This is a genomic window from Halomarinibacterium sedimenti (assembly GCF_019312585.1).
GTDB lineage: Bacteria > Bacteroidota > Bacteroidia > Flavobacteriales > Flavobacteriaceae > Halomarinibacterium > Halomarinibacterium sedimenti.
This window is the reverse complement of record NZ_JAHWDP010000002.1, coordinates 57,672-115,342: the sequence shown is the minus strand read 5'-3', so window position 1 is coordinate 115,342 and position 57,671 is coordinate 57,672. Positions and strand designations below refer to the sequence as shown.

General features: G+C 35.8%; 49 protein-coding genes (2 of these 49 cut by a window edge). 30 read left to right on the top strand and 19 right to left on the bottom strand.

The features are described 5' to 3' along the window. Together KXJ69_RS05180 and KXJ69_RS05175 are read right to left on the bottom strand one after the other, a co-directional pair. Positions 1-1,011, bottom strand: partial view of an alpha-1,4-glucan--maltose-1-phosphate maltosyltransferase gene (locus tag KXJ69_RS05180; RefSeq protein WP_219051911.1) — the 5' portion only. 930 nt of this gene lie to the left of the window's left edge; the window shows 1,011 of its 1,941 coding nt (coding positions 1-1,011); the start codon lies at positions 1,009-1,011; the stop codon falls past the left edge of the window. Positions 1,012-1,170: 159 nt separating this feature from the next. Beyond that, positions 1,171-1,878 (bottom strand): leucine-rich repeat domain-containing protein, encoded by a 708-nt coding sequence (locus KXJ69_RS05175; protein ID WP_219051910.1) that lies wholly within the window; start codon positions 1,876-1,878, stop codon positions 1,171-1,173. 172 nt (positions 1,879-2,050) lie between these two features. Between KXJ69_RS05175 and KXJ69_RS05170 the strand changes: the two genes are divergently transcribed. The 3 genes from KXJ69_RS05170 to menD are packed head-to-tail and all read left to right on the top strand — an operon-like array spanning position 2,051 to position 5,245. Further along, positions 2,051-2,470, top strand: a complete 420-nt coding sequence (locus KXJ69_RS05170) for a PaaI family thioesterase (RefSeq protein WP_219051909.1) — start codon at positions 2,051-2,053, stop codon at positions 2,468-2,470. Positions 2,471-2,474: 4 nt separating this feature from the next. Next, positions 2,475-3,545: an isochorismate synthase gene (locus tag KXJ69_RS05165; RefSeq protein ID WP_219051908.1), complete on the top strand. Its 1,071-nt coding sequence runs from the start codon at positions 2,475-2,477 to the stop codon at positions 3,543-3,545. Between the two features lie 32 nt (positions 3,546-3,577). Further along, positions 3,578-5,245, top strand: coding sequence for a 2-succinyl-5-enolpyruvyl-6-hydroxy-3-cyclohexene-1-carboxylic-acid synthase (gene menD / locus KXJ69_RS05160; RefSeq protein ID WP_219051907.1), 1,668 nt, complete (start codon positions 3,578-3,580; stop codon positions 5,243-5,245). Here menD and KXJ69_RS05155 read toward each other — a convergent pair. After that, a complete protein-coding gene (locus tag KXJ69_RS05155; protein ID WP_219051906.1) occupies positions 5,235-5,654 on the bottom strand; it encodes a hypothetical protein in 420 nt (139 codons plus the stop codon). The genes menD and KXJ69_RS05155 overlap by 11 nt on opposite strands. 87 nt (positions 5,655-5,741) lie before the next feature. On the opposite strand from KXJ69_RS05155, the gene KXJ69_RS05150 reads away from it, so the two are divergent. After that, positions 5,742-6,572, top strand: coding sequence for a CvfB family protein (locus KXJ69_RS05150; protein ID WP_219051905.1), 831 nt, complete (start codon positions 5,742-5,744; stop codon positions 6,570-6,572). Here the strand turns inward: KXJ69_RS05150 and KXJ69_RS05145 are convergent. Further along, a complete protein-coding gene (locus tag KXJ69_RS05145) occupies positions 6,569-7,024 on the bottom strand; it encodes a hypothetical protein (protein WP_219051904.1) in 456 nt (151 codons plus the stop codon). The two genes, KXJ69_RS05150 and KXJ69_RS05145, sit on opposite strands and share 4 nt — an antisense overlap. A 45-nt stretch (positions 7,025-7,069) precedes the next feature. Continuing rightward, positions 7,070-8,191, bottom strand: coding sequence for a C1 family peptidase (locus tag KXJ69_RS05140; RefSeq protein ID WP_219051903.1), 1,122 nt, complete (start codon positions 8,189-8,191; stop codon positions 7,070-7,072). Positions 8,192-8,272: 81 nt separating this feature from the next. On the opposite strand from KXJ69_RS05140, the gene KXJ69_RS05135 reads away from it, so the two are divergent. The 8 genes from KXJ69_RS05135 (at position 8,273) to KXJ69_RS05100 (ending at position 17,517) form a co-directional block, all read left to right on the top strand. After that, entirely contained in the window at positions 8,273-9,112 is an 840-nt protein-coding gene (locus KXJ69_RS05135; RefSeq protein ID WP_219051902.1) for a 1,4-dihydroxy-2-naphthoyl-CoA synthase, read from the top strand. 113 nt (positions 9,113-9,225) lie between these two features. Continuing rightward, positions 9,226-9,606 carry a DoxX family membrane protein gene (locus KXJ69_RS05130; RefSeq protein WP_219051901.1) on the top strand — a complete coding sequence of 127 codons (381 nt, stop codon included), beginning with the start codon at positions 9,226-9,228 and terminating at the stop codon, positions 9,604-9,606. A 23-nt stretch (positions 9,607-9,629) separates the two neighbouring features. Next, a complete protein-coding gene (locus tag KXJ69_RS05125; RefSeq protein WP_219051900.1) occupies positions 9,630-11,297 on the top strand; it encodes a formate--tetrahydrofolate ligase in 1,668 nt (555 codons plus the stop codon). A 109-nt stretch (positions 11,298-11,406) separates the two neighbouring features. After that, a complete protein-coding gene (locus KXJ69_RS05120) occupies positions 11,407-13,125 on the top strand; it encodes a GMC family oxidoreductase (protein ID WP_219051899.1) in 1,719 nt (572 codons plus the stop codon). Between the two features lie 3 nt (positions 13,126-13,128). After that, complete coding sequence (locus KXJ69_RS05115) at positions 13,129-13,830, top strand: gluconate 2-dehydrogenase subunit 3 family protein (RefSeq protein ID WP_219051898.1); 702 nt, start codon at positions 13,129-13,131, stop codon at positions 13,828-13,830. Positions 13,831-13,839: 9 nt separating this feature from the next. Next, the gene (locus KXJ69_RS05110; protein ID WP_219051897.1) at positions 13,840-15,330 is read left to right on the top strand and encodes a cadherin repeat domain-containing protein; all 1,491 of its coding nucleotides are present in this window, start codon (positions 13,840-13,842) and stop codon (positions 15,328-15,330) included. Between the two features lie 376 nt (positions 15,331-15,706). Continuing rightward, positions 15,707-16,678 (top strand): 3-oxoacyl-ACP synthase III family protein, encoded by a 972-nt coding sequence (locus tag KXJ69_RS05105; protein WP_219051896.1) that lies wholly within the window; start codon positions 15,707-15,709, stop codon positions 16,676-16,678. A 17-nt stretch (positions 16,679-16,695) separates the two neighbouring features. Next, positions 16,696-17,517, top strand: a complete 822-nt coding sequence (locus KXJ69_RS05100; RefSeq protein ID WP_219051895.1) for an SDR family oxidoreductase — start codon at positions 16,696-16,698, stop codon at positions 17,515-17,517. 28 nt (positions 17,518-17,545) lie between these two features. Here KXJ69_RS05100 and asnB read toward each other — a convergent pair whose 3' ends face one another. From asnB to KXJ69_RS05045, 11 genes are all read right to left on the bottom strand, one after another. Continuing rightward, a complete protein-coding gene (asnB, locus tag KXJ69_RS05095) occupies positions 17,546-19,234 on the bottom strand; it encodes an asparagine synthase B (RefSeq protein WP_219051894.1) in 1,689 nt (562 codons plus the stop codon). A gap of 192 nt (positions 19,235-19,426) precedes the next feature. Next, the gene (locus tag KXJ69_RS05090) at positions 19,427-19,876 is read right to left on the bottom strand and encodes an SRPBCC family protein (RefSeq protein WP_219051893.1); all 450 of its coding nucleotides are present in this window, start codon (positions 19,874-19,876) and stop codon (positions 19,427-19,429) included. Between the two features lie 19 nt (positions 19,877-19,895). Further along, positions 19,896-22,310: an alpha-ketoacid dehydrogenase subunit alpha/beta gene (locus KXJ69_RS05085; RefSeq protein WP_219051892.1), complete on the bottom strand. Its 2,415-nt coding sequence runs from the start codon at positions 22,308-22,310 to the stop codon at positions 19,896-19,898. 89 nt (positions 22,311-22,399) lie between these two features. Then, the gene (locus tag KXJ69_RS05080; RefSeq protein ID WP_219051891.1) at positions 22,400-22,627 is read right to left on the bottom strand and encodes a hypothetical protein; all 228 of its coding nucleotides are present in this window, start codon (positions 22,625-22,627) and stop codon (positions 22,400-22,402) included. A 1-nt stretch (position 22,628) separates the two neighbouring features. Beyond that, positions 22,629-25,421 (bottom strand): gluzincin family metallopeptidase, encoded by a 2,793-nt coding sequence (locus KXJ69_RS05075; RefSeq protein ID WP_219051890.1) that lies wholly within the window; start codon positions 25,419-25,421, stop codon positions 22,629-22,631. Between the two features lie 25 nt (positions 25,422-25,446). Further along, positions 25,447-26,610, bottom strand: coding sequence for a T9SS type A sorting domain-containing protein (locus KXJ69_RS05070; protein ID WP_219051889.1), 1,164 nt, complete (start codon positions 26,608-26,610; stop codon positions 25,447-25,449). 89 nt (positions 26,611-26,699) lie between these two features. Beyond that, positions 26,700-27,386 (bottom strand): LOG family protein, encoded by a 687-nt coding sequence (locus KXJ69_RS05065; protein ID WP_219051888.1) that lies wholly within the window; start codon positions 27,384-27,386, stop codon positions 26,700-26,702. A 16-nt stretch (positions 27,387-27,402) separates the two neighbouring features. Then, positions 27,403-30,234, bottom strand: coding sequence for an excinuclease ABC subunit UvrA (uvrA, locus tag KXJ69_RS05060; protein WP_219051887.1), 2,832 nt, complete (start codon positions 30,232-30,234; stop codon positions 27,403-27,405). Between the two features lie 77 nt (positions 30,235-30,311). Continuing rightward, on the bottom strand, positions 30,312-31,325 hold the full coding sequence (locus KXJ69_RS05055; protein WP_219051886.1) for a hypothetical protein: 1,014 nt from the start codon (positions 31,323-31,325) through the stop codon (positions 30,312-30,314). Positions 31,326-31,529: 204 nt separating this feature from the next. After that, complete coding sequence (gene ggt / locus KXJ69_RS05050) at positions 31,530-33,230, bottom strand: gamma-glutamyltransferase (RefSeq protein ID WP_219051885.1); 1,701 nt, start codon at positions 33,228-33,230, stop codon at positions 31,530-31,532. Continuing rightward, on the bottom strand, positions 33,227-33,811 hold the full coding sequence (locus KXJ69_RS05045; RefSeq protein ID WP_219051884.1) for an acyl carrier protein phosphodiesterase: 585 nt from the start codon (positions 33,809-33,811) through the stop codon (positions 33,227-33,229). Before KXJ69_RS05045 ends, ggt begins: the two co-directional genes overlap by 4 nt. 68 nt (positions 33,812-33,879) lie before the next feature. Between KXJ69_RS05045 and glmM the strand changes: the two genes are divergently transcribed. Together glmM and KXJ69_RS05035 are read left to right on the top strand one after the other, a co-directional pair. Then, complete coding sequence (gene glmM, locus KXJ69_RS05040) at positions 33,880-35,268, top strand: phosphoglucosamine mutase (RefSeq protein ID WP_219051883.1); 1,389 nt, start codon at positions 33,880-33,882, stop codon at positions 35,266-35,268. 33 nt (positions 35,269-35,301) lie between these two features. Continuing rightward, positions 35,302-36,792, top strand: coding sequence for an aminotransferase class V-fold PLP-dependent enzyme (locus KXJ69_RS05035; RefSeq protein WP_219052310.1), 1,491 nt, complete (start codon positions 35,302-35,304; stop codon positions 36,790-36,792). Here the strand turns inward: KXJ69_RS05035 and KXJ69_RS05030 are convergent. Further along, complete coding sequence (locus KXJ69_RS05030; RefSeq protein WP_219051882.1) at positions 36,789-37,658, bottom strand: lysophospholipid acyltransferase family protein; 870 nt, start codon at positions 37,656-37,658, stop codon at positions 36,789-36,791. The genes KXJ69_RS05035 and KXJ69_RS05030 overlap by 4 nt on opposite strands. A gap of 67 nt (positions 37,659-37,725) precedes the next feature. On the opposite strand from KXJ69_RS05030, the gene KXJ69_RS05025 reads away from it, so the two are divergent. Both KXJ69_RS05025 and KXJ69_RS05020 read left to right on the top strand, forming a co-directional pair. Continuing rightward, positions 37,726-38,376, top strand: coding sequence for a rhomboid family intramembrane serine protease (locus tag KXJ69_RS05025; RefSeq protein WP_219051881.1), 651 nt, complete (start codon positions 37,726-37,728; stop codon positions 38,374-38,376). 12 nt (positions 38,377-38,388) lie between these two features. Continuing rightward, positions 38,389-39,066, top strand: a complete 678-nt coding sequence (locus KXJ69_RS05020; RefSeq protein WP_219051880.1) for an SIMPL domain-containing protein — start codon at positions 38,389-38,391, stop codon at positions 39,064-39,066. On the opposite strand, the gene KXJ69_RS05015 is transcribed toward KXJ69_RS05020, so the two are convergent. Beyond that, complete coding sequence (locus tag KXJ69_RS05015) at positions 39,063-40,175, bottom strand: TlpA disulfide reductase family protein (protein ID WP_219051879.1); 1,113 nt, start codon at positions 40,173-40,175, stop codon at positions 39,063-39,065. The two genes, KXJ69_RS05020 and KXJ69_RS05015, sit on opposite strands and share 4 nt — an antisense overlap. Positions 40,176-40,324: 149 nt before the next feature. Here KXJ69_RS05015 and KXJ69_RS05010 point away from each other — a divergent pair, with 149 nt between their 5' ends. After that, complete coding sequence (locus tag KXJ69_RS05010) at positions 40,325-42,688, top strand: GAF domain-containing protein (RefSeq protein WP_219051878.1); 2,364 nt, start codon at positions 40,325-40,327, stop codon at positions 42,686-42,688. A 2-nt stretch (positions 42,689-42,690) separates the two neighbouring features. Here KXJ69_RS05010 and KXJ69_RS05005 read toward each other — a convergent pair whose 3' ends face one another. Further along, positions 42,691-43,911: a Pycsar system effector family protein gene (locus tag KXJ69_RS05005; protein WP_219051877.1), complete on the bottom strand. Its 1,221-nt coding sequence runs from the start codon at positions 43,909-43,911 to the stop codon at positions 42,691-42,693. A 55-nt stretch (positions 43,912-43,966) separates the two neighbouring features. Here KXJ69_RS05005 and KXJ69_RS05000 point away from each other — a divergent pair, with 55 nt between their 5' ends. From KXJ69_RS05000 to KXJ69_RS04940, 13 genes are all read left to right on the top strand, one after another. Continuing rightward, entirely contained in the window at positions 43,967-47,671 is a 3,705-nt protein-coding gene (locus tag KXJ69_RS05000; RefSeq protein WP_219051876.1) for a metallophosphoesterase, read from the top strand. Between the two features lie 67 nt (positions 47,672-47,738). Next, positions 47,739-48,527 carry a 3'(2'),5'-bisphosphate nucleotidase CysQ gene (gene cysQ, locus KXJ69_RS04995; RefSeq protein ID WP_219051875.1) on the top strand — a complete coding sequence of 263 codons (789 nt, stop codon included), beginning with the start codon at positions 47,739-47,741 and terminating at the stop codon, positions 48,525-48,527. Next, a complete protein-coding gene (locus tag KXJ69_RS04990; protein ID WP_219051874.1) occupies positions 48,524-48,976 on the top strand; it encodes a DUF2061 domain-containing protein in 453 nt (150 codons plus the stop codon). Before cysQ ends, KXJ69_RS04990 begins: the two co-directional genes overlap by 4 nt. Next, entirely contained in the window at positions 48,969-49,568 is a 600-nt protein-coding gene (cysC, locus tag KXJ69_RS04985; RefSeq protein WP_219051873.1) for an adenylyl-sulfate kinase, read from the top strand. The genes KXJ69_RS04990 and cysC overlap by 8 nt, the downstream gene beginning before the upstream one ends. After that, a complete protein-coding gene (gene cysD / locus KXJ69_RS04980) occupies positions 49,561-50,466 on the top strand; it encodes a sulfate adenylyltransferase subunit CysD (protein ID WP_219051872.1) in 906 nt (301 codons plus the stop codon). The genes cysC and cysD overlap by 8 nt, the downstream gene beginning before the upstream one ends. Before the next feature lie 11 nt (positions 50,467-50,477). Next, entirely contained in the window at positions 50,478-51,734 is a 1,257-nt protein-coding gene (gene cysN, locus KXJ69_RS04975) for a sulfate adenylyltransferase subunit CysN (protein WP_219051871.1), read from the top strand. 13 nt (positions 51,735-51,747) lie between these two features. Further along, positions 51,748-52,320, top strand: coding sequence for a CatB-related O-acetyltransferase (locus KXJ69_RS13780; protein WP_219051870.1), 573 nt, complete (start codon positions 51,748-51,750; stop codon positions 52,318-52,320). 30 nt (positions 52,321-52,350) lie between these two features. Further along, the gene (locus tag KXJ69_RS04965; RefSeq protein WP_219051869.1) at positions 52,351-53,652 is read left to right on the top strand and encodes an oligosaccharide flippase family protein; all 1,302 of its coding nucleotides are present in this window, start codon (positions 52,351-52,353) and stop codon (positions 53,650-53,652) included. Beyond that, positions 53,649-54,533: a sulfotransferase domain-containing protein gene (locus tag KXJ69_RS04960; protein WP_219051868.1), complete on the top strand. Its 885-nt coding sequence runs from the start codon at positions 53,649-53,651 to the stop codon at positions 54,531-54,533. Before KXJ69_RS04965 ends, KXJ69_RS04960 begins: the two co-directional genes overlap by 4 nt. Further along, the gene (locus KXJ69_RS04955; RefSeq protein ID WP_219051867.1) at positions 54,530-55,450 is read left to right on the top strand and encodes a glycosyltransferase family 2 protein; all 921 of its coding nucleotides are present in this window, start codon (positions 54,530-54,532) and stop codon (positions 55,448-55,450) included. The genes KXJ69_RS04960 and KXJ69_RS04955 overlap by 4 nt, the downstream gene beginning before the upstream one ends. Beyond that, complete coding sequence (locus KXJ69_RS04950; RefSeq protein ID WP_219051866.1) at positions 55,450-56,334, top strand: sulfotransferase family protein; 885 nt, start codon at positions 55,450-55,452, stop codon at positions 56,332-56,334. Before KXJ69_RS04955 ends, KXJ69_RS04950 begins: the two co-directional genes overlap by 1 nt. Next, positions 56,331-57,530, top strand: a complete 1,200-nt coding sequence (locus KXJ69_RS04945) for a hypothetical protein (protein WP_219051865.1) — start codon at positions 56,331-56,333, stop codon at positions 57,528-57,530. The genes KXJ69_RS04950 and KXJ69_RS04945 overlap by 4 nt, the downstream gene beginning before the upstream one ends. After that, a protein-coding gene (locus KXJ69_RS04940) for a glycosyltransferase (protein WP_219051864.1) crosses the window boundary here: on the top strand, positions 57,527-57,671 show its 5' end (the start). It continues 941 nt past the right edge of the window; 145 of the gene's 1,086 nt are visible here — the first part of the coding sequence; its start codon is at positions 57,527-57,529; its stop codon lies beyond the right edge, outside the window. The genes KXJ69_RS04945 and KXJ69_RS04940 overlap by 4 nt, the downstream gene beginning before the upstream one ends.

Here is a 57,671-nt window from a genome sequence, read left to right as displayed (position 1 = left end):
TTTTGGTGGATTTTCGGCATATTGTACCGTTCCATCAGGTCGCCATTTAAACCATTCAGGATGTTCTTTTACCCAAGGATGGTCTGGTGCTGCCTGTAGGGCATAATCTATAGCGATTTCAATGCCAAGGCTTTTTGCTTTTTGCACAAGGGATTTAAAATCTTCAACGGTTCCTAAATCGGGATGTACAGATTTATGTCCGCCTTTTTTAGAACCAATACCCCAACATGATCCCACATCACCTTCCAGAGCGGTGGTGGTATTGTTTTTCCCTTTTCTATTTACTTCACCAATGGGGTGAATGGGAGGGAAGTAGAGGGTGTCGAAGCCCATTTTTGCGACTCTAGGGAGTAATGCTTCACAATCTTTAAAAGTACCGTGTTGTCCTTCGATAGGTGATGAGGAACGTGGAAAAAATTCGTACCACGTACTAAAAAGTGCTTTTCCACGATCGCAATAGGCTTTTAAAATGGCGCTTTCGTTGACCAAATGTTTTTCTGGATATTTTGAGAAAATGTCATGTAATTCTTTGGAAGTAGCTTCCTTTATGGCTTCGTTATAATGAGAAGTTTCTGTAAATAGTTTTTTTAAGTTTTGTAGGTATTTTTTTTCAGAAGCATTACAAACCTTGATGGATTTATCAAGATAGTCAACCCCTTCTAATAACTCGGAAATTACTTTTTGGCCGTCGTCAATTTTTCGTTTAATTCCGTGTTGCCAATTGAGTGCGTAATCTACCCAGCCTTCAATTTTATATTCATAAAACCCTTGTTTTTCAGTACTAAATGAAGCTTCCCATTCGTCGTTTGGCATTGGACACATTCTTTTAATAGTCCAGCTTTTCGCTTTTTCATGCTTAAAACAAAGGTTTGCAGCAATAATGTCATGTCCATCCGCTAAAACATTTGCAGTAATAGGAATAATTTCACTGACGACACATTTAATAGGGTGTATTCCAGCTTCAATTTGAGGGCGTATATTTTCAATAATAACCCTACTTTGGTTGCGCATATAGTAATTGGTTTGCTTAGTATTTGTTAAATATATAAAACCAACGGCAAATAATTAAAGACTTTATAGTTTCTTTACAATCGATATCGTTTTCGAAAGAAAAATCATAAAAAAAGGCTCTATTATAGAGCCTTTAGGTTTACGAATAGTTAGGGTTTGTTAATTTCCATCATCACTTCCTTCAACAGCAATTACTGGTTTTCCAGTTGTGTGAAGTTTGTTTTCGTCAAGATATACTACAGCTGAATGACTTAAAAGTATTTTTGAAATTTGCGAAGTATTCTTGAAATTATTTTTTGCTACAATAAACTCTCTTAAAATTCTACTTCTTGATAATTCTAGAGGTAAATCTCCAGATAAATTATTTTGAAAGACATTAAATACTTCTAAATTTTGAAGGTTATTAATAGTACTTGGTATTTCTCCTGAAAGCTCATTACTGCTTAAATGTAAAAGCTTTAAATTGATAAGGTTACCAAAAGAAGCCGGTATGCCTCCTTTAATAAAGTTTCCGTTTAAGGCTAATACTTCAAGTGTTTTAATATCACCCAAACTTTCGGGTAGTTCTCCAGAAATATTATTGAAAGACAACTCTAAAACTTTTAAGTGATTTAATTGGTTAATTGATGAAGGGATTTCGCCATTTAAGTTATTAAAAAGCATTCTTACCTCTGTAACGTGATTATTGGTAATTGTAACACCTTCCCAATGTGTTACAGGTTCATTCATAGGCCAACTCAATTTCCATTGGTCACCTTGTGTTGATTGATATAAATCTTTTAATGCATTTAATTCACTCTCTGGTATTTGCGCAAAAAGCGAAACACTTATCAATAAGAGATAAATGGTGAGGGTTAATTTTTTCATTGGGGCGGGGTTTTTAGGATAATTCCTACATTAATACAAAGCAAATAACAATTAAATCTGATTAAAAACAAAATTTATTCGATGAAATGCACTTTTTTAAATAATTGATACTAAATAAAACTATAATTGTAGTGGCAACTTATTTCGTATTTTTACAGTATAATTACTACACATGCTTAAAAACAAACTTGCCTTACTCGATGCTTTAAACAAACTTTGTAATAACACATTGATGGAGACGTTGGGTATTGAATTTACCGATATTAGTGAAAATGAGGTGGTTGCAAGAATGCCTGTTAAACCAAAGGTTCATCAACCCAACGGAGTCTTGCATGGTGGAGCTTCAGTAGCCTTGGCTGAAAGTGTTGGAAGTGCCGGGACTCTTATGCTTACTGATGGTAAGGATGTTCAAATTCGTGGGATTGAAATTTCAGCAAATCACGTTAAAAGTGTAAAAAATGGGTATGTATATGCAAAAGGTAAAATGGTCCATAAAGGGAGAACCATTCAGCTTTGGCATATTGATATTTTAAATGAAAAAGAGGAATTAATTTCTTTTATAAAACTAACCACCATAACCTTGCGTACATAGTAGTATGATACCAATTTCTATTTTTGAAAAAATAAGTCATCAACTTCAGGTAAAAAAACCATTTATTGCGTTTTCGTTGCCCGATAGTGAAATCATTACTTTTTATTTTCAAAAAAGTAATAAGGAAATTGATATTAAAGAAAATGATGAACAGGGCTTTGTTATGCATCCTTTTGATGAATCACAAAAAGTTTATAATATTTCTAAGAGTGATGCAGACACAATAGAGATTAAAATAAATGAAAGTTTTGAAGAATTTAAAAATATAAAGATAAAGGTCAATCCTTCAGAAATTGAGACTCACAAAGCATTAGTGACTAAAGCTATTTCAGAAATTAAGAAAAAAAGAGCTACAAAGATTGTTGTTTCTCGAGTTCAAAAAATTGCGTTAAAAGATTTTAAATTCGAACTACTACTGGAGCGCATTTTTTCATTGTCACAAAATACGTTTCGCTATGTTTGGTACCACCCAGATACAAGTATTTGGTGTGGAGCCACCCCAGAATTATTACTAAAAACTGAAGATGAATGCTTCCATACCATGGCTCTAGCAGGAACTAGAGAATATGTCACTAACTCAAGTGTTGTTGGGTGGAGCGAAAAGGAACAACACGAGCATCAAGTGGTTATTGATGATATTGTGAACAAACTTCAAAAAGCAGTTACGGTTTTAAAAATGTCTAAAAGCTATACACATAGAGCGGGTCCCGTTGTGCATCTAAGAACCGATATAAGAGGATGTTTCAAAAAAGGAAAAGCAAGTTTGTCTGCCATTGCTAAAATTTTGCATCCAACGCCTGCTGTTTGCGGAACTCCAAGAAAAGTAGCATCAGAATTTATTAAAGAATTTGAAAACTATAAAAGAGAATTGTATACTGGATATTTGGGGTGTATCCAAGACAAAAGTAAAGATTCTTTTCTATTTGTAAATTTACGATGTATGAAGATTGAAAATAACCATGCTCACATATTTGTGGGGGGTGGTATTACCGCCGACTCTAACCCAGAAGCCGAATGGGAAGAAACGCAAAATAAAATGAAAACGATGCTACAAGTGTTGCAACCAATGCTTTAAAATATGAATCAATGTTAGTATCTTTGTGATGAATGATCTATTCAACAAAAATTCTTTCGCAAACCATCGTTGAGCTCTGCCGAATAAAAGGAATAGACCATATTGTTATTTCACCAGGTTCCCGAAATGCCCCATTAATTGTAGGTTTTACGTCGCATGATTTTTTTACTTGCTACAGTATCGTTGATGAACGATGTGCCGCCTTTTTTGCTTTAGGGATGGCACAACAACTTCAAAAACCAGTGGCTTTGGTTTGTACTTCAGGATCAGCAGCATTAAACTATTATCCAGCCATTGCAGAAGCTTTTTACAGCGATATTCCTTTAGTGGTCTTAACGGCTGATAGACCTTCACATTTAATAGATATTGGCGACGGACAAACCATAAGACAAGAACATGTGTTTGCCAATCATATTGAATACAATGCAAACTGCAAAGAAGGAGAAGAGTTTCAAGAATATAATGAAACTGAAATAAATATAGCCTTAAACTGTGCTTTTGAAAAACAAGGGCCTGTCCATATTAACCTTCCTTTTTCTGAGCCATTATACGGAAGAACGGATGTTTTATCAATTCAGCCGAAGGAAATTAGGACAAACCCTTTTGAAGATACTATTGAGGATAAAAAGCTTCAAACATTAGCTAAAAAATGGAATCAATCTAAAAAGAAAATAATACTCATTGGTGTGTTACAGCCCAATTCCATTGAAGAAAAGTACCTTGAAATTTTGGCAAATGATGATAGTGTGATTGTTTTCACCGAAACAACATCAAACGTACATCACACTCACTTTTTTCCTTCTATTGACCAATTAATTTCATCGCTCACTTCCGAAGAGTTCCGAAATCTACAACCAGATATTTTAGTCACTTTAGGTGGAATGATTGTGTCTAAAAGAATAAAAGCATTTTTACGAAACTATTCCCCTAAGGAACACTGGCACATAGGTCGTAAAGAGGCCAACAACACTTTTTTTGCTTTAACTGAACGTATAAAATGTTCACCAAATCACTTTTTTGAATCCTTTCTGCCACAGATAACTGCAGTTCAAACAAATTATCAAACTCTTTGGTTAAGCATTAAAGACCATAAACTCCAGAAGCACGTTATTTTTGAAAAAAAGGCGCCATATTCAGATTTTTTGGTGTATCAGGCTATATTCAACAGCATTCCTAAAACGAATATATTACAATTAGCAAATAGTACGGCCATACGCTATGCCCAACTTTTTTCGCTAGATGCATCTTCGCAAGTTTTTTGCAATCGAGGAACCAGTGGTATCGATGGTAGCACAAGTACGGCCATTGGAGCAGCAGTTAAAAGTAATAACCCAACAGTATTTGTTACAGGTGATTTAAGTTTTTTCTACGATAGCAATGCCCTTTGGAATAACTACATCCCTAATACCTTTAGAATAATTTTAGTGAACAACCGAGGCGGCGGAATTTTTAGAATTTTACCTCATGCAAAAGAGGTGGCTCATTTTGAAAATTACTTTGAAACGAGGCACACCTTAACAGCAAAACATATATGCAAGATGTTTGGGTTTGAATATGCTACAGCAAATAGTTTGGATTCCGTAAAAAGTCAGCTAGAAGATTTTTATACGTTGAGCGAAAATCCAAAATTATTGGAAATATTCACCCCATCTGACGTAAATGATATTGTTTTAAAGGAGTATTTCAAAGCTATTTCTTAACTTCATTCAGTATGTTTTTGGCCCAATAATAGGCGTCTTCTAACGACTCAAAACTCTCAATAGGTTTATTAAAGAATTTTGCTTCATAGGAGGCATTCACTTTACTTTCTTCCGTATAATTTACTACAGCAATTGCTTTTAAAGTGGGAACGGCTTCTAAATATTTAAAATCGGTAGGGTTTACCGAGTAGGAATGTATTCTATTCGCGATATAAACTAGTGGCCTCGTTTTCATGATTTGAATCCCTTTTACGAGCATTTCAAAAGAAGATTTATAAGAAACAATAACTCCTTCATTTGCCTCCACAATAACCACGTTTTCATAAAAATACACGGTAGCAACCTTTGTTTTTAGAATATCTAAAAGGGGAATTTTCTCTGGAAGATTATGTGGGGAGTTAGGTACCATTTTCGGTTTTTAAAACTACACAAAAGTTTCATTCAAAACAACAATCAAGTTTCTTTTTTTGAAGTGGAAAAGAGTATCTTTGCAACTATGTTACAACTTGGTGAATTTAATACACTTACTATTTTACGGGAGACCGATCCAGGGCTATTTTTGGGTGATGAAGAAGAAAACGAAGTCTTACTTCCACATAGATATAAGCCAGAAACCTACGAAATAGGAGATAAAATTGAAGTGTTCCTTTATTTGGATAACGAAGAACGTCCCATTGCCACGACAGACGAGCCCTATCTTACACTAAATACCTTTGGGTATTTGCGCTGTAGTGATGTAAATGATTACGGAGCTTTTATGGATTGGGGGTTGGTAAAGCAGCTTTTTGTTCCATTTAAGGAGCAAGCAAGACCCATGAAGACGGGCAACTGGTATATTGTTTATTTATACTTGGATGAAAAAACGAACCGATTGGTAGGCTCCAGTAAAACCAACAAGTATTTAAGTAACGATAATATAACTATTGAAAAATTTGATGAGGTTGATATTTTGGTGACCCATATTACCGAGCAAGGAGCCAACGTAATTATAAATGGAATACACAAAGGGCTCATCTTTGTAGGAGACATTTTTGAAGATATTCGTTCTGGAGACAGAATGAAAGCCTATATCAAGAAAGTACGAGACGATAAAAAAATTGACGTGGTATTACAACCTCCTGGATACCGAAGCATAGAACCCAATGCAAACTATATTTTAGACGAATTAAAAGCCGCTGGCGGATTTCTTCCTTTTCATGATAAAACAGATCCTGAAACCATTAAAAATGAATTGGGATTAAGTAAAAAAAGCTTTAAAAAAGCCGTGGGAAGTTTGTATAAAGACAAACAAATAATTATTAAAGAGGACGGAATCGAATTAATTTAATAACCTCTACCCACTCGATAAGGTGCACAACGTCCACAAATTCCAAAAGGAGGACAAGGGTCTAGCATATCTAATCCACGTTGTTCTTTGTATACAAAATTGGTTACTTTGGTAGAACCATCGGGATTGTATTGGGCATTGCCTCCAAAAGCAGAATACTTTTGCTGTAGCGCTTCTACATTATAATTGGAATTGGATTTAAAACGATCTTGTTTTTCAATGGCAGCAGCCATATCCACGGCTTGCCAATAATTGGTCTCGGTTACTTTATTAAAATCGGTGATGTTTCGAATACTAAAATCACGTTTCGGACCAAAATCAATATCAAAAGCACTCAACTCTGGGACTTCGGGTAAAGATTCAGCATTAATAGTAAAGTAACGCGACTCAAAGTCGTATTGCGCTAAGACACTTAGCGGAAGGAATACCAATATGAAAAGTAATTTTTTCATCCGCACCAAAAGTATCAAAAATGATTCCGAAGTGATAGCCTCTTTTTAAAAATTTAACTTTTTTGAAGTTTCCTTGGGTACAGCATCCTTATGCACCGTAATACTAATGGCTTTTAAGCGCATATAACTTTCACTAAAATACACATAGCCACCATTGGCGTTTCTTCTTTCATCTGTTCCCCAGCTATTTTTTACTTTGTAATATTTAGTACCGTTTTGGTCTGTTAATATTCCTGTAATATGCATTAAATGATCATCGGTGGTGGTGTAGTTTTCAAACTCGCCTTGGCGATAGTTTTGCGAAACTTTCATTTCGGGATATACGCCTTGTAAGGCTTTAATATTGTTTTCTTCATCGGCAGGGATGACCGCCACCCCGTCTTTTGAAGAGAAGGTTTTTTCACTTACATCGCAATCTAGTTCCACAGTAAAACCTTTTTGCAATGCATTATCAATAGAGGCCATCATTTCATCTAGAGGTACATTGTACATGCTTCCGTAGCTCCAGTTATCTGGAATATTCAATATAAATTCTGAATAAAATGGTGCGTGAGTAAAACTGGTGATAGTAACATAATCTTCAGCATTAATTTTTAACATATCTCTAAAGGAAGCAGGCGTATAGCTTTTTCCTTCAAAAGTGAAGGTTGTAGGGTTTTTACCTAAATAAATATCCAAAACTGCTTCAATAGCTGGCTTCCAATTTTTACTCAATTTACTTCCAGGATTGTCGATATAAGTTTTTAGCATCGCTTCTAAAACGGCTACTAATTCGGCGTGATTATGACTTTCTTCTCCACTTTGTAATCCGCTAAAAGCCTCTTGCGGCACTAATCCGTAATCCCGTACCGAATTCATCACATCGTGCGCCAGTCCGCCTTCACTAAATTGTGCTTTTCCTTGTCGCATGACAAAATTTTCAGCTTTTTTAGGGTAAGTGTTACGAACGGTGTACATTTCCGAAAGGTCTATCTGCTTTCCTGTAATTCGAATAATTTCACTTTCCAAAAAAGAAGTGCTCGAAAAACTCCAGCAAGTTCCCGTGCGTCCTTGACTAATGACCGGAGTGGTTTCTAAGTCAATTAATTCGGTAAATTGATAAGGTTGCTGTGCAAAAAGAGATGCAGAAATAAATAGAATGCCGAAGAAAAATAAAGCTTTTTTCATATTATAAAATTTGTGACCTCACGAGTTCCATAATAACGGAATGTAAAGAGAAGTATTATCTTTGAGGTAAATTTACAAATTATGATTACACCCAACTGGAAAACAGCCAAAGAATATACCGATATCACCTATAAAAAGTCCCATGGCGTGGCGCGTATTGCCTTTAATAGACCAGAAGTACGCAATGCGTTTCGCCCTAAAACCACGAGCGAATTGCTAGATGCTTTTCACGATGCACAAGAAGATACCAGTATTGGCGCGGTGTTACTTTCAGCAGAAGGTCCTTCGCCTAAAGATGGAGTCTATAGCTTTTGTAGTGGGGGAGATCAAGCTGCTAGAGGTAAAGAAGGCTATGTAGGAGAAGATGGCTATCATCGTTTAAATATTTTGGAAGTCCAACGACTCATTCGTTTTATGCCTAAGGCAGTGATTTGTGTAGTGCCAGGTTGGGCTGTAGGAGGCGGACATAGTTTGCACGTAGTTTGTGATATGACCTTAGCGAGTAAGGAGCATGCTATATTTAAACAAACCGATGCCGATGTGACAAGTTTTGACGGTGGCTACGGAAGTGCTTATCTCGCTAAAATGGTGGGGCAAAAGAAAGCACGGGAAATCTTTTTCCTTGGAAGAAATTATAGCGCACAAGAAGCATTTGAGATGGGTATGGTCAATGCGGTGGTACCTCATGCAGAATTAGAACAAACGGCTTACGAATGGGCGCAAGAAGTGCTGGCGAAATCACCTATTTCTATAAAAATGCTCAAATTTGCAATGAACCTCACAGACGATGGTATGGTGGGACAACAAGTTTTTGCCGGAGAAGCTACTCGATTAGCCTATATGACCGACGAAGCCAAAGAAGGACGTGATGCCTTTTTGGAAAAGCGCAAGCCTAACTTTACTAAAAGGTGGTTGCCGTAGTTTTTTAGAATTATTTTAGTGGATGTAGATGATCCCTTGGAGTATGATATATGTCATTTATTGTGGGGTAATTAATAGATAATTTTAGGGTGCTTAAAAATTAAATAAGTATCATGGAAAAATCTAGACCAGTATTCAAATTCTTACGTATTCTATTAGGTATATTTTTAATAGCCTATGCACTTAATAAATTCCTACATATTGTCCCAAGTAGCTACGGTGCAATGCAACCACTAGCTCAAGACTTTATTGACTCAGTCGCAATATATCTACCAGCGCTTTACATTTTTGAAATTATTATTGGATTGTTTTTAATTTTTAATAAATGGAAAACCTTCATATATATTGTGTTGTTTCCATTATCTGCTGCGTTTTTAATGTTCAGTTTTATTAATAATGATCTATCAGAAATGTGGCCAGCTATCCTAGTAGCAGCTATTAATATCATTTTACTTCTTTCTAGAAAAGAGAAATATAAAGTACTATTCGATTAAAATAATACAGTAAAATTCATCGCATGACCGATTTACAAATTGCCCAAAGCATATCCCCAAAACACATTAGGGATATTGCTTCAGCACTAGCTATACCCGAAACTCAATTAGAATACTACGGGCAGGATAAAGCAAAACTTCCGTTGTCACTTATTGACGAAAATAAAGTAGATTCAAGCAATCTCGTTTTGGTCACTGCAATAACCCCCACACCTGCAGGGGAAGGGAAAACAACCACTTCTATCGGACTGGGAGATGCCATGTGCCAATTGGGTAAAAAAACAATCACGGTGATTCGCGAACCTAGTTTAGGACCGGTCTTCGGAATTAAAGGCGGAGCCGCAGGAGGTGGATGGAGTCAAGTAATCCCCATGGTGGATATCAACCTTCACTTTACAGGAGATTTTCATGCCATTGAAAAAGCTAATAATTTACTTTCGGCTTTAATAGAAAACAACATACAAAGTAAAACCAAAAGCCTTGGCATAGATCCTCGTACCGTACAATGGAAACGCTGTATGGATATGAATGACCGAGGTCTCAGAAATATTGTCGCTGCCCTAGGCGGAAAAGCAGGAGGTATCCCAAGAGAGACAGGGTTTAATATCACGGCTGCTTCCGAAATAATGGCGATTCTTTGTTTGAGTAACAACTTTAATGATTTAAAAGAAAAATGCGGTGCTATTTATGTGGGTGATACTTGGGAAGGAAAACCTGTTTATGCACGCGATCTTCATGCTGAAGGCGCTATGGCTGTCTTATTAAAAGACGCTATTAAACCTAATTTAGTTCAAACATTAGAAGGAAATCCAGCGATAATTCACGGAGGACCTTTTGCGAATATTGCTCAAGGAACCAATTCTATTTTAGCTACAAAAATGGGGATGAGTTTAGCCGATTATGTTATTACCGAAGCAGGTTTTGGTGCCGATTTAGGCGCTGAAAAATTTCTGAATATAAAATGCCGAACGGCAGGACTTTCGCCTAAAGCTATTGTATTGGTGGCAACCATTCGTGCCTTAAAATACCACGGTGGGAAACCGCTTTCGGAAGTCGCACAAGAAGATACTGAAGCCTTAGAAAAAGGATTTCCCAATCTCGAACGCCATATTAAAAGTTTAAAAAGTTTTGGTATTCCTATTGTGGTATCGGTAAACGGATTTACAAGCGATACCGATGCTGAAAAGCAGTTGCTAAAATCACATTGTGAAAAGTTAGGGGTAGCTGTAACATTAAGCCATGGTTGGGCCGAAGGCGGAAAAGGCTGTCTAGATTTGGCTGAAAAAGTAGTGGAGGCAGTCGCCCAATGTACCACCCAATTTACCCCTACCTATTCGCTAGAAGACTCCGTTAGAACTAAGATTAAGAAAGTATGCGAAACCATTTATGGCGCAGAGCATGTGATTCTGTCTAACGAGGCCAAATCGCAGTTATTGCGCTATGAAAGTTTAGGGTATGGAAATTTACCTATTTGCATCGCCAAAACACAGAAGAGTTTAAGTGATGATGAAAAACAATTAGGCCGTCCTGAGCATTTTGATATTCATATAAGGGAATTTGAAATTGCCGCAGGGGCAGGATTTATTATCCCTATTGCGGGAAATATTCTAAGAATGCCAGGACTACCTGCCACACCTGCCGCCGAGCATATTGATATTGACGAAAACGGTGAGATTGTAGGGTTGTTTTAGCAGAATTTGCTTTTCAACTTTCAACTTTTAAAAAAATTGATTCTATTCTAAATATAATTGTATTTTTAGGTTTCAAATAAAAACCAACCTAACCAAATACAATTTCTTCATGCAAATTATCGAATCCCAAAAAACCTACGATGTTATTATTGTAGGCTCTGGTGCGGGTGGCGGAATGGCTACCAAAGTACTTGCAGATGCAGGTTTAAAAGTAGCTGTAATTGAAGCCGGTCCTTTCTTTGACCCCGCCGATCCTAAAACCCGAACCCAACTTAAATGGCCTTACGAATCTCCAAGACGGGGTGCTGGCACCCAACGTGATTTTGGCGAATTCGATATGGCATACGGCGGCTGGAACATAGAAGGGGAGCCGTATAACCAAATTGGCGATACCAAATTTGATTGGTTTCGCTCTATTATGTTAGGTGGGCGAACGAACCATTGGGGACGGATTTCCTTACGATTTGGGCCTAAAGATTTTAAAGGAAAAGACCGAGATGGTTTAGGTGATAACTGGCCCATTGGCTATGAAGATGTAAAACCCTATTACGATAAAGTAGATAAGCTTATTGGGGTGTTTGGAAGTAACGAAAAACGCGAAAACGACCCGGATGGATTCTTTCTACCTGCACCCAAACCAAGGCTACACGAATTATACTATATCAAAGGAGCAAAAAAGTCGAATGTAGACGTTATTCCTTCACGATTGTCAATACTTACCAAACGAATTAACAACGACCGTGGGGTGTGTTTTTATTGCAATCAGTGTAACCGAAGCTGTTCCGTCTATGCCGATTTCTCATCAGGTTCATGCTTAATTTTCCCGGCTCAGAAAAACGGCGGACAAGTAGATTTGTACGTCAATTCTATGGTGAGCGAAGTCACCATCGATGAAAACGGAAAAGCCACGGGTGTAAAATACATCAATAAAGAAGACCGTCAGCAGTATGCCCTAAAAGCGAGGGTGGTAGTATTAGCCGCTTCGGCCTGTAGTTCGGCGCGTATTTTATTAAATTCAAAAAGTTCAACATTCCCTAATGGTTTAGGAAATAGTAGCGGCCTAATAGGGAAGTACCTGCACGATTCTACAGGAACCGACCGTATGTTCTTTATCCCCGAAATGATGAACCGTAAACGCTATAACGAAGACGGCGTAGGTGGCTTGCATGTCTATTCGCCGTGGTGGCTGGATAACAAAAAGCTCGATTTCCCTCGTGGCTACCACATTGAAGTGTGGGGCGGGATGGGAATGCCCGGTTACGGTACAGGGTTCAATCCTAATTCCTTAAATAAATACCTCGGACTTAAAGTAGGGGGCTACGGAAATGGATTACGCGAGGATGTAAAAAAATTCTACGGCTCTGTGATGGGCGTTTCGGGACGTGGCGAATCGATAGCTATGAAAGACAACTATTGCGAAATAGATCCCACCACTGTGGACGAATGGGGAATTCCGGTATTGCGTTTTAATTATCATTGGACCGACCACGAACGTAAACAAGCCAAGCATATGCACGAAACCTTCGAAGAAATTGGTCATAATATGGGTGCGGTGGTGTTGGGTAACAAGCCTACTAAAGAACAAGACTACGGATTGCTCAATCCAGGCCGTATCATTCACGAAGTAGGTACCACTCGTATGGGAAGCGACCCAAAAACCTCGGTGGTAAACGAATACGAACGCCTACACGATGTTGAAAATGTATTTGTGGTAGACGCCGGGCCCTTTGTGTCGCAAGCCGATAAAAACCCTACCTGGACCATTTTGGCGCTCGCTTGGCGTACTTCGGAATATATTATTGAGGAACTAAAAAAACAAAACCTATAAGCCATGGATAGAAGAGAAAGTTTAAAATCGATGCTTTTAGGCTCCATGGGAGCTGGACTTGCCTTACAAAGTTGTGTCACCACAACACCGCCAGAAGTGGTGGAAGATAAAATTTGGGAATACACCTACGGGCGTACCCCAAAAGAAGAGGAATTTGATAACAAACTCCTGTGTGAGCAGTTTTTTGAAGACGACGAACTCAAGGAAATACACAACTTAGCCAATCTAATTTTACCACCCAACGAACACGGAAGCATTGACGATGCAAAGGTGGTGCCCTTTATAGAATTTATGGCAAAGGATGTGCCCGAGTTCCAAACCAAGATTAAAGGAGGTTTAATGTGGCTGAATATTTATTGCAATGCCAAGTATAAAACCAATTTTGTAAACACTCCCGAAGCCCAACAAAAGGAAGTGCTAGATATGATTGCCTGGCCCGACCCAGATGCCAAAGAACACCCACATGAGGTGCAGTTTTTTTCCTTGATGCGTAATTTGGTGATGACCGGCTATTTTTCTAGCGAAGTGGGTATAAAAGAACTAGGTTATAAAGGAAACACTCCCAACAATTGGGATGGCGTGCCCCAAGATGTCTTGGACGACCACGGACTCGCTTACGACCCAGAATGGCTTGCCAAATGTGTAGACCCTAACACCCGTGGTGAGATTGCGCAATGGGACGAGGAGGGGAATTTGATTTCTTAAATAATTTTTATGATAAAAATAATTAGTAGTATTATATCGCTTATAGTATTACTTGGATGTTCTCGAAATAGCGAATCAGAACAACAAGTAACAATTAGTGTGACTAATTTTAGTATAAGTCTTTCAGAGATTACTTATAATAATCAAGTTATTGGGACTCTTAATGCATCCTCAAGCTCGGGCGCTCTTCAGTTTTCAATTCTTTCACAGGTACCAGACGGAGCAGTTTCAATCGATGCAGAAACAGGCGAACTAATAGTGGCGAACTCAACGTTGTTCGACTATGAAACAAACCCAATAATCTCTGGGACTATAAGATTAAGTCAAGGAAATAACTCAGAAAATGCAAGTTTTCAAATTCTATTAGAAGACGTCATTGAAGGCCTTGTTTTTGAAGGAAATATCGAATTAAATACGCAGCAGGATGTTGATGATTTTGGAGCAGAAAATTATTCGATAGTTAATGGTTATCTTGAAATTAAATATGCTCCTCCCGTAAATGATATTTTAGATTTAACTCCATTAGCAAGCCTTAATCAGGTTTATGCTCTTTTGGTTGCTGGTATCCCGGTAAGTTCCTTGGATGGACTAAGTAATTTACAAAGTTTACAAACGATTGGATTTGCTGAATTACCAAATCTAGAAAACCTTAATGGTTTAAAAAATTTAGAATATGTTGGTGAAACCTTGATACTTCGAGATTTACCTAGTCTAACAAATCTGAATGGATTAGAACAAATCAATTATTTAGGTCATTTTTTGTATGTTAGTGAAAATGATAATCTTTTGAATTTGGATGGACTATCTGGACTTACAAGTTTTAATAATTCTGGAGCCATAGTGGATATTGTTATTGAGTTTAATCCTTTGCTTACAAGTTTGGAGGGGCTTTCCAACATTCAAGCATCATCAGTAGTTAATAAAATTGAAATACTTGCAAATGATTCTCTGGAGAATCTTAACGGACTTCAAGGTATATCGGGCTCTATAAGGGATGTTATTGTATCCGGTGCTAATCTAACGGATCTTAGTGGATTGAAAAATATTACTACTATTCATAATTTGAATATTATTCGCTGTTTTTCTTTAACTACTCTGGATCATCTTACACAGCTAAATAGTATTACAGGAGGTTTTTTTCTATTTAAAAATCATTTATTAGGTGATGTTGATAAGTTTTGTGAAGTAAATCTAATGTTGAACGGTTTTGGTTTGGAAGAAATGTCCCTTTTAACAGATTTATCTTGTTTTAATGGTATTAGCTCGGTAGAGTCTAGTATAAATATTTACCTTAATGACAATTTACAGAGTTTAAATGGATTAGAATCCTTGACTAATGTAGGTGATAATTTAAATATAGCGGGAAACCCCAACCTTACTGACTTTTGTGCCTTAACTACATTAGCAAATGAAAATGGCGTTGGTGGATCGTTCCAAACTTATAATAACGCTTTTAACCCTAGTTTGGAAGATATTCAAAACGGAAATTGTAGTCTATAAATATGCTAACTTGCCTAAACAATAATTGTTTAATTTCTATTATACGCCTCCGTATGCACATTTTAAACAGCACGCCCACTAGGGTCATTCATATTTTTAAAACTTTCATTCCATTCTAGCGTAACGGCACTACTAGAGATACCTTGTAGAAGGATTATTTTGCAATTAATTCGTTTTCTATCCCAAGATTCCTACTAAAAAGACAAAGGCGAATTATGGATGCCATAATTTAAGGCCAGTAAAACAGGCATAATTATGGAATTGGCAAAATATACCTACTTAAATTTTCATATTCTTATCGAAATGGAGTTATTCAAAAATCGTATGTATCATCTAAAAATTATTGTTCAACTTTGCCTGCTTAAACTCTTTAAGCATGCACAACGCATTTATAAAAGGAACAGGCTCTTACGCTCCTAAGAATATCGTTAAAAATAGTTTTTTTGAGTCGGTAGGTTCTTCAGACGATTGGATATACAAGAACTTAGGAATTAAAGAAAGACGTATTTCTACTGGCGAAACCACCAGCGATCTTGCTTTTCAAGCTGGAAAGTTGGCTATAGAAGATGCTGGTTTAACACCTAAGGATATCGACCTCATTATTTTAGCTACCGCTACTCCAGATCGTCCCGCACCGTCTTGTGCTTGCTTTGTTCAGGAAAAACTAGGGGCAGTTAATGCTGTTGCCTTCGATATTTCTGCTGTATGTTCTGGGGCATTGTTTGCCACTGCTACGGCCGCTCAATTTATAAAATCTGGAATGTATACCCATGTCCTTGTAATAGGTGCCGATACTTTTTCGAATATTACAGACTGGGAGCGTCGCGATTCGGTTTTCTTTGGAGATGGAGCAGGAGCTATGGTACTTTCGGAAACCCAAGAGGATAAAGGATTTGTGGATTTTTTATTATATACAGATGGCTCTGGGAAAGAGCATTTTACAATACGTGCGGGAGGCTCCGAAAAAGTAACCTCAAAGGAAACCATTAACAATAAAGATCATTTTTTTAGCATGAACGGCCCTGAAGTCTATAAAACTGCTACCGAGGTAGTACCTAAGTGCATTAATGAACTATTAAAAAACAATAATGTTCATATAGACCAAATTGAAGCATTACTTCCACACCAACCAAGTATTGGGATTTTAAAATCGGTAGCCCAACAAATTGGATTGCCTTTTGAGAAAGTAAAAACCAATATGGATCGTTATGCAAATACCTCGGGGGGCACAATACCTATCGTTTTAGATGAAACCCTAAAAAACGAAACCTATAAGAGCGGTGATTATTTATTGTTCGCTGCCGTGGGCGCAGGTTGGACTTGGGGATCTGCATTATATAAATGGTAACTTTTTAAAAAATACATATGCTTAAGAATCAAACCTATTTAATTACGGGAATTGCAGATAAAAACTCACTAGCCATGTATGTTGCTAAGGAAGTGATTAAAAATGGCGGAAGTGTTGTTTGTACAGGATTGGGTGTAAGTAAGTTTCACCACAATCTTTCAGAACGTGCTACTTCATTTTTAAACAAAAACTTCGAAGATTTTAAGGCATCTATTACTGAAGAACTAGGCGATTATCAAACGGAAATTTTGGATGTAACATTAGAAGAGAATGTTGAAGACTTTGCTAAAAAGTTACAAGCAAAAGGAGTACGGCTTAATGGATTTTTACATGCCATTGCAATGGACAAAACCATTAGGGACAAAAAAGTGAAACCCCTTTTGGATGTTTCATTAAGTGAATTTTGTGATACCATGGATGTTTCGGCATATTCTCTTATTCGATTATCACATTACTTATTAAGATATAATGTGTTACAACCCGGGGCTTCTATTTGTTCTTTAAGTTATATTGCTGCGGCTAAAGTAACCTTTCACCCATACCGAAACATGAGTATTGCCAAAGCTGCCCTAGAGAGAATTACGGTAGAACTCGCAGACGAACTAGGTCGTAAGCATAATATTCGTGCAAATGCTATTCGCTTTTCAACATATATGGGTAGTAAAGCAGGTAACGCTACCTTAACCGATGCTGATGTTGCAAAAAGTGAAAAAATGAGCCCGCTGGGCAATGCAAGTCCTCAAGATTTAGCAAATGAAGTGATCCATCTTTTTAGACCCAACGGACGTATTACGGGTGAAATTAGACATGTGGATGGTGGTTACCATATTACAGGCTAATTATTAATAGTTAACCTCTTTGTTTACATTAATAGCCTTTCTCGTGTACATTAGATACCGCTCTACCACTAGGATCATTCATGTTTTTAAAACTTTCATCCCATTCGAGCGCTACTTGGCTACTACAAGCAACACTAGGAACGCTAGGTACAGTTAAAGCAGCCGCATCACTAGGGAAATGCTCCTCAAAAATGCTTCGGTAATAAAACTCTTCCTTACTAGTAGGCGTTTGGATAGGGAAACGGTATTTGGCATTGGCAAGTTGCTCGTCGGTTACTTCACTATTTACCATTTCTTTTAAGGTGTCTATCCAACTATAACCCACGCCATCACTAAACTGTTCCTTTTGGCGCCACGCCACCGCTTCAGGAAGCATATCACCAAAGGCTTCTCGCAATACCCATTTTTCCATGGCTTGCTTGTCTTTGGGGCTACTTTGTCCTGCAATGATCATTTTATCTTTAGGGTTTAAACGCATCGCCACATCCATAAATTCTTTGTCTAAAAAGGGTACCCGACCTTCAATCCCCCAAGACGCCAAGCTCTTGTTGGCACGAAGACAATCGTACATATGTAGTTTGTCTAGCTTACGCACGTTTTCTTCGTGAAAATCCTTCGCACTGGGTGCTTTATGGAAATAGAGATACCCACCAAAAATTTCATCGGCTCCTTCACCAGAGAGCACCATTTTAATTCCCATGGCTTTTATAGCTCGTGCTAACAAAAACATAGGTGTCGAGGCTCGTATTGTAGTGATATCATAAGTCTCCACGTGATAAATCACATCTCGTATGGCATCCAGCCCTTCTTGTATGGTAAAATGAATTTCGTGGTGTACAGTCCCTAGGTGGTCGGCTACTTTTTGTGCTGCAGCTAAATCGGGAGAGCCTTCCAGTCCAATGGCAAAAGAGTGGAGACGCGGATACCAAGCGTTTTCCACATCGCCACTTTCAATACGCTTATCGGCATATTTTTTGGCAAGGGCAGAGGTAATGGAGCTATCAAGTCCGCCAGAGAGCAACACCCCATAAGGCACATCACTCATAAGTTGGCGATGCACGGCTGCATCTAAAGCCTTGCGTAAGTCTTCAATGGAAGTTTCGTTATCTTTTACGTTGTCGTATTCCATCCAATCGCGGGTCCACCAGCGTTTCAGTTCTCCCTCTTTACTGTATAAATAATGTCCTGGAGGAAAGAGTTCAATTTTGGTACACACGCCTTCTAGCGCTTTTAATTCGGAAGCCACGTAAAATGTCCCGTCTTTATCCCAGCCTATATACAAGGGAATAATCCCCATATGGTCACGAGCGATGAGGTAGGCGTCGTTTTCTACATCGTAGAGGGCAAAGCCAAAGATTCCGTTGAGTTCGTCCAGAAAGGAAGTGCCTTTTTCTTTATAGAGGGCAAGGATGACTTCGCAATCGCTTTTGGTTTGAAAGTTGTACCGACCTTCAAATTGTTTTCTTAGTTCGTTATGATTGTAGATTTCCCCATTAGCGGCAAGTATTAACTTTTTATCTTCCGAAAACAGCGGCTGTTTCCCTGAAGTAGGATCCACAATAGCCAAGCGCTCATGCGCCATAATGGTTTTTTCGTTATCGTAAATCCCACTCCAATCGGGACCGCGATGCCGCAGGCATTTTGCCATAGTTAATAATTGAGGACGTAAATCCTCACTAGGTTGTTTCAAATCGAAGGCACATACAATTCCGCACATAAATTTTATTTTTTTATCATTAAAAAACCCGTCAAATTTTGAAACTTGACGGGTTAGGTATAGGGTACAAGTTTCTGTTACGGGTTTCCGTTATTATTGTTATTAAAATTGAAAACAGATAGTAACATCACTTGGATTTTGTCTGCTACAAATATGGCAATTTTTTTTTCGGAAAAGCAAATAATGCAAGAATTATTTTTCGACGAGTTCTTTTAGTTTCTGAAGTGCCTTTGGCCAGGTTTCCTTAAAATATGTTTCATATTTGGTAGTAGTGTCTGCGTGAACCTTCAATAAGGTTGTTCCCTGATGACTTTCAAAAAAATACTCTTCCATAGCACCGCTAAAACTTTCTTCTTCATTTTTATCGTGTATCACTTCTCCATTTTTAATATAAGCTCGATGCTCAATACTAACTAAACGGTTTGGGATATTCTCTTTAACAAAACTGGACATTCCATTGATTGTGCCATCTGGTTCTTTTGATAGAAATTGGACCGTACTTCCCTTTTTCCAAGAGCCTTCTATATAGGAATCGGGGTGAAAGGGAGCAACCCATTTACTAAAAAGGTCTTTATCTAAAATACTTTGATAAACCTTGTTAATTGGAGCATGGATGACTATTTCGAAGGTTAGTTTTTTCATCAATAAGCAGCTTACCTAATTATCTTAGGTTGGGATAATCCTCGGGATTGCTTTCGTGCATCATTTCGTATACTTTTTCGAAAACATCTTCGGTAGAGGGTTTTGAAAAATAGTCACCATCGGTTCCATAGGCAGGACGATGTGGTTGTGCCGTAAGGGTTTGTGGTTTACTATCCAAAAAACGATACCCGTTCTGTTCGTTTACAATATGCTCCAAAATATAGGAGGAAGCTCCTCCTGGCATATCTTCGTCAATGACAAGCAAGCGATTGGTTTTCTGAACGCTTTTTACAATATCATGGTGTAAATCTAAGGGAAGTAGGGATTGGATGTCAATCACTTCAGCATCAATACCCACTTGTTGTAATTCTTTTGCAGCCTCTTGCACAATACGAAGGGTACTTCCGTAGGAGACTAAAGTTATGTCACTTCCTTCTTTTACGGTTTCTACCACGCCAATGGGAGTTCTAAATTCCCCTAAATTGGAAGGCATCTTTTCTTTAAGTCGGTAGCCATTTAAACATTCAATAAGCAATGCAGGCTCATCGCTTTCCAACAAAGTATTGTAGAATCCTGCTGCTTTGGTCATATTTCGTGGCACCAAAATATACATACCTCGAAGTAAATTAATCAAGGCACCCATTTGAGAGCCGCTATGCCAAATTCCCTCTAATCTATGACCACGCGTACGCACAATGAGCGGTGCTTTTTGCTTCCCTACGGTTCGATAACGAAGCGTTGCCAAATCATCGGTCATAATTTGAAGGCAGTACATGATATAATCGAGGTACTGAATCTCAGCAATGGGACGTAGACCACGCATCGCCAATCCAATTCCTTGTCCTAAAATAGTAGCTTCACGAATTCCTGAATCACGAACTCGAAACTCTCCATATTTTTCCTGAAGCCCTTCTAAGCCTTGGTTTACGTCACCAATGGCGCCGCTATCTTCTCCAAATACAAGGGTTTCTGGATGTTTACTGAAAATAGTGTCGAAATTATCGCGAAGAATTACACGTCCATCAACCTCTTCGGCATGGTCATCGTAGGTGGGAAGTACTTCTGATATGTTGGTCGCTTTTGAAGGTAATTCGGAATAAAGGTTCGAGCTAAATTTTGGCTGCACGATTTCAAAAAAGTTATTTACCCAATCCTGAAGCTGTTTCTTTTCGGAAGAATTTTCAGCAGCGACATAGCGAAGTGCTTTTCGTGCTTTTGAAATAATATCCCTGCGAAGCGGTTCTTTATTTTCGGCTAATTCTTCCTTAATTTTTTCAATAAAGATTTTATTCTGGCTACTTTCAGCAAGGTTTCCAATTAAGGTAATGGCTTCTTTTTGTTCTTGTTTGTGATCCGCTAGAAATGCAGTCCATGCTTTTGTTTTCCCTTCTCTAACTTTCTTTTTAATGCTTTTCTCAATTTCTGAAAGTTCTTCATCGGTGGCAAAATTATTTTCAATAAGCCACTCACGCATTTTCACGTTACAATCGAATTCTCTTTCCCACTGGAGTCGCTCATCACTTTTATAACGTTCGTGAGAACCACTGGTAGAGTGTCCTTGCGGTTGTGTGAGTTCTACCACGTGAATAAGCACAGGAACGTGCTCTTCACGGGCAATTTTCCCAGCTTTTTCAAAAGTTTCCACTAGGGCAGGGTAGTCCCAACCTTTTACTTTGAATATTTCATAACCCGCTTTTTCCTCGGTACGTTGAAATCCGCTCAACACTTCCGAGATATCTTCTTTGGTGGTTTGATGCTTTGCGTGTACCGAAATTCCATATTCATCATCCCAAACACACATCACCATAGGAACTTGTAATACGCCAGCGGCATTGATGGTTTCCCAAAATAAGCCTTCGCTGGTACTGGCATTTCCAATGGTTCCCCAAGCGACTTCATTTCCGTTGATAGATAATTGGGCGTGATTTTTCACCTCATCAACATTTCTGAAAATTTTGGATGCCTGAGCCAATCCTAATAATCGCGGCATTTGCCCGGCAGTTGGAGAGATGTCTGAACTGCTATTTTTTTGTTTGGTAAGGTTTTTCCAGGAGCCGTCTTCATTAAGACTGTGCGTCATAAAGTGTCCGCCCATTTGGCGGCCTGCGCTCATGGGATCGGCTTCAATAGTCGTATGCGCATATAAACCTGCAAAAAATTGTTCGATGTTTAATTGGTCATTACACATCATAAAAGTTTGGTCACGATAGTAACCACTTCGCCAATCTCCTTTTTGAAATGCCTTTGCCCAAGCGAGTTGAGGCACTTCCTTTCCATCACCAAAAATCCCAAATTTTGCTTTTCCCGTAAGAACTTCACGTCTTCCTAACAAACTACACTCCCGACTTGTTACAGCTATGGTGTAATCTTTTAAGACTTCCGTTTTAAAGTCTTCAAAAGAAAGTGCACCGTTCGTTTGTGGGTTTGTTTGCATAAGGAATGTTTAAGTTGCAAAAGTAGCAAAAATTACAATGCATATCACTCTAAAAAATTATGGAATTCTTAACAAAATGATAATTTTTCTTAATTTTTTTCATCTTTTCTACGAATTGCTACAAAAACTCTGCGAATGAGTAAAACAAAAGGGAATCCGTGCAACGCCACATCGAAGTAGTCTTTAGGAGTCATTCCTGTTGCACCACCAGCAATCCATTTTAATTTCCCCCAGAGATGTGGTTCTGGAAAAAAGGGTGCTAAACCTAGAGTTAAGCATAATAAAATAAGTATGCGCCAGTCGTTGAATATATTCATTTTAATACCATTTTCTTGTAAAAAGCCCCATTAATGTTCTTATGTCCAAAGTAACAATAAATCGAATTTTTTGATCGTAATCACCAAGTCCAGGCTCCCATCCTAAATTAGAATAAAGCGGAAAATAAAGCTCGAAATAATCGGCTACCAAGCTGGCTCTAATTCCAGCATCGTAGACAAATTGAGGTTCAAAGCCCGTATTTTTAACCCATCCCATATCCCCATAAGCATAGATCCATCTCCAGATGTTGGTACTGGCATTCACCGTAGTAATCCATTGGTTGGCATATGCAGGCTCGAGTTGTGATTTAAAACCTCCTTCGGCAATGATAAGTTGTTGACTAAACAATCCTGTGTCTTCACTTCTTCCGTAGTAATTATAGTCAAACATATAATCGGATGGGCGGTCCAATGCAAAGCTGAAATAGTCATCATTCGTTTCAGTTTTATTATATAAAAATATTCCAGAATACCATCGAAGATTAATTTGCCGGTTATTTAAAAAGAGCTTGCGATATTCCAGTTGAAGCGAAACTTTGCTAAACTTTTTCGAGATTTGATAATCGAAAAGGCCGCGATAGTAATCAATTAAATTATTATCTGAATAAACATACTGCGCATTATACACATTATAGTTAGGTTCTTGATCGGGGTCGTTAGGGTCTTCGTCTCTAAAAACATTCACATTTCGAACATTAATAAATTGCTTTGTATTTTTTCGTAAATCGGTTGGATCACGAAATGCAAATGTGATATAAGGTGAGATTCTTTTGTAAAATAAATCCTCATCGTATGAGAATAAAGTACCCGATATTCCTGTTCTTAGCGCATACATGCTTTGGTTGTCGAATCGACCCGTATAGGAAAAAGAGCCATTGCCCACCAAGGATTTTGAACGAAATCCATATTGGGGTTCAACCCTATAATTAAAGTCTTTAGGAAGCACAGTTTTGTTATATAACTTCATTCCTAAACTCAAACCATCATACAAATTATACTGAAAGACGGGCATAAAAAACAGCTGATTGTATTTTGGGTCTTCCACATCTTGAAACAGCCTAAATTGAACGGGTTTGTTAAATAATCCATCCACCGTTTTAAAATTGTTCCGTTGGTTGAGTTCAGGCACCACAGCTTCATAGTTTAGTGCTAACTGTTTAATATTTTCTTTCGGAACAGACACAGTAATAATACTATCAAAAGGTGCAAGCCATTTTTTGAAAATAACATCCTTTTTATTAAGCCCATAAAGCGAAATAGGCATTTTGTTATTCTCCTTATTCAGAATACTAACTCGAAGTGAATCACCAACTTTTTCTACTTTTTTAATTTTAAAATCGATAAGGGTTCGTTTGCCAACATAGTCTTCAAAAAACCAATGAATAGGTAGCTCTGTGTTTTTTGAAAGTATGTCTTCGAACGTAGATGAAGTAGTGTATTGTAGGTTATTGTTTTTGTAAAATTCAGAAATGGAAGTATCTAATGCATCTTTCCCCATATAATCGCTTAAATACCCAAGCCCAGCACCTGCATAATAATCACTTGCAATATTTTTATTGAATTTCACTAGAGAATCTTTAGGAGTGACCAAGGATTGGTGTAGGTTGCTACGAGCCATATTGAGGTACATTAAAGGATATTGATCGTTAAACTCCAGATCACTTGCGTGAGACCATCTTACAATAAAAAACTCACTTAAATTTCCCATTATTTTTATGTCTGGGTAAAAGGTGTTGACATAATCTGTCATTAAATAAATTTGTAACGCTCCAAACAACCAATGTTCTTCTCTTGGGTTGATATATAAAGTGCTTTCCAGATATTTTCTTGTGATGGTCTTAAGTAATTCCATATCCATTTCAAATCCGTTAGGAAATGGACTTATAAAATCGGGCAACTGATTTAACCCATACACGGGACTTAAACGGTAATCGGCATCACTTATAAGTAGCTTTTCGAAAGGGTAGGGCCCTAGTTTTTCTTCTAGGTAATGTGTAATGCGGTCAATTTGCAGTGCTTTAATGGTGGGAGTTACTTTTTTGTCCCTTAAATCGGTTACAACTTCAAAATTATCGGTCACCACACTACTAAATCCAAGAAATTTATCCAAATAAATGGGTGCGCTCATTCGGTTGTTGCCTTCTAAATGAATAATTTTTTTGTTATTTACAATGGTTTCGGTAGTAACATCTAAATCACTAAAGAGTTTGTATTCTTTTGGAAAGTGAAAATTAATAATAAATTTTGAAGGACTCATAAAAAAGTCATCCACATTTTTATTGCTATAAGCCTTCCATTCGCCTTTAAATACCGCAGGAGCAATAAACCAATAGCGAAGCTTATAATCGCCATTTTTAGAAACACCATAACGCGTATATTTATCGTTTGGGACTTTTACGGTATAAGCCAAATTGATTTCAATTTGAGCATTTGGTTCGAGACCATTTTCAAGGTTAATTTTTATAATATCGTCACTAGGTTCACGAGTCCAAGTAAAAGAGTCATTCTTGTTGTTTTGAATAGATTGAATGACTGTTCTTCCCCGATTTTCATCTTTTTCAAAATGAAAAGAACTATTAAAATTTTCGGCAAATCGTTCGGCTAAAGGCGTTGTTTTACTCGAAAAACTATTGGCCCAGTCTAATAGATAGATTTCTGAAAGAGCTGAATCCGAGTCATTAACAAAGATAATTTTTTGAGTAATGGAAAGCGTTTGGGTCTCTTCATTAAGATGTGCATCTATGCTTAAAGTATGTTGCGCTCGTACCGAAATGGCAAGCAACCCTAAACACATTATGCACCATTTTGTAAGATTCAAACTATTGTTTAATAAATTTTATAGGGGTATTATTTTGAGCGTTAAACTTCAAAAAATAGAGCCCAGTTGGTAAATATGAAACATCCCATTCTAGATTTTCCCCACCTTCCGAATTAAATTCGCTTATAATTTGCCCCATAGAGTTTACAATCCAAAACTGAATTGGAGTGGCATTGGGAATTACTATTTTTAATTTTTCGGAAACAATTGTGTTTTCTAAATAGATATTATTTTTTTTAGCTAAAGCAGGAGTGTTTAAAATGACAATTTCTTCATTGGTTTCCAGATCCATTACAATTGGTAAATGATCACTCATATTATACAAATTCTCTCTAAGTGTTTCAGAATAAAATCCACTACAGTTACTATCATTAATACTTAAATCGAAACAATTTCCATTATTTCCAAAGGCTTTATAGGTATCTGGGATATAGCGAAGTGTTGGATTTGACAACATATTTTCTGAAACCAAAATAAAATCGAACCTATCATCCAATCCACCCCCAGCACCAGCACCAAAAGGGCCAGAACTTACACGAGTACTTTGAGTATGGATATCTTGAAAATTAATATTAGTACTCCATGCACCAGGTGTGTCGATAGGATCTGCCATGACAATAGCATTGGTGGGATCTAGTAACTCAATGTAAGCAGGTTCTGTGGATGAATACAAATTAAAATCTCCTGCAAAAATAACAAAGGTATTTGGGTCTAAAGTCTCTAAACGGTTTGTAAATTCTTGCACCATTTCTAGACGTAGCTGTTCGTTTGCACCTCCCTGACTGGACTTAAGATGTGATACGAATATTTCGATAAGGACAGGGTTTGTTAGTATATCCTCTGTACTTAACTTTAATGTATAATGATTGATGTCCCTAATATTTGTTTGGATTACTTCTTCGGCTTCTAGCAGGAACTTATCTTTTCTATAGTAAAGCATTTGCTGCAAATTGGCACCTCCTGATTGATTAGGTACAAACATTGCCCTTTTATAAAGATTTTCATTGGTATTTAGTGCATCGTTTAAGATCAAATCAGCACCAAACCCACTTTGTAATTCACATATCATAAAGATGTCGGGTGTGTATTCATTTAGAATTTCACCCAAGATTAATTCTCTATTTTGCGGATTTGCCTCTGGAAATTCCAAAAGGTTATAAAACATTGTTTTTAGGGTGCTTTGTGATAAAAGCCACCATGGCAGAAGAAAGAAAAAAGTAAACGTTATTTTTTTAATCATGCATTGGAGTATTCCTAGAAGTTAGGACTTAAATCAAATTCTTTATAGAAGTCATTTAAAATCTCTAAAACTTCATCTTCGGTATCTACTAAATTTATTAAATCGATATCTTGAGGGCTTATATTTCCTTCCGAAACGAGTGTTTTTTTAATCCAATCCAAAAGTCCGTTCCAAAACTCCGTTCCCACTAAAATAATAGGGAAACGGTCTATTTTATGTGTTTGGATTAGCGTGATGGCTTCAAAAAGTTCGTCAAGTGTCCCAAATCCTCCTGGCATGACCACAAATCCTTGAGAGTATTTTACAAACATTACTTTTCTAACAAAGAAGTAGTCAAAATCAATACTTTTATCTTTATCAATGTAAGGATTGTCATGTTGTTCAAAAGGTAAGTCAATGTTTAATCCCACCGATGTTCCTCCAGCCAAATGTGCTCCTCTATTTCCGGCTTCCATGATACCTGGCCCGCCACCTGTGATAATTCCATAGCCATTTTCTGTAATCTTTTGCGCAATTCTCACCGCCAGTTGATAATATTCTTGGTTTTCTTTGGTTCTTGCCGAACCAAAAATAGAAACGCAAGGACCAATCCTACTTAATTTTTCGTACCCTTCGACAAACTCACCCATAATTTTAAAAATGGCCCATGAGTCGTTGGTTTTTATTTCATTCCAGTTTTTATGTCTACTTTCACTTCTCATTGTTCGTACTTTTTTTCTAATGTAATTCTTTTTTAAGGAATTGTGCTGTAAAGCTTTTTGGATTCTTTATAATTTCTTCGGGAGTTCCTTCAGCAATTACCCTTCCGCCTTTTTTTCCTCCTTCAGGGCCTATATCGATAATATAATCTACAATTTTAATAACATCTAAGTTATGTTCAATAATGACAACTGTATTTCCTTTGTTAACTAATTTTTCTAAAACTAATAACAAGACTCTAATGTCTTCAAAATGAAGTCCTGTGGTTGGCTCATCGAGAATGTAAAAAGTGTTTCCCGTATCTCTTTTAGATAACTCGGTTGCTAATTTAATTCGTTGTGCTTCTCCACCAGAAAGCGTAGTGGATTGTTGTCCGAGGGTAATATAACCAAGACCTACATCCTGAATGGTCTTCAGCTTTCTAAAAATTTTTGGTATGTGCTCAAAAAAGGAACAAGCTTCATTAATCGTCATCTCCAATACATCGTAAATCGATTTTCCTTTGTATCGTACTTCAAGGGTTTCTCGGTTAAAACGTTTTCCCTGACAAGTTTCACATTCCACATACACATCGGGGAGGAAATTCATTTCAATAACCTTTAATCCGCCGCCTTGGCAGGTTTCACATCGTCCTCCTTTTACATTAAAGCTAAAACGACCGGGTTTATAACCACGAATCATTGCCTCCGGAATTTTGGCAAATAAGTTTCTAATTTCTGAAAAAACACCTGTATATGTAGCTGGGTTGGAACGTGGGGTTCTTCCAATAGGCGACTGATTAATATCAATTACTTTATCGATATGTTTTAAACCATCTATGGAGGAATATGGCATGGGTTTTTTAACACCATTAAAGAAATGCGCATTTAAAATAGGGTAGAGGGTTTCGTTTACTAGCGTAGATTTTCCACTACCCGAAACACCCGTGACGCCAATCATTGTTCCAAGCGGGAAGGAAACCGATACATTTTTTAAATTATTTCCTTTAGCTCCTTTTAAGGTGAGGGTTTTACCATTTCCTTTGCGTCTTTTTTTAGGAATTGCAATTTCTTTAGTGCCATTAAGATAATCTGCCGTGAGTGTATGGTGTTTTTTTATTTCTGAAGGCGTACCCACTGAAACAATTTCACCTCCATATTTTCCTGCGGCAGGACCTATGTCGATTACATAATCGGCATGTTCAATCATATCCTTATCGTGCTCCACGACAATGACTGAATTTCCTATATTTTTTAAATCAATTAATGACTGAATTAACTTCTGGTTGTCTTTTTGGTGTAATCCAATACTTGGCTCGTCCAAAATATAAAGCACACCTACCAGTTGCGATCCTATTTGAGTGGCTAATCGAATACGTTGTGCTTCACCCCCAGAAAGCGATTTTGAACTTCGGTTTAAGGAAAGGTAGGTAAGACCCACATTAGTTAGAAAACTTAATCGAGACCGAACCTCTTTCAGAATTTCGGCAGCAATTTTAAGTTGGGTTTCACCTAATTCTTTTTCGATATTTTCAAACCAATCGGAAAGCTCTTCAATATCCATATCGGCAAGATCTGCGATGCTTTTCCCGTTTATTCTAAAATTGAGCGATTCCTTTCTTAGTCTACTTCCGTTGCATTCTGGGCAAGACTTTTTGTCCATATACTCCTTTGCCCAACGCTTTAAAGATTTCGATTCGTTTGTTTCAAAAGTATTCTGTAGAAACGTAGCCACACCTTCAAAATCTATTTTATAGTTGCGGGTAATTCCTAGTGTTTTTGACTCTACATCGAAGGACGTATTAGCACCAAAAAAAATAATTTCTTTAGCTTCTTCAGGAATGCTTGAAAAAGGATCGCTTAGGCTAAAGTTATATCGATGTGCAATCAGTTCTAATTGCTTAAAAACCCAATTGCTTTTTTGAGGCCCTTGTGGTGCTAATGCCCCTTGCTTGATAGAAAGATTTTTATTGGGTACAATTTTATCCAGATTTACCTCGTATAATTTTCCTAAACCCTTACAGTTTGGACACATTCCTTTAGGTGAATTGAAGGAAAAATTATTGGGCTCTGGATTGGGATATGAAATTCCGCTAGTTGGGCACATTAACGATCTGCTAAAATACCTAACCTCGTTGGTTTCATTATCGATGACCATCATTACATCATCTCCATGATACATGGCTGTGAGAATGGTTTCCGTTAATCGTTTGTTATGATCACTTTCTTCTGTGATTTTAAGTCGGTCAATTACAATTTCAATATCATGTGTTTTGTAACGATCGATTCGCATTCCCTTTACGATATCTATAATTTCACCATCAACTCTTACTTTCACAAAGCCCTGTTTGGCGATTTGTTCAAAAAGTTCACGATAATGTCCTTTACGGGAACGCACGACTGGCGCAAGAATACTTACCTTTTTATTGTTAAAATCCTCGAGTATAAGTTGTTTTATTTGCTCATCGCTATAGCTTACCATTTTTTCACCCGTTTCATAACTATAGGCGTCACTGGCTCTTGCAAAAAGAAGCCGAAGGAAATCATAAATTTCTGTGATGGTGCCAACGGTGGATCGTGGACTACGGCTGGTTGTTTTTTGCTCGATGGCGATAACAGGGGAGAGACCTTCAATTTTATCGACATCGGGGCGTTCAAGGTTTCCTAAAAACTGACGCGCATACGCTGAAAATGTTTCAATATAGCGCCGTTGTCCTTCGGCATAAATAGTATCGAATGCAAGTGATGATTTTCCACTCCCTGAAAGCCCTGTAATCACTACGAGTTCGTCACGAGGAATTTCAATATCTATGTTCTTTAAATTATGAACTCTTGCCCCTAAAACCTCAATTACATTTTCGTTTTTTGCCATAGTTTGCAAAGGTACTTAAATGCTTTCAAAATTTATAATTTGTGGTGATTCAAAAAAAGGAAAGAAGGCGTTAAAATTTAACTATTTGCTTCCCGTACGATATATTGATAGAAGCTTATTGCAATAAAGAAAAGAATACTAGAAACAAATGAGAAACTAACAATCAATGAAGCAATGTGAAGATTGAATAATAAATGTGCAATGGGTAGGAGTATTCCGAAAATCACCAAGAATAAAAAGATGAAATATAGATAGAGCATCATCCCTGGTAAGGATTTTTCTGTTGCGCCTTGAACTTGGTATAATTTAGGGATGACTTCTTTATTCATATATTCTCCCAATTTGGCCAAAAACACTTCGTTAAAGGAAGAATCCTGAAAAGCTTCATTATCAATGGTGTTGGCAATGGTCATAATTTTATCTTGATGCCTTTCAAAAACATTATTGAAGTCTAAAGATTGTTTAAAATCACCATACTTATACCCAAAGTAATACCAAAGACCCGATCCACATTTATGTTCTATCCATTTTGCCACGATATCTTTACTGTAAGCTCGTGGATAGCTAATATTTTCAGGTAGACGCTTCTCTTTGGGATCTGTCATTAACAAGGACTTTAATTCTAGATAAAGATTTTCAGTGTCCTGAAAATTATGATGTTCCTGTAGAAACTCTATGGCAAGTTTCGATTTGCCTTTATAGAATTCTTTCACTTCAAAAAAAGTGAGACCCGCAAATTCTTCATCAATATATTCTTTGAGACCTGGAAGCCATATTTTGGAATTTATTAGTATTTCTATAATATTTCGAAACAGATGCATTTTTTGAGTGATTTTACTCAAAGCATCAATGGCAGTTTTACGAGTATTTTTTAAGTTAAGAGCTGCCGCAGCTAAATACACCATAATAATTGCTGCTAAAAACCCACTAATAGCTATAAAGACAGTAGAAACGCTTTTCAGTGTTTCGGTAAAGGTTTCATCGGCATCTACTTTTTGCCAAAGCATAAAGATGAGAGAAATACAAAGAAGTCCACTTATTATAAGCGGAATAATGGCATACAAGTCCTTGGTGAACGATTTACCCTTCATTGTTGAGTGAAACTGCTTTCTTTTGTTGGTTTGTTAGTCTAAATTTTAAGCCCCGACGCGTGCACCAACTTCAATAATTGCTATCATTGAAACTGGTATAACATTCAAAAATAGTCCAAATTCATTGAAAATGTAGTAAAATACTTACAAATCGATAATCTGTAAAATATTACCGATAAAAAACAAGAATTGAGGGGTTTGTACTTAAAATCCTACAGCAGTATCGTCACCACGACTATCTGCACCCCCTTGAAGCGTTCCGTTAGGTAAAATTAAAATAGCATCTACTTTTCCAATGATGGGGTCAACGTCTAGGTTTTGAGGATATCCCTTTTGTGTAAGTTTATTAATTAATTTTTGGGGAAATTTATCTTTTTCATACCGAATGGCATCGGGCAGCCATTGGTGATGAAAGCGAGGAACATCTACTGCTTCTTGCATGTTCATATTAAATTCATAAACATTAAAAATAGTTTGAGCTACAGACGTTATAATTGTTGCTCCCCCTGGAGTACCGACAACCATCCATAATTCTCCATTTTTTTCCACAATAGTAGGAGTCATCGAACTTAGCATTCTTTTTTGAGGAGCAATGGCGTTTGCTTTACCACCAACGAGACCATAAATATTAGGTTCGCCAGGCTTTGCACTAAAATCATCCATTTCGTTATTCATAAAAAATCCGAGTTCGTTTGAATATAATTTTGAACCATATTCTGAATTAAGTGTCGTAGTATTTGATACGGCATTTCCAAACTGATCTACAATAGAAAAATGTGTGGTTTCTGGGCTTTCGTAGCCTGAAATAGTTCCATATCCAATGGTAGAGGAAGGGGTCGCTTTTTCAAAAGTAAAGGAGGACATTCTATTCTTTAGGTACTTTTCATCCAATAATGAATCAATGGGGTTGAATACAAAATCAGGATCTCCTAAGTAGTAACTTCGATCTGCATAAGCGCGACGTTCTGCTTCTGTAATGACTTGAATATATTTTTCTGTATTATGCCCATATTCGACAATTGGGTAGGGCTCCACCATTTTTAAAATCTGTGCTAAGCAAACGCCACCACTAGAGGGCGGAGGCATCGAAATGACGCGTAGATCCTTGTAATTAAAAACAATGGGTTCTCTCCAAACGGCTTCGTAGGCATTTAAATCTTCCATGGTAATAATCCCACCTTTTGCCTGTATAAAATTCACAAACATTTTACCAATTTCACCCTGATAAAATTCGGCTCTGCCATTTTTTGCAATCTTACCTAATGTATTGGCTAGGGCTATATTTTTGAGAGTATCTCCAACGTTATACTCTTTGGTAAATAAAGAAGTTTCACCGTTTACTTCTTCAAAAATAGTTTTGAATTCTTGAAAGCGCTTTACTTGAAGTTCGGTAACAGGAAACCCATTATTGGCAAGTCTAATGACGGGTTCAAAAATTTCCTCAATAGGTAATGATCCTAATTTTTCGTGTATCGCAAAAATCCCTGCAATGGTACCAGGGACACCCACAGCAAGTCCACCTACTTTACTTTTTTCTGAAAGGAACTCACCATGTTCGTCCAAATACATATTCTTTGTTGCAGCCAAAGGTGCTTTTTCTCTATAATCGAAAGTTCCAATTTCGCCATATTCCGTACGATACACCATAAATCCACCACTTCCTAGGCTTCCTGCATAAGGATACACAACCGCCAAAGCCAATTGTGTTCCAATCATAGCATCAAAAGCGTTGCCTCCTTTTTGTAAAATTTCTATTCCTACTTTGGATGCTTCTTCACGAGCCGAAACCACCATGGCTTTTTCGGCAATAACAGGTTTTTTAACCGCTACTACAAGCTGTTTTGGGGCTTCATTTTTACAACCTATAACTAGAAATAGAAATAAAATAAAGTATTGAATTCTCATAGTTGAGCAAGTTTATTTTGAGAGTATGAGATTAATTCGGTGAAAAATGATTCAAATTCTTCTTCAAAATCATCGTAGTATTTTTCAAGTTCTAAAATAGCTAAATTCATTTTAGATTTTCCTTTGGTTCGAATATTCATCTGACTCAATATTTTGGCAATTCCTTCGGTAGTTTCATAACTTAATAGCCAATTTTGAGAAATCATAATGGGCATCATTTTTTGAATTCTGGTAGGAAGTATTTCATAGTTTTTTCGGAGTAATTCATAAAAATTTTCGACAAATGTTTCAAGGGGAACTTTGTGATACTTTTTCCAATTTTTCGCCAAAAAATGATCGTATAAAATATCGACAATGACTCCGCTGTAGTGACCATAATTTTTGTGAAGTTTTGCGGTACTTTGCTTTACAATGGGATGCTTATCTGTATAGCTGTCAATTGCTCTGTGCAACAAAATTCCTTTTTGAATGGATTCTGGAAATACTTTATACTTTTTCCCTTTTATACCGTCGGCAATAAAATTACCAATAATAACACCTTCATCATCTCCCGAAAGGTAAATATGTGCTAGAAAATTCATTTGGACAATTTACAAAATCGTTCCTAGAAATGTGCTCATAAAAAGTATCTTTGCGAAAAGTTTTAATAATGACATTAATTAAGTCTATTTCAGGAATTCGAGGAACAATAGGTGGAAAGCCTGGGGATAATCTTACCCCAATTGATACTGTTAAATATGCAGCGGCCTATGGTAGTTGGGTAAAACAGCAACGTAATAAAGAAAATTATAGAGTCGTTGTGGGGCGTGATGCTCGGATTTCTGGCGATATGATTCAGCAATTGGTGATGAATACCCTTGTGGGGCTTGGAATTCATGTATTAGACGTAGGTTTATCAACCACTCCAACTGTGGAAATGGCGGTTGCCATGGAACATGCTGATGGAGGTATCATTTTAACAGCAAGTCATAATCCAAAACAATGGAATGCCCTTAAATTATTAAATGCTAAAGGAGAATTTTTAAACGCTGCGGCTGGACAAGTAATTTTGGATATCGCCGAAAAAGATAATTTCCAATTTGCTGAAGTAGATGATTTGGGAGAAATATCGAAAAATGAAGCATATATCGATATTCATATTGATGAAATACTTGAGTTAGACTTAGTTGATCAAGAAGCGATTAAAAAAGCTGGTTTTAAAGTGGTGGTTGATGCGGTTAATTCTACAGGAGGAATTGCAGTGCCTTTACTTTTAGATGCTTTAGGAGTGAGAACTGTTAAACTTTTTTGCACACCTAATGGGCAATTCCCGCACAATCCAGAACCTTTAAAGGAGCATTTAGGTGATTTAATGAGTAAAGTAAAAGAAGAAAAGGCAGATTTTGGGATTGTGGTAGATCCAGATGTGGATCGTCTGGCTTTTGTAGATGAAAATGGGGATATGTTTGGGGAAGAATACACACTCGTTGCTGTGGCCGATTATATTCTGAAAAACAAAAAAGGCAATACGGTTTCTAATATGTCCTCATCAAGAGCGCTTCGTGATGTGACTGAAAAACACGGGGGAAGGTATTTTGCGAGTGCCGTAGGCGAAGTAAATGTAGTTGAAAAAATGAAAGCTGAACATGCTGTTATTGGTGGAGAAGGGAACGGTGGAATAATTTACCCAGAATTGCATTACGGAAGAGATAGTCTGGTAGGAATTGCACTTTTTTTAAGTCATTTAGCTCAAAAGAATTGTTCTGTTAGTGAATTGAGAAAGCAGTATCCTTCTTATTTTATGAGTAAAAAGAAAATTGAACTTACACCACAATTGGATGTAGATGGCATTCTTAAAGCCATAGAAAGTAACTATACTTCAGAAAAAATTAGTACTATCGATGGGGTGAAAATAGATTTTCCTGAGAATTGGGTGCATCTTCGAAAATCTAATACAGAGCCTATTATTCGAATTTATACGGAAGCAAAATCACAGAATGAAGCGGATGCCTTGGCAGACAGATTTATAAGTGAAATTAAATCCATAGCCAAACTATAAATTTTTTACCTTTAACTCGTGAAAACGAATTCCATGGATCCTACTACCATAAAAGAAGTTTCAAAATTGGAAGCTTATTTTGAGCCTTTCCGAAAGCATATTTTAGGAATCGATCAAACCTTTCAATCTCCCTATGGTACAAAGAAAATAGTCTATACAGATTGGACGGCAAGCGGAAGATTATATACCCCCATAGAGGAAAAAATGATGCATGAGTTTGGTCCTTTTGTAGCCAATACCCATACGGAAACTACCATTAGCGGAACTACCATGACGCGTGCTTATCATACAGCACGGCAAATTATTAAAACCCACGTAAATGCTGGTGAAGATGATGTTTTAATAACAACGGGGACAGGGATGACAGGTGCGGTGAATAAGTTTCAGCGTATTTTAGGCTTAAAAATTCCAGAACAAGTAAAAGGACTTTTCGAAATAAAGGAAGAAGATAGACCAGTGGTATTTGTTTCACATATGGAACATCATAGTAATCAGACTTCTTGGTTAGAAACCATTGCAACGGTTGAAGTAATTCCGTGTAATGAAGAAGGTCTTTTTTGCTTGGAAAATTTTGAAACGCTGTTAAAGAAATATGAAAATAGAGCCGTTAAAATAGCTTCCGTAACTAGTTGTTCTAACGTTACTGGGATTAAGACGCCCTATTATGAAGTTGCCAAAATGATTCACCAATACAACGGATTGTGCTTTGTAGATTTTGCTTGTTCGGCTCCTTACATTGAAATTAACATGCACCCAGAAGACCAAGAGATGTCTTTGGATGCTATTTTTATGTCACCCCATAAATTTTTAGGAGGACCTGGCAGTAGTGGCGTGTTAGTTTTTAATAAAAAATTGTATAAAAATTTAGTGCCTGACTGCCCTGGTGGGGGAACGGTACAATGGACTACTCCTTGGGGAACTCATAAGTATATTGAAAATATTGAAGAACGTGAAGACGGTGGCACACCTGGATTTTTACAAGTGATTCGCGCTTCTTTAGCCATTCGTCTAAAGGAACAGATGGGTGTTAAGAATATGATTGAAAGAGAGGAAGAGCTTCTGAAGTATTTTTTCAAAAGAATTAAATCCTGTAAAAAAATATCGATTCTTGCTGAAAACCACGAGAAACGTTTAGGAGTTTTATCTTTTAATATTGAAGGATTACATCACGATTTAGCAGTAAAGATTCTAAACGATCGCTTCGGAATTCAATCCCGTGGAGGCTGTAGTTGCGCAGGAACTTATGGGCATTATCTTCTTCAAATTGACCAGAAAAAATCTTCTGAAATTTTAGAGCAAGTACTTTGCGGGGTAGCAGATATGAAACCAGGTTGGGTACGTATTTCTATTCATCCTACCACAACTAATGAAGAAATGAAGTTTGTTTGTGATGCTCTTATAACATTGGCAGAAAAGGCTTCAGATTGGAAAAAAGATTATGTTTTAGACGGAATGCATTACCGACATAATACAGAAAAGAATGAGAACCCATCCTATTTAGGAGATAGCTGGTTTCAGTTTTAATTGCGATGTTTCCATCGCTTGTGAGACCATAAATAATAAGGGGGATTGTTTTTAATTTGATTTTCTACTTGGGTTAAAAACATTCTTGTAATTTCATAGTCCTTGTATTCTTTAGGATTTTCAGCAAGTGGAACAAATGTAGCTTCATAATATCCTCTTTTCACCTTTTCAATTTTTAAATATACAGTGGCGAAATCAAGCATTTTTGCCATTTCTTCAGTTCCCGTAAACACAGGAACGTCAATTCCCATAAAAAGCTGACGGTCTTTATATGCCCAAGGTTTAGGTGTTTGATCCGACAGAATAAGCGTAATGGTCTTATTATTTTTTTTGAATTCTTTATACAGTGTTTTTACTATTTGTTTGTTGTTGATAATGTTCCCTCCAAATCGCTCTCTAATTTTTCTAACTAACTTATCAAAATAGGGGTTATCGAGTTTTTTGTACACTCCAAAACCTTTATAGTTTGTTTGCTTCATTAAAATTCCACTCCATTCCCAACTGGCATAGTGCCCGCACATTAACAGAATACTTTTGTCTTTTTTATAGAGTTCCTCAATCACTTCTAGGTTTTTATAAACAAATCGTTTTTTTATTTCGTTTTCAGAAATGGTAAGGCTCTTTATCGTTTCGAAAATGATATCACATAAATGCTGAAAAAACTTTTTGGCAATGCTATTAATCTCTGCTGAAGATTTTTCTGGAAAAACAAGTTTTAAATTGTTCTTCACTACTTTTTTTCTGTAACCAACTAGGTAATAGACAATAAAAAATAAAAAGGTTGATTTAATGTATAAAATACGAAGTGGCAAGATGGAAGTGAGCCACAAGATTGGGTAAAGCAAAAGATAAAGTAACCGTTGCATGCTTTAATTTACAACAAAACTAACTAAATTTATTGCATAGAAACAGCACTTTCCTAAAAATAACTATATGCAAAATATTCACATAGCGACTATCATTATTATTGCAGCTAATGTGCTCATTTCATTAAAAGGGTTTAATGACTTCACTTTTTTTGAAAAGTATAAATTTAATATCGCAGGGATTCGGCGAGGGGAACAAATTCGAATGTTTAGTTCGGGTTTTTTACACGGAGACTTTTCGCACCTTCTTTTTAATATGCTTACCCTGTATTTCTTTGCCAATGTGGTGATAAGCAACTTGGGGGTTTCAAAATTTGTGCTAGTATATTTGTTAAGCTTGCTTGCTGGAAATCTACTTTCTTTTTTAATGCATAAAGAAGAATATCATTATAGTGCGGTAGGAGCAAGTGGAGCCATTATGGGGATCTTATATGCTGCTATTTTATTGTATCCAGAAATGAGTCTTTATCTGTTTTTTATTCCCATACCCATTCCAGCGTGGTTATTTGGAATTATGTATTTAGGTTATACTATCTACGGAATGAAAAAGCGATTAGGGAATATTGGTCATGATGCACACTTTGGCGGAGCTATAGCAGGCTATTTATTAACTATTGGCTTTGTTCCATCTATTATTGAAACAGACCTTTGGTTAGTTGGATTATTAGCGGTGCCAATTTTGGTATTGTTTGTGCTATACAAATTGAAAAAAATTTAATAATTATAATCTATGAAATCAATCGCTTTAGTCCTAACCCTATTAACTTCCTTTTATATGAATGCTCAAATTGAACCAAAACCCACTGTAGATGTTAGAGGAGAAGGTGTTGTCACTGTAACACCAGACCAAGTAACCATAACTGCGAGAGTAGAACACACAGGAAACAACCCAAAGGAGGTAAAGCAAATGAGCGATCGCACTGTTAATGAGGTGTTTCAGTTTTTAAAACAAGCTGGAATTGACAATAAATATGTGAGAACAGAGTATATGAATCTTAGCAAAAACTATGATTACAATGCGAAGAAATATAATTATGCGGCAAACCAATCGATAAGTATTCAATTAAAGGATTTATCGAAATATGAGACGATTATGAATGGCCTCTTGGATACTGGAATTAACAGAATTGATGGCATTCGGTTTACATCTTCTAAGGAAGCAGACTTACAAAGCGAGGCTCGTATTAAGGCTGTTCAAAATGCGAAACAAAAAGCGACTGAATATGCTTCGGTTTTAGGGCAAAACATTGGAAAGGCGGTGCATATAAGTGAATTTCAAAATGAAGCTACCCCTAGACCCATGATGCGAAGTGCTATGGTAATGGATTCTAATTCAGAATCGCAAACGATGGCTCCTGGTGAAATGGAAATTAGGGTAGTAGTAAATGTGAGTTTCGAACTAAATTAATCTAATAACTGGGCAATCCGTCTTTCTAGCGCTGGACCACGTAAGTTTTTATCAATAATTTTTCCTTCTGCATCTAATAAAAAAGTAGCAGGAATAGATCTAACATTATATTGTTGGGCAATTGGATCTTGCCAAAACTGGAGATTAGATACGTGATACCAATCCATCTTATCGTCTTTTATTGCTTGTACCCAACGATCTTTTTGTCCGGTTCTATCTAAAGAGACACTTATAATGTTTAATCCTTTATCATGGTATTTTTCGTACACCTTTACAACGTTAGGGTTTTCCAATCGACAAGGACGACACCATGAAGCCCAAAAATCTATGATAGTATATTTTCCTAATGTTTCATTAAGAGATAACATTTCTCCCGATGGGGTAGGAGCTTCAAAATTGGGAGCAATTCCGCCCACATCAGCTTTCTTTGCAGATTCAATGGTTTTTTTAAGCTGAGTGACTACTGGGCTAGATGCAATTTTGGGGTTTAATCCCTCTAAAATTTCGGTAGTTTCTTCGGCTGTAAATTCTTTCCCTCTATACAATTCTGAAAGTAACATCACACTAAAAAGTGAATTGTTATTAGTCTTAACAAAGTTTCGCTTATAAGAACTTTCTTCCATAAGTAAGGCAGTGTTCTCATCCCTTAGTTTATTGAATAACGTTTCATCTTGTTGCGACTGGGCATTTTGAAAATCTTGAGTGATTTTTAGCTTCCGCTCTGAAAACCCTTTAGTAGCAGTTAAATATTCGTTGTAAAGTTCATTTTGGCGACCTCCAGTTACTACTGAAGAAGCCAAACTATCGGCGAAGATTTGAGCATTAATATTCTCGTTTTCAACAAAAAATACAATGTTATTGGGTGTATTTTCAACTTTTAGAAAATTAAGTTTTGTCCCTTCAATTTTAGGATATTTTTCTTCAAATTTTTGATTGGTAATGACCAATGTATCTATAATTTGAGGCTGACTGTTTTGATCTAATTCATATAAAAACACATTTGTTCCATCTTCATATCCATAAGCGGTCCCTTTAAGTGTAAAGGAATTTGGGTCTTCATCACAAGCCAAGAATAGAAGTGCTAAAATTGAGTAGAATAAACGTTTCATTTTTATAAATTTTTTGTTGCGACAAAAGTAAAGGTATTTTTTTTTTGATTCCGAATAAATACTCTGAAAATAATGTTAATTGAAGCTGTTTTGTTTCGCAATATCGATTAATTACTTTATTTTACACTTTAGTTTTCATTTTCAATACTATGAACAAACGCCCATTTCCGTTACAAATTAAAATTGGGTTTAAAAAACTTTTCGAGTCTTATCGAGCCATTGAAGGTACTTCAAACCCAATGACTTCTTTAAGAATAAGGGAGATTTTAAAAATTGAGAAAGAAAACCCTAAACTTTCTAGTGGGATTAGTTCTGAAGAAGCTTTAAGTAAATATACGGAACAGATTAACTTTATTTTGGAAGATTTATTTGCGGAGGTCCTTACCACCAACGAAATTAAAATTGCTACAGTGCCATACCAAGAGAAGGTATTAAGAGCATCTAAGAGGTATGAAGCTATACGGCATATGGCGGGTGAGGAGTTGAAAATGGAGATAGCAGACCTTAGTGAAGATCAATATTATGTCATGGGTTGTAGTATCATTTTAGCGAATTATTATAATTTCCAGGTAGATTTTAGAAGGCCGTTTTATTATAAAATACCAGATAAAAACGGTATTCTAAGATCCTATAGAGTTCTTTACAATGGTGATTTTTTAAATATTGAAAAGACAAAAAAGGCAAAGGAAATTACAAAAGAGGATATTTCAGATCTATTAGATAACTTCAACAATATTGATCTCTGGAAGGAAAAATTTCCACCTAATAGTTGGATTTTTAATGGTTTTGTTATTGCCAATATGTATGATGCCACATTGGATGTTTCAATCTCAAACTTTAAGGAAGAGCTGCTAGAAATAGATCCAAGCAATGAGAAGTTTGTGCTTCAGTTTAGAAATATACTGCGTTCCATATTTAATATTTCAGATTTAGAACTTGGCTATTCTATGTATGAAAAGGAAAACAAAACCTTAAATAAATTGCCTAAAATATTTGGAGCTAAAAGCTTTATACTTGACAATGAAGAAAGCAGAGCTGAAAAACATACTTTGTGTGAATATTCTCATGAAAAACTATTTAAAAACAATGAAATATTTACAGTTTCAAATGTTGAAAAGCAATTAAATAAACACCCAGAAAATATTCTTCTTCAATCATTACATAATCAAAAAGTTGGAAGTGCAATTATTGCGCCGCTTGTTAATGAAGGTGATTTTTTAGGAGTGATGGAAATAGTTTCTAATTCTACAGAAAAGCTTAACTCTATTAATGCTATAAAGCTTAAAGATTTAATGCCCTATTTAATTGACTCTTTAAGACGTGCAAAAGAAAAAAAGGAAAACCAAATCGAGCTATTAATTCAGGAGGAATGTACTTCAATCCATCCCAGTGTACACTGGCGCTTTGTACAGGAAGCTAAGCGAGTGTTGGGTCTGCAGGATCAAGGAAATATGGCTACTTTTCAGGAAATAGTCTTTAATGATGTTTATCCGTTATACGGACAAATGGATTTAAGAGGTTCTTCTGAAGTTAGAAATGAAGCAACCAAAATGGATCTTGCCTTGCAATTACGTATGGTGCTTAAAATTGTAAAAGTAATTTATGAAGTTGAAGAACTACCCATATATGAGCAAATTATCTTTAAGATTAAAGAATATCTTCAAGAACTAGAAGAGTCTTTTGAAGTAGAAACTGAAAATAAAATACTCTCTTTTTTTCAAGAAGACATTATTTCGCTTTTTAAGTTTATTGAAAATAAAGATAAAGGATTAAAATCCTTACTTCAAGATTATTATAAGCGTATAGACGATTCTAAAGGATTTGTTTATAAATATCGCAGAGAATATGACGAATCTGTGATGCAAGTGAATAAAACCTTAGCAAGCTTATTAGATTTTAAACAACGTAAGGCTCAATTGATGTATCCGCATTATTATGAGCGCTTTAAGACAGATGGAGTAGAGCATAATATGTACATTGGGGAATCAATTACAAAGGAGAGTACTTTTAACAATGTATACCTTTATAATTTGCGACTATGGCAGCTTCAGGTAATTTGTGAAATGGAAAATAGCTTTTATCAATTAAAGGGGAAACTTCCTGTAGCATTGGACATAGCATCGATGATTTTGGTATTTAACAATCCTTTGTCACTTCGGTTTCGAATGGACGAAAAGCGTTTCGATGTGGATGGGACGTATAATGCTCGATATGAGGTTGTTAAAAAGCGCGTGGACAAGGCAAAAATTTATGGAACCGATGAGCGCATCACGCAGCCAGGTAAAATTGCCATTATCTATGCTCAAGAAGAAGACGAGGAAGAATATTTAAAATATGTTCACTTTCTTCAGTCAAAAAATTATTTAGGTAAGGAGGTTGAAACTTTAGAACTGGAAGATTTACAAGGTGTTTCAGGACTTAAAGCCATACGAGTCAACATTCTTTATCATAACGGAGAAGAAGATAAGAAGTTATATACTTATCAAGATTTAATGAATGAAATTGAAAGTTAGAACTAAGGATTTACAATAGTTTTGGTTACTTCTTCAACACTTTGTCCGGATGCTTTAAACGATATTGCAAACGAAAGAATAGATACAATGATACCTATAACAAAAATGGTATATGTCCATCTTAAGATTCTATACTTTCTATCCAAAACCTTTCCTAAAAAATACAAATCTTTTGTAAGAGAGGAATATACGTAATCTCTATCTTTTAATAGCTCATCAATGGCCCATTGAAATTTTGATAACTCCATTTTATGAAAGTTTCCAAAAAAGGTGAGATTAACATCCTTATTTTTTACATCTTCATCTGTAAATTTTCCTCGTGTAACATTGGGTCTAGTGGCTATTACAGCTAATATCATAGTGATGGTACTTGACAAAACAAAAATAGCAGAAGGGGTAACTAAATAAGGGTTTGTATCCAATTTTGAAAGCAAATTAGATAAGACTAGCGAAATGATGATAGCATTTACCGAAAGTAAGATATTGGCTTTTGTATCAGCAATGTCACTTAATTTTATGTGATTTCTAAGTGCCGTACGGTAAAATGTTTGAATACCTCTCTCCGGACTAGCATCTTTGTATTTTGCTTTTAACTCGGCTTTTAGTTTCTCTTTTTTTATTTTTTTCTTATCCTTTTTCTTATCCTTTAGAAGCTTAGCAAGATTAGATTCTTTTTGAGGCTGCCATTCTTTTATAGCATAAGGTGTATAAAATTGGTGTTTTTTAACCATTAATTTTATGGTGGCATCACGCCAATCTTGAGCCGAATATTCTTGAACGCCTTGTAACGAATATTCTTTTCTTAAGAATTCACTTACTTCTTGAAAATATTTTTTTCCAAAATGAGATGAATCGGCATCTCTTATTGTTTCTTCTAATAAATTAGCGGGTTCGTGGTTCATTTTAGTTGCCAAAATACACTCTTTAACACCGCTAATGGTTTCTTTATCAACATCTTGACTTTCAAGGAACTCTTTGGCAATACGTACACTTATCTCTTCATGATTTTCTCGACTTTCAATATATCCTGTATCATGTAATAATGCCGAAAGTTGCAATATCACAGCATCTTTAGCATTTATTTTAGAATTTTCTATTATTTCATTAGTACCTTTAAGAACTCTTAATGTATGTGTAAGATTATGATACGTAAACGTACCCGAGAGTTTTTCTTTAAATAAGTCCCTTACAAATGTTTCAGTAGTAGAAACTATATTACTCATGAAGTTTAATTTTATTGAACCAAATTACTAAAAATAATTACTAAGGTAATTTCTTATGAACAAAATTAACAGCATTATAACTTTTATTGGATTACTAACACTATATGGATGTGGTTCCTTAAACCCCAGTTATTTGGATTCAGAAGCCCCAAAAACTATTAATGTTGAAGGAAGATCACTTGAAAAACGGTTTTACCTTTTGGGGGATGCAGGAGTTGCAGATTCCGATGAAAGTAATGAAGCCTTAGAAGCATTTAATGCTTTAATAGCCAATGAAGATACATCAAATGATCACCTTATCTTTCTTGGAGATAATATTTACCCCAAAGGGCTTCCAGCAAAAGGTGAAAAGGGAAGGGAACAGGCTAAGAATCGGTTAGATATTCAACTTCAAGCGGCTAAAAACTTTAAAGGAAAAACGCTATTTATTCCTGGAAATCATGACTGGTACAGTAATGGGTTGAAGGGATTAAAAAGACAAGAAGAATATGTAGAAAAAGTACTTGATAATAATGAAGCTTTTCAACCAGAAAATGGATGCCCCATTGAAAAAATTGAGATATCTGAAAATATTGAGTTAATTATTCTTGATACCCAATGGTATATTGCAGATTGGGACAAACATCCAACAATTAATGATGATTGTGATATTAAATCTCGAAAAGCCTTCTTTTTGGAAATAGAAAATGAGCTTAAAAAGAACAACGAAAAAACCATTCTTATAGCCATGCACCACCCAGCATTTACCTATGGGTTACATGGAGGTTACTATAACTTTCAGAACCATATTTTTGCTAGTGGAAGGAGTGTTCCAGTACCCATTTTGGCAAGCCTTGTTACTCAGGTTAGGTCACAAGGAGGTGTTTCTCCCCAAGACCGCTACAACAATAGGTATAATGAATTAATGAATAGAATAATAACCCTAGCCACAGATAGTGATCGAGTTATTTTTGCTTCAGGACACGAACACACACTTCAGTATATTGATAACCAAGGAATCAAGCAAATTATTTCTGGTTCAGGAAGTAAGGAAGCCCCTGTAAACTTGGGAAAAGGTGCACAGTTTGTTTCAGGAAGAAGAGGTTTTGCAGTTTTGGATGTTTTTGATGACGGATCTTCGGTTGTTAAATTTTATGGTTCAGAAAATAAAACTCCAACACTTCTTTTTTCTGCAGAAGTACACGCAAAACCTATAGAATATGATACCTCACTATTAGCCAATGAGTTTGGTCCTGAGCGAGAAGTTTCTGCTTATAACAAGGAAGATACAGATAAATCTAAAGCGTATTCGTGGTTTTGGGGTGATCATTATCGTTATATATATGGAACAGATATTAAAGTGCCTGTGGCAACGCTTGATACTTTATTTGGGGGGATGACAATTGAGCGAAAGGGTGGGGGACATCAAACAAGGTCACTTAGGCTAATTGATATGAAAGGTAGAAATTTTGCATTGAGAGCCGTTAAAAAAAGTGCTGTTCAGTTTTTACAAACAGTGGCATTTAAGGATACCTACATTCAAGATGATTTTAAAGAAACCCTTACAGAGGATTTTATTCAGGATTTCTATACTTCCAGCCATCCTTATGCGGCATTTGTAATAGGAGACCTGTCTGATGCTATCGATTTATATCATACAAACCCCATGTTGTTTTATATGCCAAAGCACAAAACATTAGGTAAATACAACGAGGAGTTTGGAGATGAACTTTATATTATTGAAGAGCGTCCAGACGACGGGTTTTTGGATGTGGCATCTTTTGGAAAACCAGATGCTATTGAAAGCACAAGTGATGTACTAGAAAACTTACGCAAAGATGAAAAATATCAAATTGATGAACCTGCCTTTATAAAAGCGCGGCTTTTTGATATGTTAGTGGGAGACTGGGATAGGCATCAAGATCAATGGCGTTGGTCTCGCTTTGATATTTCAGACGATAAAAAAATATATAAACCCATACCTCGAGATCGAGATCAAGTTTTTTCAAATTTTGATGGAGCACTTTTCGATCTTCTTAAAACCATTATTCCTGCAACAAAACAATTTCAGGAGTTTGATGGGGAATTAAAGAATATAAAATACATTAACCTTGCTGGAATAAAAATAGATAGGACATTTACACAAAATTCATCCAAGGATGTGTGGCTTTCACAGGCCGAATTTATCCAAGAAAATTTGACAGATGCTGTAATTGATGATGCTTTTAAGAACCTACCCAAGGAGGTACAAGACGAAACGGCTAATTCTATCAAAGAAAAATTGAAAGAACGTAGAGGCTACCTAAGAGATATCGCTTCTCGCTATTACGATTATTTAGATGATCTAGTAATTATTACCGCAACAGATAAAGATGACCATATCTCTATAACAAGAGGAGATAATACGACTACCGTTGCGGTATCTAGAATTAAAGATGGAGAAGTACAAAAACCTTTTAAGAAAAGAGTGATTAATAGCAAGGAAACCAAAGAAATTTGGGTGTATGGTCTTGATGACGATGATGAATTTTTAGTTGAAGGCTATGGAAATAACCCAACTTTAGTTAGGGTTATAGGTGGTCAAAACAATGATACATACACCATCGAAAGTGGACGTCGCGTTAAAATTTATGATCACAAATCAAAAAAGAACACCATTGCAAAACCTGGAAAAGCAGATTTTAAATTTAAAGACAATTACCGATTTAATATATATCAGTATGATAAATACATAGATAAAACAACCTCCATTTTACCCTCCATTGGCACCAATCCAGATGACGGTGTAAAAGTGGGGCTTAATTTATCTATGATGATAAAGGGCTTTAAAAACGATCCTTTTCAAACCAAGCATAATTTTGGGGGGAGTTATTATTATGCTACTGAGGGTTTTGAAATTTACTATGAAGGAGAATTTTCTACCTTATTTGATACCTGGAATATCATTGTTGGAGGGAGGCTTACTTCTGAAAATTTTTCACAAAACTTCTTCGGATATGGAAACGATACTTCAAATTTTGATGATGATTTAGGACTCGACTATAATCGAGTAAAAACGGCTATAAGAACTGGAAAAATTGGTGTTGTTAAGAATGGTCACTATGGAAGTCGAATTGAAATTAATGGAGGAGCTGAAAGTATTGAAGTTGAAGCTACTGAAAATCGCTTTATAACTGAAGACTTTTCAGATAGAGTGCTTCTTGATGAACGTATGATTTTTAGTGTCTTAAATTTTGATTATTCATATGCTGGATACGACACCGCGATAAACCCTACGCGAGGCATGTTTTTTAATTTAAAATCTGGCGTTAGGATGAATATTGATAATACAGAACGCACCTATGGTTTTGTGAATCCATCTTTAGAATTTTTTAATAGTTTAACTAGGGATAGAAAGTTAGTCCTTAGAACACAAGCCCAAGGACAGTTTAATATTGGAGATAAATATGAGTTTTTTCAAGCGGCAGTTTTAGGGGCTAATACGGGTTTAAGAGGATTTAGGCAACAACGATTTTCTGGTGAAAGGACTTTAGCCTTTAGCGGTGATTTAAAATATCAACTTAAAAGTTTTAAAACAGGCTTACTGCCTTTAAAACTGGGCATATTTGGTGGTTTTGATTACGGTCGAGTATGGCTCGACGGGGAAGATTCAAACACTTGGCATAATAGTTATGGCGGGGGTATTAATTTGAATGCGGTAGATGCTATTTCTGGACAATTCGGAATATTTAATAGTGTTGACGGACTAAGGTTTTCCTTTTTATTTGGTATAAGTTTATAATCTAATAAAGTTTAAATTACGATACTTTTTTGTAATTTATTGTACCTTTGCACACTTAATAATCCCCATGAAATCTAACCTAGAAATTGCTATAAAAGCTTCCATAGAAGCTGGAAAAGAAATTCTTAAAATTTACAACACCAATTTTTCTGTGGAAGTAAAGGAAGATGCCTCTCCGTTAACTCTTGCAGATAAAAATGCAAACGATGTTATAAATTCTTATTTGGACAATACTGGCGTTCCTATTATTAGTGAAGAAAATAAACAAATTGAGTATTCTGAAAGAAAAAAATGGGCCATGTGTTGGATTGTTGACCCTTTGGATGGAACTAAAGAATTTGTAAAGAGAAATGGAGAATTTACGGTCAATATTGCTTTAATAAAAAATGGAAAACCCAACATGGGAGTTATTTATGTTCCAGTTTCCAAAGAATTATACTTTGCAGTAGAAGGGCTTTCTAAGGCCTTCAAAATTACTATTCAGGAGGATGAATCCTTGGACTATATATTTAAATTTTCCACACCACTTCAAGCGGCTGCGTATGTCGAGCCAATTAAAATAGTGGGGAGTCGTTCGCATTTAAATGATGCTACAAAGGAATATATTTCAGAAATTGAAAGACATAATAATGTTGAAATTGTTTCTAAAGGAAGCTCTTTAAAATTTTGTTTGGTTGCCGAGGGAAATGCACACCTCTATCCACGATTTGCTCCAACCATGGAATGGGATACCGCAGCAGGACAGGCAATTTGCGAGGCCGTTGGGGTTTCAGTTATTGACCAAAATACTAAACTACCTCTTTGTTATAATAAAGAGAATCTACTTAATCCTCACTTCTTAGTGAAAGTATCATGAAAGCCAACTCTCATGCAAGACATATTGTAAAAGCAATTACTTGGAGAATTCTAGGTACACTTGATACTATTTTGCTTTCTTGGATTATTACAGGAAGTGCATTAACAGGACTAAAAATTGGATTTGCTGAAGTAATAACAAAAATGATTTTATATTACCTTCACGAGCGTGTTTGGTTTAAGATTAATTTGAGTAAAGGTGGTGTTGTTCTTGAGAGTAGAAAAAGACATATAGCAAAAACGTTTACTTGGAGGGCTGTGGGTACCACAGATACTATGATTATCTCTTGGATAATTTCAGGGAATCCATTTATAGGACTAAAAATTGGGTTTGCAGAGTTAATAACAAAAATGATTTTATATTACCTTCATGAAAGGGCTTGGTATAAGATTGATTTTGGACTAGAAAGAAGAAGATTACGAAAAGCAAAACATCAAACAAATGAGTAACATCATTCCACATAATTTTCAGGTAACTAAAAAGGAAAGAAACCTTCAAAAAAAGCATAATTCCTTGCTCATTTGGTTTACTGGACTTTCAGGGTCTGGAAAATCTACTGTCGCAAATGCCTTGGAAAAAGCGTTACTCGAAAAAGGATTACACACCTATATTTTAGATGGAGACAATGTGCGAAACGGACTCAATAACAACCTTACTTTTTCTCCCCAAGATAGAACAGAAAACATCCGTCGTATTGCTGAAGTTGCCCAGTTAATGGTTGATGCAGGACTTGTTGTACTATCGGCTTTTGTGTCTCCTTATCAAAAAGATAGGGAGAACGTTAAATCTATTGTTGGAAAAGAGAATTTTGTTGAAATTTTTGTGAACACACCTATTGAAGAATGTGAAAAAAGAGATGTAAAAGGATTGTATGCGAAAGCAAGAGCGGGTGAAATAAAGGATTTTACTGGTGTAAATGCACCGTATGAGACTCCCCAAAACCCTGATGTTGAAATTGACACAAGTACAGTATCTGTTGAAGATTCTGTTGCGATTATTTTTAAAGCCATAGCGAATAAATTACATTTGAAGCATGAGTAAGTATTATTTAAATTACCTAGACGAACTTGAGTCTGAAGCCATTTATATTTTAAGAGAAGTATGGGCGCAATTTCAGAATCCAGTAATTCTATTTTCAGGAGGAAAGGATTCTATTTTGGTAACCCATTTAGCAAAAAAAGCATTCTATCCTTCAAAAATTCCTTTTCCGCTAATGCATGTGGATACGGGGCATAATTTTCCTGAAACTATTCAGTTTAGAGATGATTTAATTAAGGAGTTTGGTGTCCAACTTATTGTAGGTTCTGTCCAAGAGTCTATTGACAAAGGACGTGTAGCTGAAGAAAGAGGAAAAAACGCAACACGAAATGCACTTCAGATTACAACACTTTTAGACGCCATTGAAGAAAATAAAATAGATTGTGCAATAGGTGGTGGAAGACGAGATGAAGAAAAAGCTCGTGCGAAGGAACGGTTCTTTTCGCATCGAGACGATTTTGGGCAATGGGATCCCAAAAATCAACGTCCAGAATTATGGAACATCCTTAATGGAAAACATTTTGAAGGGGAACATTTTAGAGCCTTCCCTATTAGTAACTGGACCGAAATGGATGTATGGAATTATATTCTTAGAGAAAACATTTCAATCCCTTCGCTTTATTATGCACACGAAAGAGACGTAGTTTGGCGTAGTAATTCTTGGATTCCAGTTTCGGACCATTTAAAATTGGAAGAGAACGAAGAAGTTCATAAAAAGAAAATTCGTTTTAGAACACTTGGCGATATTACCATTACGGGTGGTATAGAAAGTGATGCGGATACCCTAGAAAAAATAGTGATGGAAGTTTCCGCAATGAAACAAACCGAACGAGGAAATAGAAGTGATGACAAGCGCAGCGAGACATCAATGGAAGATAGAAAACGACAAGGTTATTTTTAAAGAATAGAACAATGCAATTAGATACGAATCAATTATTACGATTTACAACTGCCGGAAGTGTTGACGATGGTAAAAGTACCTTGATAGGAAGACTTTTATATGATTCTAAAGCTATTTTTGAAGATCAACTGGAAGCTGTAGAAAACACGAGTAAGAGAAAAGGTCACCATGGAGTTGATTTGGCCTTATTTACCGATGGTTTAAAAGACGAACGCGAACAAGGTATCACAATTGATGTTGCGTACAGGTACTTTACAACACCCAAGCGTAAATTCATTATTGCAGATACACCTGGTCATATTCAGTATACTCGTAATATGGTAACAGGGGCCTCCACAGCAAATGCAGCTTTGATTTTAATTGATGCTCGAAACGGTGTTATTGAGCAAACAAAACGTCACGCATTTATTGCATCTTTGCTACAAATTCCTCACATTATCGTTTGTGTGAATAAAATGGATTTGGTAGATTATTCTGAAGAAGTTTATGAAAAAATCATAGCACAATTTGAAGAATTTTCATCAAAATTATATGTAAAAGACGTTCGTTTTTTACCCATTAGTGCTTTGGATGGGGATAACGTAGTTAACCGAAGTGAAAAAATGACTTGGTTTCAAGGAGCACCATTATTACATACTTTGGAGCACCTACATATAAGTAGTGATATTAATAAAATTGATGCACGTTTTCCTGTGCAAACAGTATTGCGCCCTCAACGAGAAGGATTTATCGATTACCGAGGTTATGCGGGAAGAGTAGCAAGTGGTATTTTTAGACCGGGTGATGATATTACAGTTTTACCCTCTGGTTTTACTTCAAAGGTTAAGTCGGTGGATACATTTGACGGTTCCCTAGAAGAGGCTTTTGCTCCTATGTCGGTTTCAATTACTTTGGAAGATGATATTGATGTTAGCCGAGGGGATATGATTGTAAAGACAAATAATAAACCCGAGCCGCTTCAGGAGTTTAGTGCTATGCTATGTTGGTTACATAACCAACCAGCTAGACCTCGTGCCAAATACACCATTTTGCATACCTCTAATGAACAAAAAGCGATGATTCAGGATGTTTTGTATAAAATTGATATCAATACCTACAATCGGGAGGAAGAGGATAAATCGTTAAACATGAATGACATTGCCCGAATTAAAATTAGAACCACGCGACCTTTAATGATTGATGAGTATCGAGATAACAGAATCACAGGAAGCTTTGTTTTAATAGATGATGCCACCCATGAAACAGTTGCAGCAGGAATGATTTTATAAATATCTTACCCTCATGATTGAGTTTAACGGAAAGAAAGGAACCTTATATCGAATTATCCTAAAATTTAAAAACCTCACGGATAAGACTGGTATTTCTATTGGGAAAGGCTCCAAAATTGTAAATGGAACTGTTATTGGAGACGGCTCAAGAATAAACGGGGAGATTATTATAAAAGGTAGGGGTTCTTGCACGATAGGAAAATATGTTGCATTTGGAGAAAATATTAGAATCATTACTTCAAACCATAAGACAGACGAAGTAATTTTGCAATATGCCTTATTTAATCGAATAGGTTTTAAATCGTTGGTAGACCCTAAAATTAATGTGTACATTGGACATAATGTATGGATTGGAGATCAAGCCATTATTCTTCCTGGTGTTACCATTGGGAATGGTGCTATTGTTGGTGCGGGATCTGTGGTTACAAAAGATGTTCCTCCTTATGGAGTAGTGGCAGGAGCACCGGCAAAATTTATTAGAAGTACATTCTCACCTCAAGAGATTGAAGAAATTGAAAAGCTACAATGGTGGGATTGGTCTATTGAAAAGATGAAAAAAAATAAGGAGTTATTGCGCAAAAATTAATTGTGGTTTCTCTTAAATCAAATTTTGTAATTGTTAAAGTATCTAAATTTTATTTCGAAAAAGGATATAAAAACTGCTTCTATTGGGAGTTTGGTTATAAAATTCGGTTCTGCCTTTTTTGCCTTTTTAAATGGAGTTTTATTGGCTCGATATCTTTCAATTGAAGGACTTGGGTACTATGTTTTAGCTTTTACCACACTAACAATCATATCAGTTCCAGCAACTATTGGCCTACCTAATCTTATTACAAGATATATTTCAAAATATGAGGTAGAAAAAAATTATGCTGGAATGAAGGGATTGTTAATTAAAACAAATCAATTTGTTTTAATTTCTACTATAGCAATATATATCATTGCAGCCATAACCTATTTATTCTGGTGGAAAAATTATGATTCTGTTTTTGTAGAGACCCTGCTTTATTCATTTTTATTATTACCTATTTTAGGATTTGGGGCCCTGCGCTCTGCAGCTTTAAGAGGATTAAAACTCATTATTCTTTCTGAATTACCCGATACGTTACTTCGAAATTTTTTACTTACTATTTTGCTAATTGGATGCATTCTTTTAGAATATCCATTGTCGCCTCAATTGGCGATTGTTTTTCAAATTGTAGCGGCGGGAATAGGTTTTTTGCTTGGTTTTTTGTTTTTATATAAAAAGCTTTTAAATAAATTAAAAAAGGTTTCCCCAATATATAATACTAAAGAATGGTATGTACAAACCATTCCTTTTTCAATAAATAGTGGCATTCAAATAGTTCGTTCTAAATTGTTAACCTATTTATTAGCCATCTTTGGTAGCATTGAAGCGGTTGCCATTTTTGACGTTGCAATGCGTGGAGCAGCACTAGTCTCTTTTACGCTCAACGCATTAAACTCTGCTATTTCTCCATTTATTTCATCTGCGTTTGAAAAGGGAAATACGTTGCAAATTCAAAAAATTGTTAAAAAAACGGGACGAATTATTTTTGCATTTTCCCTACCCGTAGCGCTTATTTTTATTTTAGGAGGAAAGGGTCTGGTAATGTATATATTTGGTAATGAATATGCTGTGGCCTATTTTCCATTACTCATCTTATGTATTGGTCAATTGGTAAGTGCTATGGTAGGCTCTGTTGGAACCCTACTTAGTATGACTGGAAATCAGAAGGTATTTTCTAATAGTAATGTAATTATGTTAATAATAAATATGATTTTGGGTGTTCCTCTTATTATGATTTGGGATGAAATAGGCGCTGCGCTCCTTTTTAGTGCGATATTAATAATTCAAAATTATATATTATTGAAATATGTACAGAAGAATTTAAACATCAATACCTCCATATTTTGAAACCAAAAATTATCTATGTAGCGGGTGACGGAAGATCGGGCTCCACATTACTCGACTCGATATTGTCGAATATAGAAGGGAGTGTTTCGGTTGGTGAATGCCATAGATTTTGGGTTCGTTTTTATGAAAAAGAGACTCTATGCGGTTGTGGAGAAAAGATTGAAAAGTGCACGTTATGGTCTAAAATTGATAAAAAATTACACCAAAAGTTTCCTGATTATGATTCAGAATATATAAAACAAAAAGTAAAGGAAATACAATATTTTAAGAATTTTAAAAAAATACCAAAGCTATTACAAACTAAGGAATGGCAGTATTTTGCAGAGATTGTCATTTATTTTTATAATCAAATAGCCGAAACTTCACAAAGTAATATCATTATAGATAGTTCTAAGAGTATTGGGTGGTGCTATTTTCTTCAAAATACAGGGGCTTTTGATTTAAGAATAATACACTTGGAGAGGAATTTAGCTTCTGTTGCAAATAGCTGGAAAAAGAAAATGCTCTTGCCGGAGTACTATGATAAAGATGTATTTATGCCCCAAAAAACGAATAAGGTAATTTTAAAATCTTGGATTAAGATTAAAGTATTAGCGTTAGATTTAAAAAAGAATAATTGCTTTATGTTTCTCAAATATGAGTCCTTTTGCCAGAAACCGGAATTTTGGTTAACCAAAATTAAAGAATTTGTGGGGGAACCATTTGATATTACTGAATTTATTATGATTCCAACTCATTCAATAGGAGGAAACCCAATGAGAAGTGGTAGTAATAAGAAAATAGTTATTTCTAACAAAAAAGTTGATTTGCACCATTTAAATTTTTTCGAAAAAATATTTTTTAAGAGCTCTAGTATTATAGCAAAAACATTTATTAGATGATTTCCGTTGTTATACCCCTTTATAACAAAGAAAGGTTTATTACCGAAACTATTCAATCTGTTTTGAATCAAACTTTTGCAGACTTTGAATTGATTTTAATTAATGATGGAAGCACCGATACTTCTGAAGCAGTAGTTAAAACATTTAATGATCATAGAATTCGATATATGAGCATAGCAAATAGTGGTGTTTCAGTGGCAAGAAATACAGGGATAGAATTAGCAAAATTCCCGTGGATTGCTTTTTTAGATTCAGATGATTGGTGGGCTCCCAACTTTCTGTCTGAAGTTGCAACAGCAATAAATAATAATCTTTCAAAAAATATTTTTGCAACGGGGAGGAGTAGGGTGTTTAAAAGCGATATTGAACGTTACAAAAATGAATTTCTTCCTAAAGATGGCGAGACATCTCCAGTGAATTATTTTAGAATAATTTCAAAGTATTTACCTCCTATAAACTCGTCTAATGTTGTTATTAAAAAAGAATTGTTGATGGAGAGAGGTTTATTTAGGAAAGGACAAAAACAACACGAAGATCACGATTTGTGGATGCGTTTGTGTGTAAAAAATGAAGTTATCTTTATAAACAAGCCCTTATCTTTTTATAGAAAAACGGAAATAGACACGGCATCAAATACCTACTATCAAGCTTCAGACTTTTTAACTTATTTGACTACCCTAACCGAGGTTGAAAATAAATTAAATGAGGAAGAAAAGGCCTATTTTGAAGGCTATACCAATAAATTTATTGCATTAACGTATATTAAGAATTATGGTCTGTATTCAAAAGAAGAGGATGGGAAAGTATATTCAAAAATGAAACAAATTTTAAAAGGTAAATATTTAATCTTGATAAAGGCGCTTTGGTTATTACCATATAAAAAGACGTATCCCATTTTTAAATTCCTACAACGATAATGAATCATAAGAAAGTAAATTTGTTTGTTGTAGGTGCTATGAAAGCGGGCACTACTTCTTTAATAGAAATCCTTTCAAATCATTCAGAAATTTATGTTCCGCCTATTAAAGAACCTCATTTTTTTGTAGATACTTTGCCTAAAAGTTTATATGAACCTTCTCGGTTTTTTAATCTAGATAAATACTTTAAAGAGGAGTTTCCAAAGCCTATTCACATCAGTAAAATTGAAGATATCTCTCAATATAAAAAACTTTACTCATTATCCGTCAATGAAAAATACTGGGTTGACGCAAGTACTGCCTACTTACATGCCCCAGGCGTTGCTCAAAAAATCTACAGTTATAATGAAGATGCAAAAATTATAATATTACTAAGAGATCCTTTAAAAAGGGCTTTTTCTCATTATAAAATGGATATAGGTTTAGGTAGAATCAATGCTTCTTTTAATCAATTAATGGAAAGGGAAATTCAGGAATATAATAATGGTAGTTTAGAATGGAGTAGTCATATTGGGATGAGTTTATATAAAAGCGCAGTAGAAAATTATACCTCGTTATTTAAAAATGTATTAGTACTTAGAATTGAAGATTTAGCTAGTAGAGAAAACGAAGAATTGTCCAAGATTAGCTCTTTTTTGGGTATTAAAGTTTTTGAAACCTCAACCATTCAACATAAAAACGTAGCAAGAGAGCCAAAATTCAAAAAACTTTTTTATTTTTTGAAACAAATGGGGGTTAAGGATTATTTTTCAAAATATTTATCTTCTAATTTTAGACATTGGTTATTTAAGAAAGCAACTAAGGGTTCAACTTTTAAAATGGAAATCACCCCAAAAAACTTAGAAAAGCTGAATGCTATATTCATTAAAGAATCTAAACTATGATAATACTGGATATATGTATTTGTATTATTGCTTTTTTGCTTGGTTATAACCTTGTTAATTTTTTCTCAGACCTTACAAAAAATGAAAAGTCCTTTTTACGGAAATTATTTTTCTTTCACTTTTTTATTGGTATTTGCTTCAGTATTTTAGTTGGAAGATATGGTGGAGATGCCCAGTTGTATTGGAGTTTTCCTAAAATGTATGAATTAAATGATGTTTTTAATGTAATAGAAAAAGGCTCCCCTTCAGGAATTGTTTACTTAATCAATTATTTCCCATCTCACATTTTAGACCTTTCCTTTTTTACTGGAAATATGATTTATTCATTGTTTGGTTATATATCTTTTATTTATATTTTTTTCATTTTAAAAAGAATTATTCCAGACACCGAAAAGCTTAAAGAAATTAAGTTATTCAACATCCCTATTCACCCTTGGATATGGTTTCTACCAAATTTGCATTATTGGTCCTCAGGAATAGGGAAGGATACCATTTTATTTTTTTGCATCGCCTTGTTTGTGTATTCGTTGCTAGAGTTTAAAAAGAGATTTTTGGGTATTCTTTTGAGCATTTTCATAGCTATTTTAATACGTCCTCACATAATGCTGTTTTTGGTTGCTGCATTTGGAGTAGCTTATTTATTTGATGGTTATTTAAAGAACTATCAAAAGATTTTTATTTTTTTACTTTTTATTGCCGCTTTTGCATCTATGTTTAATTATGTAGTAGAATTTATTAGGCTAGAGAGTTTAGATATTACCGCTATAGAGCAATACGCAAATACCAAAGCGTCTAAATTAAATCAGGCAGATTCTGGCAGTGGAATTGACATTTCGGGGTATCCATTTCCATTAAAAGTGTTTACATTTTTATACCGCCCCCTGTTTTTTGATATTAATGGAGTGCTTGCTGTGGTTGCTTCATTTGAAAACTTAATTTTACTTCTTTTAACAATAAAAATAGTTAGAAATAAGCCATTTAGAAGCTTAAGGAATTCAAATGGTCTAATCAAGGGGTTGGTGTTTTATTTTTTAATTGGGGCATCCTTATTTTCTTTAATTTTAGGAAACCTCGGAATAATGCTTCGTCAAAAAAATGCCTTTATTCCCTATTTAATCATTTTTGGGCTTTGGATTATTTTCTATAACTCACAATATTCGAAAAGCATTAACAACAATCAAATGGGTGCCTCATGAAAATATTGATGGTTATTAATAGCTTAGCTACTGGAGGTGCAGAAAAATTACTTTTAGAGTCAATTCCAAAATATAAGGCACAAGGAGTTATTGTAGATTTGTTATTACTAAATGGTAAAAGTTATCCTTTTTTAGATGAGC

What these genes read in the sequence shown, in the direction of transcription:
- KXJ69_RS05030 (WP_219051882.1), bottom strand. Translation starts at nt 37,658, where the DNA reads ATGCAACGGTTACTTTATCTTTTGCTTTACCCAATCTTGTGGCTCACT.
- KXJ69_RS13780 (WP_219051870.1), top strand. Translation starts at nt 51,748, where the DNA reads ATGATTGAGTTTAACGGAAAGAAAGGAACCTTATATCGAATTATCCTA.
- cysC (WP_219051873.1), top strand. Translation starts at nt 48,969, where the DNA reads ATGAGTAACATCATTCCACATAATTTTCAGGTAACTAAAAAGGAAAGA.
- KXJ69_RS05115 (WP_219051898.1), top strand. Translation starts at nt 13,129, where the DNA reads ATGGATAGAAGAGAAAGTTTAAAATCGATGCTTTTAGGCTCCATGGGA.
- KXJ69_RS04950 (WP_219051866.1), top strand. Translation starts at nt 55,450, where the DNA reads ATGAATCATAAGAAAGTAAATTTGTTTGTTGTAGGTGCTATGAAAGCG.
- KXJ69_RS05080 (WP_219051891.1), bottom strand. Translation starts at nt 22,627, where the DNA reads ATGAATATATTCAACGACTGGCGCATACTTATTTTATTATGCTTAACT.
- KXJ69_RS05090 (WP_219051893.1), bottom strand. Translation starts at nt 19,876, where the DNA reads ATGAAAAAACTAACCTTCGAAATAGTCATCCATGCTCCAATTAACAAG.
- KXJ69_RS05155 (WP_219051906.1), bottom strand. Translation starts at nt 5,654, where the DNA reads ATGGTACCTAACTCCCCACATAATCTTCCAGAGAAAATTCCCCTTTTA.
- KXJ69_RS05035 (WP_219052310.1), top strand. Translation starts at nt 35,302, where the DNA reads ATGGATCCTACTACCATAAAAGAAGTTTCAAAATTGGAAGCTTATTTT.
- KXJ69_RS05175 (WP_219051910.1), bottom strand. Translation starts at nt 1,878, where the DNA reads ATGAAAAAATTAACCCTCACCATTTATCTCTTATTGATAAGTGTTTCG.
- KXJ69_RS05000 (WP_219051876.1), top strand. Translation starts at nt 43,967, where the DNA reads ATGAACAAAATTAACAGCATTATAACTTTTATTGGATTACTAACACTA.
- KXJ69_RS05125 (WP_219051900.1), top strand. Translation starts at nt 9,630, where the DNA reads ATGACCGATTTACAAATTGCCCAAAGCATATCCCCAAAACACATTAGG.
- KXJ69_RS05110 (WP_219051897.1), top strand. Translation starts at nt 13,840, where the DNA reads ATGATAAAAATAATTAGTAGTATTATATCGCTTATAGTATTACTTGGA.
- KXJ69_RS05010 (WP_219051878.1), top strand. Translation starts at nt 40,325, where the DNA reads ATGAACAAACGCCCATTTCCGTTACAAATTAAAATTGGGTTTAAAAAA.
- KXJ69_RS05140 (WP_219051903.1), bottom strand. Translation starts at nt 8,191, where the DNA reads ATGAAAAAAGCTTTATTTTTCTTCGGCATTCTATTTATTTCTGCATCT.
- cysN (WP_219051871.1), top strand. Translation starts at nt 50,478, where the DNA reads ATGCAATTAGATACGAATCAATTATTACGATTTACAACTGCCGGAAGT.
- KXJ69_RS05100 (WP_219051895.1), top strand. Translation starts at nt 16,696, where the DNA reads ATGCTTAAGAATCAAACCTATTTAATTACGGGAATTGCAGATAAAAAC.
- KXJ69_RS04990 (WP_219051874.1), top strand. Translation starts at nt 48,524, where the DNA reads ATGAAAGCCAACTCTCATGCAAGACATATTGTAAAAGCAATTACTTGG.
- KXJ69_RS05130 (WP_219051901.1), top strand. Translation starts at nt 9,226, where the DNA reads ATGGAAAAATCTAGACCAGTATTCAAATTCTTACGTATTCTATTAGGT.
- KXJ69_RS05015 (WP_219051879.1), bottom strand. Translation starts at nt 40,175, where the DNA reads ATGAAACGTTTATTCTACTCAATTTTAGCACTTCTATTCTTGGCTTGT.
- KXJ69_RS04955 (WP_219051867.1), top strand. Translation starts at nt 54,530, where the DNA reads ATGATTTCCGTTGTTATACCCCTTTATAACAAAGAAAGGTTTATTACC.
- uvrA (WP_219051887.1), bottom strand. Translation starts at nt 30,234, where the DNA reads ATGGCAAAAAACGAAAATGTAATTGAGGTTTTAGGGGCAAGAGTTCAT.
- KXJ69_RS05075 (WP_219051890.1), bottom strand. Translation starts at nt 25,421, where the DNA reads ATGTGTTTAGGGTTGCTTGCCATTTCGGTACGAGCGCAACATACTTTA.
- KXJ69_RS05105 (WP_219051896.1), top strand. Translation starts at nt 15,707, where the DNA reads ATGCACAACGCATTTATAAAAGGAACAGGCTCTTACGCTCCTAAGAAT.
- KXJ69_RS04945 (WP_219051865.1), top strand. Translation starts at nt 56,331, where the DNA reads ATGATAATACTGGATATATGTATTTGTATTATTGCTTTTTTGCTTGGT.
- KXJ69_RS05150 (WP_219051905.1), top strand. Translation starts at nt 5,742, where the DNA reads ATGTTACAACTTGGTGAATTTAATACACTTACTATTTTACGGGAGACC.
- KXJ69_RS05070 (WP_219051889.1), bottom strand. Translation starts at nt 26,610, where the DNA reads ATGTTTTATAACCTTTTGGAATTTCCAGAGGCAAATCCGCAAAATAGA.
- KXJ69_RS05045 (WP_219051884.1), bottom strand. Translation starts at nt 33,811, where the DNA reads ATGAATTTTCTAGCACATATTTACCTTTCGGGAGATGATGAAGGTGTT.
- cysD (WP_219051872.1), top strand. Translation starts at nt 49,561, where the DNA reads ATGAGTAAGTATTATTTAAATTACCTAGACGAACTTGAGTCTGAAGCC.
- KXJ69_RS05020 (WP_219051880.1), top strand. Translation starts at nt 38,389, where the DNA reads ATGAAATCAATCGCTTTAGTCCTAACCCTATTAACTTCCTTTTATATG.
- KXJ69_RS05055 (WP_219051886.1), bottom strand. Translation starts at nt 31,325, where the DNA reads ATGAAGGGTAAATCGTTCACCAAGGACTTGTATGCCATTATTCCGCTT.
- KXJ69_RS05085 (WP_219051892.1), bottom strand. Translation starts at nt 22,310, where the DNA reads ATGCAAACAAACCCACAAACGAACGGTGCACTTTCTTTTGAAGACTTT.
- asnB (WP_219051894.1), bottom strand. Translation starts at nt 19,234, where the DNA reads ATGTGCGGAATTGTATGTGCCTTCGATTTGAAACAACCTAGTGAGGAT.
- KXJ69_RS05135 (WP_219051902.1), top strand. Translation starts at nt 8,273, where the DNA reads ATGATTACACCCAACTGGAAAACAGCCAAAGAATATACCGATATCACC.
- KXJ69_RS05025 (WP_219051881.1), top strand. Translation starts at nt 37,726, where the DNA reads ATGCAAAATATTCACATAGCGACTATCATTATTATTGCAGCTAATGTG.
- cysQ (WP_219051875.1), top strand. Translation starts at nt 47,739, where the DNA reads ATGAAATCTAACCTAGAAATTGCTATAAAAGCTTCCATAGAAGCTGGA.
- ggt (WP_219051885.1), bottom strand. Translation starts at nt 33,230, where the DNA reads ATGAGAATTCAATACTTTATTTTATTTCTATTTCTAGTTATAGGTTGT.
- KXJ69_RS05170 (WP_219051909.1), top strand. Translation starts at nt 2,051, where the DNA reads ATGCTTAAAAACAAACTTGCCTTACTCGATGCTTTAAACAAACTTTGT.
- KXJ69_RS05065 (WP_219051888.1), bottom strand. Translation starts at nt 27,386, where the DNA reads ATGAGAAGTGAAAGTAGACATAAAAACTGGAATGAAATAAAAACCAAC.
- glmM (WP_219051883.1), top strand. Translation starts at nt 33,880, where the DNA reads ATGACATTAATTAAGTCTATTTCAGGAATTCGAGGAACAATAGGTGGA.
- KXJ69_RS05120 (WP_219051899.1), top strand. Translation starts at nt 11,407, where the DNA reads ATGCAAATTATCGAATCCCAAAAAACCTACGATGTTATTATTGTAGGC.
- KXJ69_RS05165 (WP_219051908.1), top strand. Translation starts at nt 2,475, where the DNA reads ATGATACCAATTTCTATTTTTGAAAAAATAAGTCATCAACTTCAGGTA.
- KXJ69_RS05145 (WP_219051904.1), bottom strand. Translation starts at nt 7,024, where the DNA reads ATGAAAAAATTACTTTTCATATTGGTATTCCTTCCGCTAAGTGTCTTA.
- KXJ69_RS05005 (WP_219051877.1), bottom strand. Translation starts at nt 43,911, where the DNA reads ATGAGTAATATAGTTTCTACTACTGAAACATTTGTAAGGGACTTATTT.
- menD (WP_219051907.1), top strand. Translation starts at nt 3,578, where the DNA reads ATGATCTATTCAACAAAAATTCTTTCGCAAACCATCGTTGAGCTCTGC.